This window comes from Microbacterium alcoholitolerans (assembly GCF_050408615.1).
In the GTDB taxonomy this organism is placed as follows: domain Bacteria; phylum Actinomycetota; class Actinomycetes; order Actinomycetales; family Microbacteriaceae; genus Microbacterium.
In genome coordinates this window covers 508,948-564,323 of the sequence record NZ_JBNTKD010000001.1, presented here as the reverse complement: position 1 = coordinate 564,323, position 55,376 = coordinate 508,948, and the positions used below count along the sequence as shown (strand labels likewise).

Genomic DNA, 55,376 nt, shown 5'->3' with positions numbered 1-55,376 from the left:
GGGCGCCGATGAGATCAGACCGAGCTGGTCGCGCAGCCACTGGATGAGCGAGCCCGCGACGGCGATGGAACCCTCCAGCGCGTAGTGCGTCGGGCCGTCGCCGAGCTTGTAGCCCACGGTGGTGAGCAGGCCGTTGGTCGAGTGGACGATGTCCTCACCGGTGTTGAAGATCAGGAAGCAGCCCGTGCCGTAGGTGTTCTTGCTCTCGCCGGCCGCGAAGGCCGCCTGCCCGAAGGTCGCCGCCTGCTGGTCGCCGAGGATGCCCGCGATGGGCGTCTCGCGCAGCAGCGATGAGCTCTCGGCGGTTCCGTAGACTTCGGATGATGAGCGGATCTCGGGCATCATCGAGCGCGGCACGCCGAACGCCTCGAGGATGTCGTCGCGCCACTGCAGGGTCTGCAGATCCATGAACAGCGTGCGCGAGGCGTTGGTGACGTCGGTGGTGTGCACACCGCCGTCGACGCCGCCGGTCAGGTTCCACAGCACCCAGCTGTCGGTCGTGCCGAACAGCAGCTCTCCGGCATCCGCCTTCTCTCGCGCGCCCTCGACGTTCTCGAGGATCCACGCCACCTTCGTGCCCGAGAAATACGTCGCCAGAGGAAGTCCGACCACTTCCTTGAACCGGTCGAGGCCGCCGTCGGCGGCCAGCCGGTCGACGATCGGCTGCGTCCGCGTGTCCTGCCAGACGATCGCGTTGTACACCGGCTCTCCGGTGTAGCGATCCCACACGACCGCGGTCTCACGCTGGTTGGTGATGCCGACCGCGGCGATGTCGTGGCGCGTGAGATGCGCGCGCGTGAGGGCGAGGCCGATGACCTCCTGCACGTTGCGCCAGATCTCCGAGGCGTCGTGCTCGACCCAGCCCGCATGCGGCAGGATCTGCTCGTGCTCCTTCTGCCCTGTCGCGACGACGGTGCCGTCATGGTCGAAGATGATCGCCCTGCTGGAGGTCGTCCCCTGATCGATCGAGAGGATGTACTGGGCCATGCGGCTCTCCTTCTGCGGGCCGACGTCGAACCCGCCTCTTCAACAGTGTGCCGTCAGCGGCGAGTGGGCACGGCGAGCGAAAGTCCGTGGGCGTCGTTCAGCAGCTGCACCGTCGCCTCGATCTCGGCATCACGGCGATCGCCGTCCCAGCCCATCAGCGGCGCCAGCGCATCCGCGAGTTCCTCGAGGATCTCCGTGGTCACGTCCCCGACGAAGGCGATGTTCGTGCGACGAAGCACGATATCGGTGAGGCGGACGACGAGTTCGTTGTCGACCATCCACTCCAGCTCGCGTACCGACAGCGCGCCGTCTGCCAGCGGGCGATCGGCCTCCTGCTCGATGTGCGCCCAGACATCCGCGGCGCGTGTGCCGTAGCGCACCAGCAGCTGGTCACCGCGAGCAGCGTCCGCACCGGGCAGGTTCGCCTGCATCCAGGCGCTGCGAGCGCGAACGGTGTGCGGGAATCCGAGGCCGCCGCCGATCGGCAGTCCCACGGTCGATACGGAGCGGCCACGACCCAGCAGCTCGAGCACCCGGTCGGCGAGAGACTCGCCGAGCGCCCGGAACGTGGTCCACTTTCCCCCGACCAGGCTGAGCGTCGGCACGGCAGCGCTGTCGTCGAGTTCGATCCGATAGTCGCGGGAGACGAAGCCCGGCGCGGTGTCCTCGTGGCGGGGAAGCGGACGGATGCCCGAGAATCGGTACACGATCTGCTCGCGCGACACCGGGATCGACGGGAAGACGTGCTTGATCAGCGCGAAGAAGTAGTCGACCTCTTCTTCGGTGCACCGGGCGGGTTCGCGCGGGTCGGCGTCGATGTCGGTGGTTCCCACGAGCACCCGGCCCTTGAGCGGGTAGATGAGGACGATGCGCCCGTCGGAGTGCTCGAAGAAGATCTCTCGCCCCTGGGTGGCCTCGAGCAGCTCCGGATGGTCGAGCACGATGTGCGAGCCCTTGGTGCCGCCCATGAAGCTCGTCTGATCGCCCAGCGCGGCGTTGGTCAGGTCGGTCCACGGTCCGGACGTGTTCACGACGACGTCCGCGCGGATTTCGAACTCCTCTGCGCTCTCGCGGTCGCGGAGCACCACGGCATCCCCGTCGCGGCCGACAGCTTCGACGTAGTTGAGGGCGTAGGAGGTGGCGCGGGCGCTGCGACCGTCTTGCAGCACGTCGAGTGCGAGGCGCTCGGGGTCGTGCATCGAGGCGTCGAAGTAGGTGGCGGTGTACTTGACGTCCGGGTCGAGCGCGGGCAGTTCCTTGAGCGACTCGCACCGGCCGAGGAAGCGGTGCCGCGGCACGGCGCCGCCGTCCCGCGAGAACAGGTCGTAGATCATCAGTCCGGCCTTGATCAGGACCGCGCCGCGCTCCTGTGGTTTGCCACTGCGGTGCAGCAGGAAGCGCAGCGGAGCGGTGAGGATGCCGGAGAACGTCGAGTAGATCGGGATGGTCGTGCGCAGCGGGCGGACGTAGTGCGGGGCGATGCGCAGCAATCCGTTGCGCTCCTGCACGGATTCGCGGACGAGGCGGAACTCGCCGTTCTCGAGGTAGCGGATGCCGCCGTGGATCATGTGGCTGGATGCTGCGGACGCGCCGGCTGCGAAATCACCGCGATCGACGAGAACGGCATCGACCCCCTGCAGCGCGAGGTCGCGGAACAGCGATATGCCGTTGATGCCTGCGCCGATGATCAGCACCGTGGTGCTCCCGGCCCCGCGCACTGCCGTGAGCTCGTCTTCTCGTCGTGAGGTTCGCGTCATCTCGACCATGATCTCCCTTTTCTCCCGCCTCCAGCATCCGGTTGGCGGCAGAATCTCGCAAACGCGTTGCACGAATGTGCAATCCTTGGCGAGGAGGTGGTCTCAGTGGGCGCTGAAGACGCTCGCAGCGACGCGAGGATGACCGCCGCGCTCACCGCGGCGAAGCTCTACTACCTGCAGGACATGACGATGGATGCCATCGCCGCAGAGCTGGGAACATCGCGCTCGTCCGTGTCGCGACTGCTCTCGCATGCCCGCGATACGGGATTGGTCGACATCAGGGTGAACTCGCCGCTCGAGCGCGTCGGATCGGTGGAGGATGAGATCCGCTCGCGCTTCCACGTGAACGCGCACATCGTGCCGATGTCGGGAATCGTCAACGACGTGGACCGGCTCGAGCGGGTCGCGCTGACCGCCGGGCGGCTGCTGTCCCAGTTCATCGAGTCCAACATGGTGGTCGGCGTCGCCTGGGGATCGACCATCAGCAAGGTGAGCCGCTCGCTGGTGCAGAAGGAGACGCACAACACGGTGTGCGTGCAGCTGAACGGCGCAGGCAACACGCAGACCAGCGGGCTGGAGTACTCCAGCGACATCCTGCAGCGCTTCGGGCAGGCCTTCGGCGCGCAGGTGGAGCAGTTCCCGGTGCCCGCGTTCTTCGACGATCCGGACACCCGCGACGCCGTGTGGCGCGAGCGGAGCACCAGGCGCGTGCTCGCCTTCCAGTCGAAGATGGACATCGCCGTGTTCGGACTCGGCTCTCCTCAGGCCGAGGTGCCCAGCCGGGTGTACGTCGGCGGGTATCTCAACCGCGACGACTACCGGAGCCTCCGCGAGGACGGCGCGATCGGCGACGTGGCCACGGTGTTCTTCCGCGCCGACGGCAGCTGGAAGGACATCCGCCTGAATGCCCGATCGACCGGACCGGGACTCGATCGGCTGAGACGTGCTCCGCGCCGGATGTGCGTCGTCTCGGGCGCCGCGAAGCTCGGCTCGCTCCGGGCGGCGATCGCCGCGGGCATCCTCACCGACGTCGTCCTCGACGAGGGACTCGCACGTCTTCTCGCCGAGGAGGCCTGAGCGTCTGCGTCACGCGGGGACGGATTGCTCCGGACCTTCACGGAACTCGCGGATCAGATGCCGCACGACCGCACGCAGATCGCCGTCGGCCGCATCGGCGGCGTGCAGCTGCCGGGAGTAGCTCGCGCCCGACTGGAGGATCTTCGTGACGCCGTCGAGTTCCTGTTCGCAGGAGAGCTCTCGCGCGACCGGCAGAAGATCCTCGACGACGGCGGTGATGTGCTCGCGCACCGGCACCTGCGATCCCGCGGAATCCACGATGACCTGCGCGTCCAACCCGTAGCGGGCGGTGCGCCACTTGTTCTCGCGATGGAACCAGGCCGGCAGCGTCGGCAGGGCGCGGCCGCCGTCGAGCTCGCGGGAGAAGTGCTCGACGAGGGTCTGGGTGAGCGCGGCGACGGACGCCAGCTCGGTGAGCGTGGACATGCCGTCGCAGGCGCGCACCTCGATGGTGCCCCACCGCGGTGCCGGACGGATGTCCCAGCGGACCTCGGACACGTCCGCCATGACGCCGGTGCGTGTCATGTCGTCGACGTAGCTCTCGAACTCCGCCCAGCTGCGGACCGGCCACGGCAGACCCGCGGTGGGCAGCTGCTGGAAGACCAGCGCGCGGTTGGACGCATATCCCGTTCGCTCACCGGCCCAATACGGACTCGACGCCGCCAGCGCCTGAAGGTGGGGGAGGAAGGAAGACAGCGCTCCGATGATCGGGATCACCTTGTCGCGATCATCGACCCCGATGTGCACGTGGATGCCCCAGATCATCATGTTGCGACCCCACCACTGGGTGCGCTCGATGAGCTCCCGGTAGCGGGTCTTGTCGGTGACGCGCTGATTGAACCACTGCGCGAACGGATGGCTTCCGGCCGACAGCAGCTCGATCCCCGCGGGGTCCGTCGAGCGGCGGACCGCCGCGATCGCCGCGGCGATGTCATCGACGGCATCCGACACCGTCGCCCCGACGCCGCTCGTGACCTCGATGGTGTTCGTGAGCAGCTCGCCGGTGACTGTGTGGCGTTCAGCGGCGCTCTGCTCTTCGAGGGCGGTGAGCAGCTCCGGAGCGCGACCGACCAGCTCGCCGGTCAACGGATCGGCGAGCATGACCTCCCATTCCAGTCCGACGGTCGAGCGCTCGGACCTGGCGAATTCGATCGGCACGCGCACAGTCTGACACGCGCATGTGACTCGCGGCATGTCCGGATCGTGTCGTTTCGGCGCGAGTGCGCGTCGTTTCGCGCGCGGCGTCCGGATCTGGCAGAATAGAGGGTCGGACGACTGCTCGACCCTCTATCCGGCATTCGTCCCCCCGCAGAGCTTGCGCCGGGTGTGCACCCCACTCTCCAGGCGTCGTTCAACTTCCTTCCACACCATTCAGGAGAATCGTGGCTGTCAAGATCCGTCTCAAGCGCTTCGGCAAGATCCGTGCGCCCTACTACCGCATCGTCGTCGCCGACTCGCGCACCAAGCGCGACGGTCGCGTGATCGAGGAGATCGGCAAGTACCACCCCACCGAGCAGCCCTCGGTCATCGAGGTCGACTCGGAGCGCGCGCAGTACTGGCTCTCCGTCGGCGCGCAGCCGACCGAGCAGGTCGCGGCGCTGCTCAAGCTCACGGGCGACTGGGGCAAGTTCAAGGGCGACAAGGACGCGAAGTCCACCGTCCAGGTCGCTGAGCCCAAGGTCCCGTTCGAGATCGACGCCGACAAGAAGTCCGTCGTCAAGCCCAAGGCGGAGAAGAAGGAGGCCCCCGCAGAGGAGGCCCCCGCCGCTGACGCGGAGGCCGCTGAGGCCCCCGCTGCTGACGCAGAGTAATTCGCTGTGCTCGCCGCCGCGCTCGAACACGTCGTCAAGGGGATCGTCGATCACCCGGACGATGTCCGCATCACCGCATCCGCATCGCCCCGTGGCGATCTGCTCGAGGTGCACGTGCACCCGGATGACCGTGGTCGCGTGATCGGGCGCGGCGGCCGCACCGCCAAGGCGCTGCGCACGCTCATCTCCGCCCTCGCCGACGGACGTCGCGTCCGCGTCGATGTCGCGGACGACTGACGTGGCCGCAGAGAAGAACCAGCTCCGCGTCGGCCGCCTGCTCAAGGCACACGGTCTCAAGGGCGCGTTGAAGCTCGAGCTGTACACCGACAACCCGGAGCGTCGTTTCGTTCCCGGTGCCAAATTCACGCTGCAGGTGCCCGAAGCATCCGAATGGCACGGCAAGACCGTGACCGTTCGCGAATACCGCGTGATGAACGGCAACTCCGTCGTCTTCCTCGAGGGCGTCGACGATCGCAATGCCGCCGAGACGCTCGTGCGCGCCATCCTCTGGATGGACGAAGACGACGAGGTCGAGGACGACGCCTGGTATTCGCACCAGCTGGTCGGCCTGGACGTCGTGCGCGGAGACGCCGTCGTCGGGCGCGTGCAGCGCGTCGAGCACCTGCCGGCGCAGGACCTGCTGATCGTCAAGACCGACTCCGGCGAGGTGATGGTGCCCTTCGTCGAGGCGATCGTCCCGACGGTCGACATCGCCGCAGGTCGCGTCGTCGTCACCCCGCCGCCCGGGCTGTTCGAAGAGGTTCCCGACGCGGACGCCGCCGAGGGCGCCGCCGACTCGGACTGAGTCACGTGCGCATCGACGTCGTATCGATCTTCCCGTCGTACTTCGACGGTCTGACGCTCTCGCTGATGGGCAAGGCGCGAGATTCGGGCATCCTCGATCTCCACGTGCACGACCTGCGCGACTGGACTCACGACCGGCATCGCACCGTCGATGACACGCCGTATGGCGGGGGCGCGGGCATGGTCATGAAGCCGGAGCCCTGGGGTCTCGCTCTGGACCAGCTCGCCGGCTCGTCTGTCTCCGAGACGCGACCCACCATCATCTTCCCCTCGCCGGCCGGTGAGGTGTTCACTCAGGCGACCGCTCGGGATCTGGCGACGCGCGAACACCTGATCTTCGGCTGCGGCCGCTATGAGGGCATCGACGAGCGGGTCTTCGAGTACGCGGCATCCGTCGGCGAGGTCCGGCTGATCAGCCTGGGCGACTACGTCCTCAACGGCGGAGAGGTCGCGGTCATGGCCATGACCGAGGCGATCGGCCGGCTCATCCCCGGTGTCGTCGGCAACCCCGACAGCCTCGTCGAGGAATCGCACGAGGACGGCCTGCTGGAGTACCCCTCGTACACGAAGCCGTCCGTCTGGCGCGACCGCGAGGTGCCGCCGATCCTGCTCAGCGGCAACCACGGCACGATCGCGAAGTGGCGGCACGAGCAGCAGATCCAGCGCACCCGCGACCGTCGCCCCGACCTGCTCGACTGACATCACTGGATCCGCGGGTGAGCGATGGCGCAGATAGGCTGTGCGCATGGCTGATGCGACGCTGGCGAAGTCCTTTCTGAACGCGGGGGAGGACTACGACCGGTTCCGGCCCGGATTTCCCGAGGAAGCGGCGGATGCCGTCGTGCCGACACCCGTCGCGACGGCGCTCGATCTCGGTGCTGGCACGGGCAAGTTCACTGAGCGGCTGATCGGCCGGGCATCGCACGTGGTCGCCGTCGAACCGTCCCAGCAGATGCTCGCCGTGCTGCGCGCGAAGCTGCCGGACGTGGAAGCGCACATCGGCACGGCGGAATCGATCCCGGCATCCGATCAGTCGGTCGATGTCGTGACCGTCGCGCAGGCCTTCCACTGGTTCGACCGCGAACCGGCCTGTGCCGAGATCCGACGCGTGCTCGTCCCCGGCGGCACGCTCGGTCTCCTCTGGAACCGTGCGGATCCGCAGTGCTCCTGGGATCGTGCGTGCTCGCGCATCGCGCATCCGTGGCTCAGCGATGAGATGCCCGTCTCCAATGCTGCCCAGGACGAGCTGCGGGGCTTCACCATGGCGACGCATCGTGAGGTGCCGTGGCAGGAGCGGATCACGCGCGCGGACTACGTCGCGCGCTGGCTCACCGTGAGCAGCTTCATGGCGGCATCCGACGCCGAGCGCGAGCGCATGGTCGGCGAAGTCGAGCGCATCCTCGACACCGACCCGGCCACCGCCGGCCGCGACGAGCTCGATCTACCGCAGATCACCGACCTCTACGTCTACCGGGCCGACTGAATCCCGGCACCGGGAGCGCACAGTCGACGCGCTCAGTCGACGCGCTCAGTCGACGCCGAGGAAGCTCCGGTCGGTCAGGATGATCGGCCCGTCCTTGGTGACGGCGACGGTGTGCTCGGAGTGCGAGCCGCGTGAGCCGTCGGCACTGCGCAGAGTCCAGCCGTCAGCATCCGTGATCAGCTCGTCGGTCGTCGCGAGCAGCCAGGGTTCCAGTGCGAAGACCAGTCCCTCACGGAGCGGGAATCCGCGCCCCGCGCGGCCCCAGTTGGGGATGTGCGGATCGCCGTGCATGATGCGTCCCACACCGTGTCCGCCGAAGTCGGTGTTGATGCCGTAGCCCTCACCCTGGCACACCTCCGCGATCGCCGCCGAGATGTCGCCGATCTTGTTGCCCAGCACCGAGGCGCCGATGGCGGCGTCGAGTGCGCGCTGAGTCGTATCGATCAGTCGGAGATCCTCGTCGCGCGGCGTGCCGACGACGAAGGAGAGGGCGGAATCGGCCACCCAGCCGTCCACGGAGACGGCGAAGTCGAGCGAGACGAGGTCTCCATCGCGCAGCGCGTAGTCGTGGGGGAGTCCGTGCAGGACGGCGTCGTTGACGGAGGTGCAGATGACCTTGCCGAACGGGCCGTTGCCGAACGAGGGCGCGTAGTCGATGTAGCAGGACTCGGCGCCGGCCTTGCGGATCAGATCGTGCGCACGGCTGTCGATCGCGAGCAGGTTCGTGCCGACCTTCGTCTCGTCGCGCAGGGTCGCCAGGGTCTCTGCGACGAAGCGGCCGGCGGCGCGCATCTCATCGATCTCGGCAGGTGTGCGCAGTTCGATCATGGAGTGTTCCTCTCGTCAGCATCCATTCTCCCCGATCCGCGCTGTCGGGTTGCTCACAGCGAACAGCACGCCGCGCAGGTCGGGACCGACGTACCATCGAAGAATGGTGTTGCGACGGGCTTTCTTCCGCTGGCTGCTGCCGGCCGCATTCGTGCTGCCGCTGTGGATGATCGTCGGCTGGGCGATCTTCGGCCGGAGCGGATGGGGTCTGCTGTGGGTGCTGATCATGGCCGTGCCGTCGGTGTTCGTCGGTCAGCTGCTGCTGACCCTGCTGACGCGCTCGCGCCCGTCGGTGCGCGCCGAGCGCGCCGTGTCCTGGTGGGACGTCGCCGGATTCACGGTCTGGCACGGTCTGACGATCGCGGTCGGCTGCTTCATCGACGGCGCGTTCCCGTGGCTGCTCACCGGAGCGATCGTCGCAGTGCTCGCGCTGTTCTGGCTGCAGCTGTGGCAGCTGTGGAACGAGGCGAGGGGAACCGGAATCCGCATGCGCGAGACGATCACCTGGTCATCAGTGTCATCGCGCGACTCGCACGCCGAGACCAGCGACCCCGCGGACGTGATCATCGTCGAGGAACGGCGCACTCTCGACTGATCGCGCGCGTTTGGCGCGCTGGTGCGCTTCATGGCAGAATAGATGTTTGTGCCGTGAACCAGTTCTGCCTCAGGGGAACCCGCGGTCGCCTCGCGCGCCGCTCGGCACACACCCTTCTTAAAACCCTTTGAATCATGCATCCGACCTGTGGCGAGTGCAGAGAGAGACGATCATGCAGATCCTCGACGCCGTCGACGCGGCTTCGCTCCGTTCCGACATCCCTGTCTTCAACCCCGGTGACACCGTCAAGGTGCACGTGAACATCACCGAGGGCACCCGCTCGCGTATCCAGGTCTTCCAGGGCGTCGTCCTCGGCCGCCAGGGCGACGGCGTGCGCGAGACCTTCACGGTCCGCAAGATCAGCTTCCAGGTCGGCGTGGAGCGCACCTTCCCGGTGCACTCGCCGGTGATCGACCACATCGAGGTCGTCACCCGCGGTGATGTCCGCCGCGCGAAGCTGTACTACCTGCGCAACCTGCGCGGCAAGAAGGCCAAGATCAAGGAGAAGCGCGGCTGATACGCGACTTCCTCGAAAGAACCCCGGGACACTCGTCCCGGGGTTCTTTCGTTGCAGCCTGCGTGTGGGAACCTTGTAACTGCCGCGTCCGCGCGGTGCGACGATGAAGAAGGAAACAGATGACAGACGCCGCCGAGGCAGCCCCGCAGCCGCCGCGACGCAGGGGAGCCCTGATCTTCCTGCGCGATGTGCTGGTCATCATCCTCATCGCCGCACTGGTCTCGTTCGTGGTGAAGACGTTCGTGGTGCGATCGTTCTACATCCCCTCCGGGTCGATGGAGCGCACGCTGCTGATCGACGATCGGATCCTGGTGGATGAGCTGACTCCGCGCTGGGCCGGCTACGACCACGGGGACGTCGTCGTCTTCAAGGATCCCGGCGGCTGGCTGCCTCCGGCGCCCCAGACCCCGCCCCGGCCCGCGCTCATCGAGGCTGTCGACTGGGTGCTGACGTTCGTCGGCATCTCCACTTCGGACGCCCAGGACCACCTCGTCAAGCGGGTGATCGGGCTGCCGGGGGATCACGTCGTGTGCTGCAACGCTCTCGGCCAGGTCACCGTCAACGACACGCCCATCAACGAGCTGTCGTACCTCAATCTCCCGGAGGGCGACACCGCGGCATCCAACACGGATTTCGACGTGACCGTCCCCGAGGGATCCATCTGGGTGATGGGCGACAACCGCGACCGTTCGCAGGACTCCCGCGCGCACCAGGAGCTGCCCAGCGGCGGCTTCGTGCCGCTGGAGAACGTCGTCGGCCGCGCCTTCCTGACCACCTGGCCGTTGAGCCGAGTGGGCCTCATCGACACGCACGACGAGGTCTTCCGGGCGGTCCCGGAGGCGCAATGACCGTCGCCGCACCGACTCTGACCCTCGAGCGCCGGTTGCTCAAGGACTTCGACCTGATCATCGCCCTCGATGAGGTCGGCAGGGGCGCGCTGGCAGGGCCGGTCACCGTGGGCGCCGCGGTGATGGATGCCAGGGGCTCGCGCCGACGCGTGCTGGACGGGCTGCGCGACTCGAAGCTGATCTCCGAGCGTCGGCGCCCGGAGATGGCCGAGCGTGCACGCCAGTGGGTGCCTGCGTTCGGCGTCGGGTGGTCCAGCGCGGCGGAGATCGACGAGGTCGGCATCATGCGCGCGCTCGGTCTGGCGGCGTCGCGCGCGGTGCAGGCGCTCGTGGAGCAGGGAGCGTCGCTGGAGCGCACCCTCGTCATCCTGGACGGCAACCACGACTACGTGTCGAAGGTGCACCCCGTGCCGCTGACGGTGCGAACGGTCATCAAGGGCGACCGCGACTGCGCATCGGTTTCGGCCGCGTCCGTCATCGCGAAGGTCGAGCGCGACAATCTGATGGCTTCGCTGCACCCCGAGCATCCCGCGTATCAGTGGGAACGCAACAAGGGCTATGCGAGCAGCGAACACCGACAGGCGATCCGCGAGGTCGGCCTCTCGCCGTTGCATCGTGCCTCCTGGGCCATCGCGGACGCCCCGACTCTGTTCTGAGGTGCGTCGGGCCTAGGATGGGATCATCATGGATGAGGACGCCTTCGACGATTATGACCGCGAGCTGGAGCTCGCGCTGTTCCGCGAGTACCGCGATGTCGTTCAGCAGTTCCAGTACGTCGTCGAGACGGAGCGCCGCTTCTACCTCGCCAATGAGGTGAACGTCGTACGCCGTGACACCGAGCACGATTTCTACTTCGAGATCTCGATGTCGGACGTGTGGGTCTGGGACATCTATCGCGCGGACCGCTTCGTGAAGGCCGTCAGGGTGCTGACATTCAAGGACGTCAACGTCGAGGAACTGCAGCGCCGCGAGTTCGAGATCCCGGACGAGCTCTCGCTGGACGGTCAGTAGCGCGGGATCATTCCCGACGGTGAGTCGGCGCGACTTATCCCCAATCCGCTCCTTCTGACGGCCTTTCCACAGCGCCCGGGATAGGGCGCCCGGGGCGTCTGCGCCGGTCGTCAAGCTGTCCTCATGGCAGCGAAGGACGAGTTCGGACGAGCGGGTGAGGAGCGCGCCGCAGCACATCTGAGATCCTGCGGCTACGCGATCCTGGATCGGAACTGGAGGTGCCCGCAGGGCGAGATCGACATCGTCGCGATCAACGACGGCATGCTCTGCATCGTCGAGGTGAAGACCCGGCGCAGTGAGTCGTTCGGGCATCCGTTCGAGGCGATCGATGAGCGTAAGCGACAGCGCCTGTGGCGTCTCGCGTTTGCCTGGGCGGCCGCGCACCCCGACGTGGCGAGACGGCGCCCGCTCCGACTCGAGGTGGTCGGACTGCTCGGCATGGATGCGCGCACCGCGCGCATCGAGCATCTGGTGGACCTGCTGTGAGCACCGCGCGCACCTGGGCCGTCGCGCTCACCGGCGTCGACGGACATCTGGTGGAGGTCGAGGCCGACCTGAGCAATCAGACGCCGGGGTTCCAGATCATCGGCCTGCCGGACAAAGCGCTTGGCGAGGCCGCGCAGCGTGTACGCAACGCGTGCGTGAACGCCGGACTCGCGTTCCCGCGCCGGCGGGTCACGGTCAACCTGTCGCCGGCGAACCTGCCCAAGTATGGCTCGGGATTCGATCTGAGCATCGCGATCGCGACGCTGGCGACCGAGGCCTCCGTGACGCCGGAGGCCATCCGCTCGACCGTGCACATCGGCGAACTGGGCCTCGACGGGCGGCTGCGGCCCGTACCCGGAGTGCTTCCCGCGGTGTATGCCGCGTCGCGCGCCGGCTTCGAACGCGTCATCGTGCCGCACGCGAACGCCGAGGAGGCGCGCCTGGTTCCCGGTATCGAGGTGCGCGCCGCCGTCTCGCTCGCCGAGGTCGCCGCGATGCACGGCGCCGATGTCGAGGTCGCCAAGGTGGAGCCCGTGTCAGCGCGGATCGCCGAGATCGACGACGGGGAACCGCTCGATCTGGCGGAAGTCATCGGTCAGGATGAGGCCGTCGATGCGCTGATCACGGCCGCGGCCGGTGGGCACCACATGATGCTCAGCGGTCCGCCCGGTGCGGGAAAGACCATGCTGGCCAGGCGACTTCCCGGGATACTGCCGCCGCTGACCGAAGAGGAGGCGCTGGAGGTCGCCGCGATCCGCTCTCTCACCGGGCAGCACGTCACACGCCTGGATGCACTTGCTCCGTTCGAAGCGCCCCACCACAGCGCATCCTCCGCCGCACTCGTCGGCGGCGGCTCTCGTGTGGCGCGCCCCGGTGCGATCGTGCGAGCACACCGCGGCGTCCTGTTTCTCGACGAGACCCCGGAATTCCAGCGCGTCGCGCTCGATGCGCTGCGTCAGCCACTGGAATCAGGGCGGATCGAGCTCAGCCGCTCCGGATTCACCGCGAGCTTCCCCGCGAGGTTCCAGTTGATCCTCGCCATGAACCCCTGCCCCTGCGGCAATTACGGCGTGCGCGGCGCCGAGTGCACCTGCCCGCCGATGGCGATCCGGCGCTATGCCGGCCGCCTGTCCGGCCCGCTGCGCGACCGGATCGACATCGATCTTCAGGTCGCCAGGGTGGCGGCATCGAGAGCCGCTTCGGGGGAGCGGTCGTCGCTGACCTCGGCCGTCGCGAGGCAGCGGGTGACCGCCGCTCGCGCCGCGGCTCAGGAGCGGTGGAGAGGCACGCCGTGGCGCCTCAACGGCGAGGTGCCGGGCGCGCGACTGCGCCAGGGCGATCTGCGCCTGCCTGCCGCGGTGCGAGCACCGCTGGACCGCGCTCTCGAACGCGGCACTGTGACGCTGCGCGCCTACGATCGCGTGCTGCGCATCGCATGGACGCTCGCCGATCTCGCCGGGCGCGGGATGCCCGGGATCGATGACCTCGGCCGGGCACTCTTCCTCAAGAAAGGACTGCTGGCATGAAGACCACCACGATCGCGCTTATCGATGATCCGGAGGTGCGGCGCGCGGCCGAGAGGCTGCGCCCCGATGGTGATGGTGCGGAAGTCGCGGCCCGAGCCGCCTGGTCGGTGCTCGTCGAGCCAGGGGACGGCATCGCGGGAGCACTCGTCGCGGCCTACGGCGCTGTGGACGCCCTGCGGCTCGTGGCCGGCGAATCCCATCTGCTCTCACCTGACATCGTGTCGCCCCGCGAACTGGCCGAGGGCGTCAAGCGATGGCAGCCCAGAGCGCAGGTCCGCGCGGTGCGCGAGGCGCTGCAGTCGTGCCAGGAGGTCGGCGGCGGCCTGCTGATTCCTGCCGACGAGTTGTGGCCGGCCGGCGTGGACGACCTCGGCGTCCATGCGCCGCTCGCGCTGTGGACACGCGGCGACCTCAGCGCACTTCCGGGACGTACCACGGTCGCGGTGGTCGGAGCCAGAGCAGCCACGCCATACGGGGAGTCGGTCGCCGGCGAGATTGCGGGAGACCTCGCCGCGGGCGGCACCGTGGTCGTCTCGGGCGGTGCATACGGCATCGACGGTGCGGCGCATCGAGCTGCCCTCGGTGCAGGCGGCACGACGATCGCCTTCCTCGCCGGCGGTGTCGACAGGGCGTACCCGATCGGCCACCAGCAGCTGTTCGATCGCATCCGCCGCGCCGGTGCGGTGCTCAGCGAGGTGCCATGCGGTGCCGCACCCACACGCTGGCGCTTTCTGGCCCGGAACCGGATGATCGCGGCAGCCGGCATGGCGACGGTGGTCGTCGAAGCGGGGTGGCGCAGTGGCTCCTTGAACACGGCCGGGCATGCCGCGGACCTCGGCCGACCGCTGGGTGCGGTGCCCGGACCTGTGACCTCGGCGGCCTCCGCCGGGTGTCATCGGCTGCTGCGGGAGTACGACGCGGTCTGCGTGACCAGCGCGAAAGACGTGCGCGAGCTCTGGGGCGAGAGCGCCGAGACGGTCGTGTCATCCACGAAGGAGAACCCCGAGCTGATCCGCATGCGGGACGCGATGAGCAGCCGGACCCCACGCGATCCGCTCGACATCGCGCGACGCTGCGGGCTCTCACCCGAGCGCGTCCGCAGCCTGCTCGGCCTGCTCGCCCTGGATGGCGAGGTCGCCCAGCGCGACGGCGGCTGGCTGCGGAGTCGATGACGGCGGAGTGCGCCCCATCGCGGCGCGGCAGCAGCCGCCGCGCGCGGCCCACGGCATCCTTGAACCGTGAGGTACTCCGAGGCGACAGCGGCGTTCACGACGCACCTGGATCAGGTGCGTCGTCTGTCGCCGGCGACAGTGCGCGCATATCGGTCCGACCTCGCCGATCTCGGACGCACTCCGGATGACGCGCAGCTCGACGCCATCGACTTCGAGATGCTGCGTGAGTGGCTGTGGCGGGCGCCGCAGCGCGGTGACGCCCGCTCCACCATGGCTCGTCGTGCCGCGGCAGTGCGCTCTTTCTTCGGCTGGGCGCATGAGGACGAGCTCATCGGCGCCGATCCGAGCCTGCGTCTGGTCACCCCGAAGCGGGCGAAGACGCTGCAGGTGGTGGCGTCGTAGGACGGCATCCGAGACCTCCTCGACGCGCAGCGCGCGGCCGCCTCGAGCGGCGACCCGGTGGCGCTGCGCGACCATGCGATCCTCGAGGTGCTGTACGGCTCCGGCATCCGCGTGTCCGAACTGTGCGGCATCGACGTGGACGACCTTGATCTGCAGCGCCGCACCGCCCGGGTGCTGGGCAAGGGGGCGAAGGAGCGCGTCGTGCCATACGGCGCCCCGGCATCCGACGCCGTCGGCGCCTACCTGACGAGGGCCCGCCCGGCGCTGCTCGTCCGCGCCGCACACCCGACACCCGCGGCCTTCCTCGGTGCGCGCGGCGCGCGCATCGGGCCACGCACGGTGTACGCGCTCGTGGCTCGCGTGCTCGCTCCCGTTGTAGGTGCCGAGCATGTCGGCCCGCACGCGCTCCGCCACTCGGCGGCCACCCACCTGCTCGACGGCGGCGCCGATCTGCGAGCGGTGCAGGAGATCCTCGGCCATGCCAGTCTCGGCACCACCCAGATCTACACGCACGTCTCCGCCGAACGGCTCACCGCGAGTTACAAGCTCGCCCACCCGCGCGCCTGATCCGCGCCCGATCACTGCGCGACAGGCTCGCAGCACGGCAGCAGAACGGCCCGGGGGACGTCGCCGAAGAGCGGTCGCGGATTCGCGTAGTCCCCATCGATGCGCACACCCACGTGCAGAGAACCGCGCACGGAGTGCCCTCCCTGGGTGACAGCGCCGATCACCGTGCCGGCGGTGACGATGTCTCCTGGCATCAGAGCAGAATCCAGCGGCTCCCAGGTGGTGACGTACCCGCCGCCGTGGTCGAGCGTCAGCAGCGGACGATCCACCACGGTTCCGCGAAACGCCACGACCCCGTCGACGGGCGCGCGCACCTCGCCGCCGACCTCAGCGGCGATGTCCATCCCGCGATGACCCGGCCCGTAATCGTGCGCAGGCGCGCGGAACGGCGCGACGACCCGGCGAGGTCCGACCACCGGCCATGACCACGGGTATCCGGGAGCATCGGCGGCCTCGCCGGACGGGCCTGAACCGGCGGCGTCGCCTCCGGCGAGCAGCGCACCGCTGTCGAGGGACAGCTCGGCACCAGCGCTCTGAGCACCCGCGGGCACGCCGCCGAGCATCCACAGCGCGCTGAGCAGCAGACCAGCGAACACGACCCCGGCGCTCCGCGCGCGTGCGCGGCGCCGGACCGGCGCAGCCCGTCTCACATCGCCCCGTCCTGACAGCATCCGACCAGCCTGTCGTGAACCTCCCGTTTCCGGTCAGCGATTCCCGGGGACGGGGGAGAAGCCGCCGAAACGTCGCCGCTGTGGACAACGCCGGTGCGCGGCGGTGCGGAACGGGGCGATCCTGTACACTGGGAGAGCACCTCGATCTCGAGGTGACTACGCGTGCCCAGAGCGAGCGACGTCCCAGGCGACAGAGTTCGCGGCATCCACATCCACAGGTCCTTCCACACGGGAGGCGGGTGTGCGCCGGGCACCAGGAGAGTCGTCCGCACGGACGACGCTGACAACCTCAACGGCGCTGCGGCGCCAGAACCAGGAGACGACCATGGCTGTGGTCACCATCCGCCAGCTGCTCGACAGCGGCGTGCACTTCGGACACCAGACCCGTCGGTGGAACCCGAAGGTGAAGCGCTTCATCCTCACCGAGCGCAGCGGCATCCACATCATCGACCTGCAGCAGTCGCTGGCCTACATCGACCAGGCCTACGACTTCGTCAAGGAGACCGTCGCCCGAGGTGGCACGATCCTCTTCGTCGGCACCAAGAAGCAGGCGCAGGAGATCCTCGCAGAGCAGGCCGACCGCGTCGGCCAGCCGTACGTCAACCAGCGCTGGCTCGGTGGACTGCTCACCAACTTCTCGACCATCGCGAAGCGTCTCGCTCGCATGAAGGAGCTCGAGGAGCTCGACTACGAGAACCCCGCTGCCTCCGGCTTCACCAAGAAGGAGCTGCTGCTCAAGAAGCGCGAGCTCGACAAGCTGCACAAGTCGCTCGGCGGCATCCGCAACCTCTCGAAGACGCCTTCGGCCCTCTGGGTCGTCGACGCCAAGCGCGAGCACCTCGCCATCGACGAGGCCAAGAAGCTCGGCATCCCCGTGATCGGCATCCTCGACACGAACGCCGACCCGGACGACTTCCAGTACCCGATCCCCGGCAACGACGACGCCATCCGCTCGGTCTCGCTGCTGACGCGCATCATCGCCGACGCCGCAGCCGAGGGCCTGCAGCAGAAGCACAACCCCGACGCAGGAGGCGCCGAGCCGCTCGCCGAGTGGGAGCGCGAGCTCCTCGAGGGCGCCGAGGCTCCGGCCGCCGAGGCTCCGGCCGCCGACGCTCCGGCCGCTGAAGTGGCACCCGCCGAGGCTGCTGCCGAAGAGGCACCCGCTGAGGCTGCTGCCGACGCAGACGCCAAGTAAGCCACCCCGTACACGCACAGACACGAAGCAAGGAGCCACCACACATGGCCAACTTCACCATCGCCGACATCAAGGCGCTGCGCGAGCAGCTCGGCACCGGAATGGTCGACACCAAGAAGGCGCTCGAGGAGGCTGACGGAGACGTCGAGAAGGCCACCGAGATCCTGCGTCTGAAGGGTGCCAAGGGCAACGCGAAGCGTGCCGACCGCTCCACCAGCGAGGGCCTCATCGCGGCGCGCGAGACCGACTCCGGCGTGACGCTGATCGAGCTCGCCTGCGAGACCGACTTCGTCGCCAAGAACGAGCGCTTCATCGCTCTGGCCGACAAGGTCGCCGACGCGGTCGCCGCTGTCGGCGCCGACTCGCTCGAGGCGGCCCTGGCCGCTCCGGCGGGCGACCAGACCGTCGAGCAGCTGATCTCGGACGAGGCAGCGATCATCGGCGAGAAGGTCGAGCTGCGTCGCGCTCGCACCCTCACCGGCGATGCCTTCTCGGTCTACCTGCACCGCACCAGCAAGGATCTGCCGCCGCAGATCGGCGTCGTCGTCGCCTACACGGGCGATGACGCCGAGACCGCGCGCAGCATCGCGCAGCACATCTCGTTCGCGAACCCGTCCTACCTCACCCGCGAGGACGTCCCGGCTGCGGACGTCGACAAGGAGCGCGAGATCGTCACCGAGATCTCCCGCAATGAGGGCAAGCCCGAGGCTGCACTGCCGAAGATCGTCGAGGGTCGGGTGACGGCCTACTTCAAGCAGGTCGCGCTCCTCGAACAGGACTACGCGAAGGACAACAAGCTGTCCGTGAGCCAGGTCGCGAAGGATGCCGGTATCACCGTCACCGACTTCGCGCGGTTCAAGGTCGGCGCGTAAGCTCCGCCAAGGGGGTTCGGATCCACGCGATCCGAACCCCCTTCTTCATGCCCTTGAGGCGCTATCTTGAGACGGGACGAGAGGACTACTCCCCATGACCGAACGCACCGGACGCCGTCGCGTCCTTCTGAAGCTCTCCGGCGAGGCATTCGGCGGCGGCCAGCTCGGCGTCAACCCTGACGTCGTCAGTCAGATCGCTCGCGACATCGCGGCAGCCGTGGATCGCGTCGAGGTCGCCATCGTGGTCGGCGGCGGGAACTTCTTCCGCGGCGCTGAGCTCAGCCAGCGCGGCATGGACCGCGGGCGCGCGGACTACATGGGCATGCTCGGCACGGTCATGAACGCACTCGCCCTGCAGGACTTCCTCGAGCAGGCGGGAGCTGCGACGCGCGTGCAGTCCGCGATCTCGATGACGCAGGTCGCCGAGCCGTACATCCCGCTGCGCGCGGAGCGCCACCTCGAGAAGGGTCGCGTCGTCATCTTCGGCGCCGGTGCCGGACTGCCGTACTTCTCGACCGACACGGTCGCCGCACAGCGCGCCCTCGAGATCCGTGCGGATGAGGTGCTGGTCGCCAAGAACGGCGTCGACGCGATCTACACCGCAGACCCGCACAAGGATGCCAGTGCCGAGCGCATCGAGCGCGTGACCTACCGTGACGCTCTGCAGCGGGGCCTCAAGGTCGTGGATTCCACGGCCTTCAGCCTCTGCATGGACAACAACATGGACATGCGCGTGTTCGGCATGGAGCCCGCCGGCAATGTCACGCGCGCCCTCCTCGGCGAGCAGATGGGCACACTGGTCACCGCCTGAGCGTGCTGTCGCTCATGTCCGGTGCCTCGTCGCCGGATAGAATTGCTGAAACCCACGACGTAAGGAGCCCCCGTGATCGCGGATGTCCTCGCTGATACCACTGCACGAATGACGCGTGCGGTCGATGCCGCCAAGGAGGACTTCGCCACGGTCCGCACCGGGCGCGCCAACCCGCAGCTCTTCCAGAAGCTGATGGTCGAGTACTACGGCTCGCCGACCCCCATCGCACAGCTCGCGTCGATGGCGAACCCCGAGGCGCGCACGCTCATCGTCACGCCGTACGACAAGAGCGCGCTGAAGGCGATCGAGCAGGCGATCCGCGACATGCCGAACCTCGGCGCAAACCCCACGAACGACGGAAACATCGTGCGCGTCACCATGCCCGAGCTCACCCAGGAGCGCCGCAAGGAGTACGTCAAGCTCGTCCGCTCGAAGGGCGAGGATGCCAAGGTGCAGGTTCGTGGCATCCGACGCAAGGCGAAGGATCAGCTCGACGCGCTGAAGGCCGACGTCGGTGAGGACGAGATCGCGCGCGGCGAGAAGGAACTCGACGCCCTCACCCGTCAGTTCGTCGATTCCATCGACGAGGCGCTCAAGCGCAAAGAGGCAGAACTCCTCGAGGTCTGATCGGGATGTCTGGCGACAGCGAATCGGAGGATCGCCCGCTGACGCGGCGCGAGGCCCGCAGGCGCGAACGCTCTGCGGATCGCAATGCCTCTCGGCGGGATCCGAGGGCCATTCCCCTCAGCGACGCGGCGTTCCCGTCGTTCGATGTCGACAGCGTCCCGCCGCGACCACCGCTGCCTGAGCCCGTCGATGACGCGCTCGGCGGGTCGCGGGTGCCCGGCGCGCCGACCGACACCGGCGAGCACAGCGCGATCCGCGACCAGTGGCGTGCAGCGCGGGGCGAGCTCGAGTCGCACGTGACGCAGGCCCGCGAGCAGTTCGATCAGGCCAACGAGCGGATCAAGCAGCGTACGGGCCGAGACCTCATCGTCGCCATCCTCATCGGCGTCGCCTTCGGCGCGGTGCTCATCGCCTCGCTGCTGTTCATCAAGGCGCTTTTCATCCCGATCGCGGTCGCGGCGGGTCTGCTTGGCACCTACGAGCTCTCCCGCGCACTCCGGGCCGGCGGGCGCCGGATCGACATCGTCCCGCAGATCATCGGCGGCATCGCCGTGCTTCTCACGGGATATTTCGCCGAGCTCTGGGTCAGCTGGGTCGTGCTGATCGCGTCGGTCGCATTCATCAGCGTGTGGCGGATGATCGCGCAGATGGTCGCACAGGATGGTCGCACTTATGGCGACGTGCTCTCCGACGTGCTCGTTGGCGGCTTCGTGCAGGTGTACGTGCCGTTCCTGACGTCTGTCGCCCTCATGCTGCTCAGCCGAGATGACGGCGAATGGTGGGTGCTCTCGTTCATCGCGATCGCGGTCGCCGCGGACACCTGCGCCTACGCCGCGGGGCTCGCCTTCGGCAAGCATCCGATGGCGCCGCGGATCAGCCCGAAGAAGACCTGGGAGGGCTTCGCAGGAGCCCTCGCAGGCTCGCTGGTCGTCGGCGTTCTGCTCGCCATGTTCCTGCTGCACCTGCCGTGGTGGTGCGGCCTCATCTTCGGCGCGACGATCCTCGTCTCCGCCACGCTCGGCGACCTCGGCGAGTCCATGCTCAAGCGGGATCTGGGCATCAAGGACATGAGTTCCTGGCTGCCTGGTCACGGTGGACTGCTCGATCGCCTCGACAGCATCCTGCCGTCGACTGTTCCCGCTCTCGCCCTCTCGATCCTGTTCGCCCCTCTGATTGGCTCGTGATGACTGACCCAGACCTCGACGCGCTCACGGCAGATGAGGAGGCGCCTGCGGCGTTCCCGCTGACCTCCGGACGGCAGCGCGGCTATCACCGTGCGGCCGTCGACACCTTCCTCGAGTCCGCACGCGCTGCCTTCGAGGACGAGCGGGACGATTTCGGCGCCGAAGATGTGCGATCGGCATCCTTCCCCCTGGTCAAACAGGGCTATGTCATCGCAGACGTCGACGCGGCGCTGGCTCGCGTCGAGGATGCCTTCGCATCGCGTGCCAGGGAGCGGTCCGTGCGCGAGTTGGGCGTCGAGACATGGGTGTCGCAAGCCCGCGCCGATGCGCAGGTGATCCTCGACCACCTCACGCGGGAGCGTCGCCACAGGTTCGCCCGCACGAGCATCCTCACCTTCGGATACCGGATCGATGAGGTCGACCATGTGGCGGAGCGGATCTCCGCCTTTCTCCGCGACGGCGATGCCCTCACCGTCGAACAGGTGCGCACAGCGGCGTTCCGGATGCAGCGCGGCGGCTACCGCGAGGAACAGGTCGATGCTCTTCTGGATGCGACCGTCGAGGTCATGCTCGCGGTCCGGTGATTCTCATGGATGTCACAGGGATCTGTGCCTAGACTGATGGCCATCGTGACTCCCGATAACGAATTGATGTCGGCTGCGGTGCGCCCGAGCGCATCCAGATCGAAGCAGAGAACACCTGTGCGTCGCCGCGCCACCGCGATGCTGGCAGGTCTCGCCGTCGTCGGCTTCTCCGCCGCGATGATCGCGCCGACGGGGATGGCCGTCGCCGATCCTGCCGCGACGACATCGACCGAGACGGCTTTCTCGCTCGCTGCCGAGGACACGCAGAGCATCACGGTCAGCGTCGAAGGCGCTGAGATCGCCCCGATCGCGCGCGGCTCGTTCGAGGTCTACGTGAAGCCGAAGCCCAAGCCCAAGCCGAAGCCGCAGCCGAAGCCGGACACAGCGTCGAGCGGTTCCGGGGGCGGGAACGCCGCCCCACCGAGGTACTCCGGCGGCGGCTCGAAGGAAGACTGGATGACCGCAGCGGGCATCGCGCAGGGCGACTGGGGCTACGTCGACTACATCGTCTCCCGCGAGAGCGGATGGAACCCGAACGCGACCAACAAGTCGTCGGGCGCATGTGGACTCGTCCAGGCGCTGCCGTGCAGCAAGGTCCCGGGCAACGGCTACAACCCGGTCGACAACCTGCGCTGGGGCAACGGCTACGCCGTGGGCCGGTACGGGAGCTGGGCTGCCGCGTACAACTTCTGGACCCGCAACCACTGGTGGTAAGCCAGCGGCATGCCACGTTCACACAGACGACGCCCTGAGCGCTCCGGGCCAGACGAGTCCTTCGACCGGCTCCTCGCGGGCTGGAAGCGCACCGAGACGAAGCGCGGTCAGGAGTGGGTCGTGCAGCCCGTGTCCGCCGTACAGGCCGTCAAGGCGTACACCTGTCCCGGTTGCGGGCGCACCATCGAGCCGTCGACCGCGCACGTCGTCGCCTGGCGCTCTGACGGCGTGATGGGGGAGTCGGCCGACCTCGCCGCGCGTCGTCACTGGCACACGCACTGCTGGCGGATCGGCTGACGCTCCGCCGCAAAGGATGACCGTGACCTACCGGTCGTCCATCCGAGGGATCAGCACCTGGCGGTAGATGATCAGGATGCTCGCCGCCACCGGGATCGCGATGAGCGCGCCCAGCAGGCCGAGCAGCGCACCACCGGAGAGAGCCGCGATCACGACGACGGCGCCGGGCACCGCCACAGCGCGGCTCATGATTCGCGGGGCGAGGAAGTACGCCTCGACCTGCATGTAGATCAGGTAGTAGATCGCCGCGGCCAGGGCGGTGCCGGGTGATCCCACCCCTGGCAGAAGGCACGCCAGCACGATGATCGTCGAGCCCGTGAGCGTTCCGACGAGCGGGATGAGCGAGAAGAAGAATGCGACCACGGCGAGCACTGCGGTGAACGGCGCGTTGATGATCGAGAGGTAGATCGCGCTGAGGATGCCGTTGATGACGCCGAGCGAGACCTGGCCCATCACGTAGTGACCGACCGAGTCGGTGATCTGGTCGGCGATGTCGATGAAGCGCTGGCGCTTCGATGCCGGCACGAGCTGGTACACGGAGCGCTTGAGCGATGGCGTCGAAGCGGTGAGGTAGATGGTGAGCACCAGCACGATGAACGCGCCGAACAGGCCGGCGAGCAGTGCACCGCCGACCACCAGGACCCCTTGGCCGATCGACTCGGTCCACCCGGCGACGTTGTTCTGCCAGTCCTCCTTCTCCATCCAGTCCTCGATGTACGCGAACACGTCATCCACGGCCAGGTTCGGGAAGGTCTCCGTCAGCCACGCCTTGAACGTGTCGATGGTTCCCTGGCCGTCCTGCACGAGCGGGGTGACCTGCTTCACGAGCTCGGAGATCTGCTCGATGAGCACGGGAAGCACGATGAGAACGACCGCGGCGAACACGCTCAGCACAGCGAGGATCGTCAGCAGCACGGCTGCCCAGCGCGGGAGTCCGCGCCGTTCGAGCCACGTGACCAGCGGATCCAGACCCAGGCTGAGGAACAGTGCGGTGCCGATGTAGAGGATCACCGTGGACAGCGTCTGCACGCTCGTGATCATCAGGATTCCGAGCCCCACGCCGAGAGTCGCCACGAGCGCGGTGCGGAACGGATTGTGGATCTTCATTGCTCTCCTGATCGCCTGCGGAAAATCCTAGTTCCTCCCGTTCCCAGGCTCGTGCCATCCGCCGCATAACGTCCGTGTATGTCGCTCGTGGTCAACGCACAGGTGCTTTCGCTATTCTCGAATGTCGAGCGGAGACCGTCGGCGAATGCCCGAGGTCACTTAAGGAGTTGATTCGTGCGTTTCGTATGGGCCGTCGTTGCCTTCGTGCTGGCCACGGTTCTCATCGGAGCCGGCATCGCCCAGCGCACCATCTTCATCGGACCATCCGAGCAGAGGATGGAGTTGAGCGTCGAGACCCCGCAGCCGTACGTGCTCGTCGACGCCGACGTGCTCGCCGCGCATGAAGGCCTGCAGACCCTGCTCGTGCGCGGAGACGGCGAGATCTTCGTCGCCTACGGCCGCACACCCGACATGAAGTCCTGGCTGTCCGACACGGCGTATGCGAACGTCACGCTGACGAAGGACGGCGAGCCGAAGTCGACCATCGTCGAGGCCGAGCAGGAGCCGGCCGGCGGGGGAGAGACGTCGGGGCGCAGCCCCGTCGGCGCCGACATGTGGTTGGACTCCTTCACCGACACGGATGCCCTCGTCGCGGAACTGCAGCTGACCGAAGGGCACAGCGTGCTGATCGCCCGCGACGGCGTCGCTCCCGCGCCGGACGACATTCTCGTCTCGTGGGGACTGGACACCCGCACCCCGCTCGCGGGGCCGCTCATGGTGGCGGGGGCCGTGCTGCTCGTCGCCGGCCTCGTCCTGTACATCCTCGCGATCCGTCACCAGCGTCGTGGGCGCGGTCCGCGCCGGAAGGGACCGGGACCGCTGCCCGAGACGCAGCCGATCGGCGTCACCGACATACCCGAGCGCGCCGCCGTGGAATCCGGCGTGCCGGCATCCGAACGACCCTCCGCGGCCGACGAAAGCGGCACCGGTCGGGCGCAGCGCATGGCGCGCACTCGCCGTCGTCTTGCGATCGGCCTGCCTGCCCTGGCACTCACCGCGGTGCTCGCCACGGGCTGCTCGGCGGAGTCATGGCCGCAGTTCGAGACGGCGACCCCCACGCCGACTCCGACACCGACCGTGGTGACACCCGAGAACCAGAAGCCGCCGGTGGTCAGCGAGAAGCAGGGCCAGCGGATCGTGTCCGAGATCGCTGCCACGCTGGAGCAGGCCGACGCCGACCTCGACATCGAACTGGCCGAGACCCGTCTGACCGGCGCGGCACTCGAGGGCCGACGCACGGAGTACACCCTGCGCGGCAAGATCGCCGAGCGCGCGACCGAGCTGACCTCGCCGCGTGAGAAGGTCAAGATCCTGCTGCCCGAGGCGACCGACAGCTGGCCGCGCACCGTGCTCGTGCTCACGGTCTCCGAGAAGGACGACACGGTCCCGCCGGTGCTGCTGACGCTGACGCAGTCCGACCCGTGGGCGAAGTACAAGGTCGCCGCGATGGCCGACATGCCCGCCTCCTCCGAGTTCCCGGACGTGGCGCCCGCCTGGCTCGGTGCCACGCGCGTGCCGTCCGAGTCTCCGTTCCTGTCCCTGCCGCCCGCCGAGCTGGCCGCAGCGTTCTCCGACTATGTCGACGCGGGTGACAAGAGCGAGTACGCAGGCCGCTTCGACGAGATGGCGCAGAAGCTCGCCGAGTCGGTTCGCGAGAGCCGTGCGGCCGTCGTCAAGGGTCTCGCCGACAAGGGCGCATCCAAGACGTCGAAGGCGGCGTTCGACATGGCCGCAGCCGCCTCTGAGCCGCTCTCGATGGCGACGCTCGACAGCGGCGCGGTCATCGCCGTCAATGTCGTCGACACCGAGACGATCACCCCCACCAGCCGCGACGCGGTGATCCGCTTCGGCGATAATGAAGAGGCCAAGGCGCTCACCGGGGCCAAGGAATCCGCGAAGGGCGTGCAGACGACCTACGGCATCCAGCTGTTCTTCGCCGTGCCGGCGCAGGGCTCCAACGAGCAGATCCGCCTTCTGGCATACGACCAGGACCTCCTCAGCGTGAAGGTGATCAAGTGACTGATATCTCTGCAGCGGCGCTCCGCGGCGCCGTCGATCTCTCATCCCTGCGCGGACGCGCCGATCAGCCGGCCTCCGCCGCCGCGGACGCGTCCACGGCCCCGGCTGCCGGCGGGGTCGTCGTCGACGTCACCGACGCCGGCTTCGGCGACATCCTCGAGCTCTCCCGCAGCGTTCCGGTCGTCGTCGATCTCTGGGCCGAGTGGTGCGGGCCGTGCAAGCAGCTGAGCCCGATCATCGAGAAGGTCACCAGGGAGCAGAACGGCCGAGTCGTGCTCGCCAAGGTCGACGTCGACGCCAATCCGCAGATCGCTCAGGCGTTCCGGGCGCAGTCGATTCCGATGGTGGTCGCGCTGATCGGCGGCCAGCCGGTGCCGATGTTCACCGGCGCAGTTCCTGAGGATCAGGTGCGTGAAGTCTTCGCTCGCCTGCTCGAGGTCGCCGGGCAGAACGGCGTGACCGGCAGCGTTCCGGTCGAGGGCGCCGACGGCGCCGCACAGGACGCCGCCGACGAGCCGCAGGAGAAGCCGCTTCCGCCGCTCCATGGGGAGGCCTTCGAAGCCATTGAGGCAGGCGACTATCCGCGCGCGATCAAGGCGTACGAACGCGCCCTGGCCGAGAACCCGCGCGATGAGGACGCCAAGGCAGGACTCGGGCAGGTGCGCCTGCTGCACCGCGTCCAGGGACTCGACCTGCAGCAGGTGCGCGCAGCAGCCGCCGCGGCACCGCAGGACGTCGATGTGCAGTTCCAGGTCGCTGACCTCGATGTCGCCGGCGGGCACATCGACGACGCGTTCGGACGCCTGCTCGACCTGTTCGCGGCGTCCGACGCCGATCAGCGGGCGCGCGTGCGTGAGCGTCTGGTCGAGCTGTTCGACCTCGTGGGATCCGCGGATCCGCGCGTGGCATCCGCGCGGACCCGGCTGGCGTCACTCCTGTTCTGAGTCCGAGTCCGTCTCCGGCGGCCCCCGTTCACCACTGGCTGGGCGTCGGAAGGTGCGGATCAGGCTGGTATCGGAACCACAGCGTCGTCAGCGCAGGCAGCGTGACCGTGGCTACGGCCGGCGCGTCATCCGCATCCCGGCGCGCTGAGATCATGCCGAGGTTGCCGTTGTCGTCCCCGCCGAATTCCGCGGCGTTCGTGTTCAGGATCTCCTGCCACGCGCCCTCGACGGGCAGCGCGAGACGGTAGCCTGTGCGCGTCGCTCCGGCGAAGTTGGTCACGACGACCAGCCGGCCCCCGTGGGCGTCGCGACGTTCGAACGCGATGACGCTGGGGTCCCACGTGGGCGCCCCGAGTCGCGAGAACGAAGTGCTGTCGTTGTCGCGCTCCCACAGCGGCGCCTGTGCGCGATAGGTGGCGTTCATCGAGCCGACGAAGCGCTGCAGCTGCTCGTGCGCGGGCTGGTCCAGCAGCCACCAGTCCAGTTCGCGATCCACTGACCATTCCCCGATCTGGCCGAACTCCTGCCCCATGAACAGCAGCTTCTTGCCGGGGTGGCCCCACATGTATCCCAGGTAGGCGCGGACGTTGGCGAGCTTGTGCGCATGGTCTCCCGGCATCCGCGACACCAGGCTTCCCTTGCCGTGCACGACCTCGTCGTGGCTGATCGGCAGCATGTAGTTCTCGCCGAACGCGTACACGAACGAGAAGGTGATCTCGCCCTCGTGATGGGAGCGGTGAAGCGGGTCGCGCTTCATGTAGACGAGGGAGTCGTTCATCCAGCCCATGTTCCATTTGAAGCCGAAGCCGAGCCCGGCGTGATCGGTCGGGGCGGTGACGCCGGGGAACGCGGTGGACTCCTCCGCGATCATCACGATGCCCTTGTGCAGCCGGTAAGCGGTGGCGTTCACCTCCTGCAGGAAGCGGATCGCCTCGAGGTTCTCTCGTCCGCCGTGGACGTTCGGCTCCCACTCGCCGTCATTCCGCGAGTAGTCCAGGTAGAGCATCGATGCGACCGCGTCGACCCGCAGTCCGTCGACGTGGAACTCGCTGAGCCAGAACAGCGCGTTCGCGACGAGGAAGTTGCGCACCTCGTTGCGTCCATAGTCGAAGATCAGCGTGCCCCAGTCCTGATGCTCGCCGCGGCGCGGATCTGGATGCTCGTAGAGCGAGCGTCCGTCGAATCGGGCAAGAGCGAAGTCGTCCTTGGGGAAGTGACCCGGCACCCAGTCCATGATCACGCCGATGCCGGCCTGGTGCAGCTGGTCGATCAGGTACCTCAGATCGTCCGGAGAGCCGTATCGACTCGTCGCGGCGTAGTAGCCGGTGACCTGATACCCCCAGGAGCCGCCGAACGGATGCTCGGCGAGGGGCATGAACTCGACGTGCGTGAATCCCGTCGCCTTGACATGGTCGATCAGGGGAGCGGCGACGTCGCGATAGCTGAGCCCACCCCGCCAGGACCCGAGGTGCACCTCGTAGACCGACATCGGCTGTGCGACCGCATGCGTCGCGGCACGGCGCGTGAGCCAGGCACTGTCACCCCACTTGTAGGCGCTCAGGGTGACGATGGAGGCGGTAGCCGGCGGAACCTCCGCCTGCTGCGCCATCGGATCGGCCTTGAGAACCCAGCGGCCGTCCGGCGTGAGCATCTCGTACTTGTACCGGCTGCCCACCGCGAGGTCGGGGATGAACAGCTCCCACACGCCGCTGGCGCCCATGGAGCGCATCGCATGGCCCTCGCCGTTCCAGTCGTTCCAGTCCCCGCACACTCGAACCGCCTGTGCGTCGGGAGCCCAGACCGCGAAGTCGACGCCGCGATCGCCGTCGAACACCCGCGGGTGGGCGCCGAGCACCTCCCACAGCCGCTCGTGCCGCCCCTCGCCGATGAGATGCAGGTCGAGATCGCCGATCGACGGCAGATACCTGTATGGGTCGCCGGCGAGCTTCTCGTCCTCACCTGCGTAGACGGTGGCGAGCCGGTACGGCACCGGCGGACCCGCGTGCGTGCCCTCCCAGATGCCGTGCGCGACGTGAGCGAGGGGGAGGCGGTCACCGTCGACGAAGACCGCGGTCACGGATTCCGCGAGCGGCCGTCGCGTGCGGATGACAGTGGTCGTCCGCCCGACGGCATCCGTGGTCGGATGCGCCCCCAGCAGCGTGTGGGGGTTGTGGTGGGCGCCGTTCGCCGCCTTCCGCCACTCCTCGGAAACGGAGACGCTTTCGATGTGGCTCATGATCGCTCCTTCACCTTCAGGATGTGCACCGGCTCGGCGAAAGCGTCGAGTCGCACATAGTTGTGGTCGTTCCAGGTCCAGACGGCTCCGGTGAGCAGATCCTCGACCTCGAAGTCGTCCCCGGGCTCGACGCCCCAGATCCGGGTGTCGAGGTGCACGGTCGTCTCGCGCACGGAGTGCGGATCGACGTTGGCGACGATGATCAGGGTGTCGGATGAGCCGGTCCCCGTGAATGCGGCATCCAGATGCTTGGAATAGACGAGCACGGCGTCGTCGTCGCTCCAGTGCGCGGAGAAGTTGCGCAGCTGGCCGAGCGCGGGATGCGCGGCGCGGATCTCGTTCAGCCGGCGCAGCAGCGGCGTCAGCGACTCGCCTCGGTCCTCGGCGCCCTGCCAGTCCCGGAACTTGTACTCGTACTTCTCATTGTCGATGTTCTCCTCGGAACCCGGCCTCGCGACGTTCTCGATCAGCTCGTAGCCGGCGTACACGCCCCACGTCGGAGCTGCGGTGGCTGCGATGCACGCGCGGATGCGGTACGCCGCGCGCCCGCCGTACTGCAAGTACTCGGTGAGGATGTCGTGCGTGTTCACGAACAGGTTCGGGCGCATGTAGTCGCTGGTCTCGTGCGAGACGGAGGTGAGGAACTCCTCGAGCTCGGCCTTCGTGTTCCGCCAGGTGAAGTACGAGTAGCTCTGCTGGAAGCCCACCGCGGCGAGCGCGCGCATGACGGCGGGGCGCGTGAACGCCTCGGAGAGGAAGATCACATCCGGATCCCGCCGATTGACCTCGGCGATGAGCCATTCCCAGAACTGCAGGGGCTTGGTGTGCGGGTTGTCGACGCGGAAGATCTTCACGCCCAGCGCGACCCAGTGCATGACGACGCGCAGCATCTCGGCGTAGATCCCCGCTGGATCGTTGTCGAAGTTCAGCGGGTAGATGTCCTGGTACTTCTTCGGCGGGTTCTCCGCGTAGGCGATCGTCCCGTCCGGCAGGGCCGTGAACCACTCCGGATGCTCTCTCACCCACGGATGATCCGGCGACGCCTGCAGGGCGAGGTCGAGCGCGACCTCCAGCCCCTCCCGCTGAGCCGCGCTCACGAAGGAGCGGAAGTCCTTCTCGGTGCCGAGCTCCGGGTGGATCGCATCGTGCCCGCCGTCCGCGGAGCCGATCGCGTAGGGGGATCCGGGGTCGCCCGGCTCGGTGGTGAGGGTGTTGTTGCGGCCCTTGCGGTTGGTCGTTCCGATCGGATGGATAGGCACGAGGTAGACGACGTCGAAGCCCATCCCGGCGACGCCTGGCAGCCGCTTGGCGGCGGTGCGCAGCGTGCCGCTCTTGACCGTGCCGTCCTTGCGGCGCACGGCGCCCTCCGAGCGCGGGAAGAATTCGTACCAGGCCCCCACGCCGGCGAGCCTGCGCTCGACCCGCAGCGTCAGCCAGTCGGTCATCGAGCCGAGGGATGCCAGTGGGCGCGCTGCGAAGGCGCCGGCAAGCTCCTCGTCGACGGCGACGGACCGCAGCACCTCCGCATCAGCGACGGCGAGGCGCTTGGTAGCGGCCTTCAGCATCCGCACCTCAGCGGCGGGCCGATCCTTCTCCTTCGCCGCCGACGTCAGCAGCTGCATGCCGAGCGCGCCCATGACGGCGATGTCGACGCCTGCGGCGGCTTTGACATCCGCGGCGTGAGCCCACGTGGCGAAGTCGTCCGCGAACGACTCGAACCTGTAGCGCCAGGATCCGGGGCGGTCGATGGCGATCAAGGTGCGCCAGCGGTCGGTGCCGTCGTCGAGCGCGCCGAGACGATGCAGGGTGTCCGCACCGTCGGGATCGACGAGGCGAAGGTGCACTCCGAGGCGATCATGCCCTTCGCGGAATGCGACCACTTCGAAGGGAACCGCTTCGCCGGCGAACGCTTTGGCGGGGAACCCGTGCGGGGCGCGCGGGGTCGGATCGAACACCGGAATCCGGCCGACGTGAGTGCCACCCACCGGTTCGGCGTCGACCGCAGGGCGTGCGGGGATCATGGCGGGGCTTCTCAGCCCCGCGGATTCTTGAGCCGTCGGTGCCGCCACACTCCGAATGTACCGCTCCGGCGGTCGGGAGTCACTCCACTCGGAGGCCGAGTCACTCCACTCGGAAGAGCTGCATCGACGTGCCGGAGATCGGAAGCACATCGCCGGGCAGATGGCGGCGCTCGTCCTGTGCCGGAGTCTCGTCCGCACTGGACCACAGCGAAACGAATGCGGTCGCGTTCTCGATGTCGTCGGGCAGACGCACGTCGATGGGCGCCTCGGTGCCGTGCACGATCAGCAGGATGCGATTGCTTTCGCCGTCGTGCGGGATGCTGGAGGCGACGTACTGCAGGGTGCGGTTGCGCGGGTCGTTCCACTGCTCGACCGCCATGGTCCGCCCGTCCTGGTCGTACCAGTCCATCTCCGATGCCTCGGGGACGTGCTCGCCGAGCCGCGCGTAACGCGCGGGTCGCAGGGCGGGGTTCTCGGCGCGCAGGCGCGTGAGCAGGGCGACGTGCGCGCGCAGGTCCTGCTGCCACGGCTCGTGCTCCCAGCTCAGCCAGGTGAGGGGGGAGTCGTGGCAGTAGGCGTTGTTGTTGCCCTGCTGGCTGCGGCCGAACTCATCGCCGGCGGTGATCATCGGGATGCCCGCGGAGAGCAGCAGCGTGCCCATCAGATTGCGCATGGCCTTGCGCCGTGCAGCCAGCACGGCGGGGTGGTCGGTCTCGCCCTCGACGCCGTGGTTGAAAGAGCGGTTGACGTCAGCGCCGTCCCGGTTGTGCTCGCCGTTCGCCTCGTTGTGCTTGACGTCGTACGAGACCAGATCGTGCAGCGTGAAGCCATCGTGCGCCGTGACGAAGTTGACGCTCGCCAGCGGACCGCGCTCTTCGCTGTAGGTGTTCGCCGAGCCCGCGAGGCGGTTGGCGAAGCCGCCGATGCCGACGGGGGCGGATGCCCGGCGCGCGTAGTCGATGTCGCTGAGCCAGAAGTTGCGCGCGCGGTCGCGGTAGCGGTCGTTCCACTCGCTCCAGCCGTCCGGGAAGTTGCCGGTCTGCCAGCCGCCGAGACCGACGTCCCATGGCTCGGCGATGATCTTCACATCCTGCAGCGCGGGATCGTCGCGGATGGCGAGCAGCAGGGGGTGCTCCGGGTCGTACTCGTGGGTGGCACCGCGGCCGAGAGCGGTGGCGAGATCGAAGCGGAATCCGTCGATCTGCATCTCGCTCGCCCAGTAGCGAAGCGAATCGAGGACGAGGCGCGCTGCGGCAGCCGTCGCGGTGTTGACAGTGTTGCCGACGCCGGTGGTGTCTATGTACGCGCCGTCCGGCTGCTGCCGGTAGTAGCGGGCATTGTCGATGCCGCGCAGACTCGAGCGCGGACCGCCGATGCCCTCTTCGCTGGTGTGGTTGTAGACGACATCCAGGATCACCTCGATGCCCGCCTCGTGCAGCAGCTTCACCATCCCCTTGAACTCGGCGAGCACGGCTTCGGGGCCGGCGTTGCGGGCGGCCTCGGTCGCGTACGCGGTGTGCGGGGTGAAGAAGTTGAGAGTGTTGTAGCCCCAGTAGTTCGTGAGGCCTCGCTCGAGCAGGCGCGGCTCGGGGACGAAGGCGTGCACGGGCAGCAGCTCCACCGCGGTCACCCCCAGCTCGCGCAGGTAGGAGACCATCGCCGGGTGCGCGAGGCCCGCGTATGTGCCGTGCAGCGCTGCGGGCACGTCGGGATGCCGCTTCGTGAGGCCCTTCACGTGGCCCTCGTAGATGACGGTCTCGTCCAGCGGCGTGCGCGGCTTCTCTATCCCGCCCCAGTCGAAGCCGTCGACGATGACGACGGAGCGCCATTGCTCATATCCGTTGCCCTGCGCGAGGCCACGACAGTACGGGTCGAGCAGCAGGGTGTTCGGGTTGAACGTGTTGCCGGGGCCGTGCGGTCCGTCGACGCGCAGCGCGTAACGTGCGCCGGGCTGCAGCAGCTCGGTCGTCACCTCCCAGACGCCGCCTGCACGGCGCTTGAGGGGCAGTGTGGCGGTCTCCCAGTCGAGGTCGTCCTCGTCGAAGAGCACCAGCTCGACCGATGAGGCGCTCTGCGACCAGACGCGCAGGGTTCCCACGCCGTCGTGCAGTCGGACGCCGAGGTCATCGAGGACGGCGCCGCCGAGTGGCGGCGTTGTGGGCTCAGGCATGAGGAACAGCCTAAGCGCGGGAAGTGAACGGCGGTGAATCCGCGTACCGGTGTCGACGAACCCGAGTCCCGCGTCGCCGGCGGTGGGAGGATGGAAGGATGCGGTTCTACCTCGACCATGCGGCGACCACGCCCCTGCGACCCGAAGCGCGTGAAGCGTGGCTGGCGGTCGCCGATGTCGTCGGGAACGCGGCCTCGACGCACGGCGCGGGCCAGGATGCCAGGCGCGTGCTGGAGGAATCGCGCGAGCGCGCAGCCGCGGTGCTGGGCTGCGAGCCGATCGAGGTCGTCTTCACTTCCGGCGGCACCGAATCGATCAACACCGCGTTGCGGGGACTGTGGGCGATGCGCCGGCCGGAGACAGCGGCCGTCGTACTTCCGGATGCCGAGCATCACGCCACCATGGACACCGTCGCTTCGCTCGCGACCGAGGGCGCGCAGGTGCGAGCCGTCGCCGTGGACGAGCTCGGCCGGATCCGCCTGGACTCCTTCGAGCGGGCGCTGCCCGGCGCGGCTGTCGCGACCGCACTGGTGGCGAACAATGAGGTCGGCACCATCAACGACGCAGCGGGGCTGAGCGCCGCATCGGCCGCTGCCGGAGTGCCGCTGCACCTCGACGCCGTCGCCGCCTGGGGACATCTGCCCCTGTCGTTCCGGGCGCTTCGCGGGGACGCGCCGGCAGGAGGCGGCCTGGTCGCCATGAGCGTGGCGGGGCACAAGCTCGGCGCGCCGGTCGGCATCGGCGCGCTGGTCGTCGCACGGACTGCCCGGCTGGCTCCGCTGCTGCACGGCGGGGCGCAGCAGCGGGGACTGCGTGCCGGCACCCAGGACGTCGCCGGAGCCGCCGCCCTCGCCGCCGTCCTGGCAGCGGTCGAAGCCGAGCGGGAGACCGAGACCGAGCGGCTGAGCTGCCTGCGTGACCGACTGATCGAAGGCATCCGCTCCGTCGTCCCGACGGCGGTGCTGCTCGGCGATCCGGTCGACCGGCTGCCGGGCAATGCGCACCTGCTCTTCCCAGGGGCGGTGGGGGAGAGTCTGCTGTTCCTGCTCGACATGGCCGGTGTCGCGGCGTCCACCGGCTCGGCGTGCCAGGCCGGCGTCGCCGAGCCCTCCCACGTCGTCATGGCGATGGGCAGAGGCGAGAGCGACGCGCGCAGCGTGCTGCGCTTCACGCTCGGTGCGACCTCGACGGTTGCCGACGTCGACGCCGTGCTCGCCGTGATCTCGGATGCTGTCGCCCGGGCATCCGGTGCCCGTTCAGGCGTGCGCTCGTAGACTGGAGCCCATGCGAGTTCTGGCAGCGATGAGCGGCGGAGTCGACTCCGCCGTCGCGGCGGCCCGTGCGGTCGAGGCGGGGCACGACGTCGTCGGCGTGCACCTCGCGCTCTCGCGCGCCGGTGGCACTCTGCGCACCGGCAGCCGCGGATGCTGCACGATCGAGGACGCGATGGATGCCCGGCGCGTGTCTGATCTGCTCGGCATCCCGTTCTACGTCTGGGACTTCTCCGAGCGCTTCCGCGAGGACGTGATCGAGGACTTCATCTCGGAGTACCAGGCCGGCCGCACCCCCAACCCGTGCCTGCGATGCAACGAGAAGATCAAGTTCGCAGCCCTCCTGGAGCGGGCGATCGAGCTCGGGTTCGATGCCGTGTGCACCGGCCACTACGCCACCCTGATCGACGGTGCCGACGGGCTCGAGCTGCACCGGGCATCCGACGCGGCGAAGGACCAGTCGTACGTGCTGGGCGTGCTCACCGCCGAACAGATCGCGCACACCTACTTCCCGCTCGGCGAGACGCCGTCGAAGGCACTGGTGCGCGCCGAAGCCGCTGAGCGCGGCATCAGCGTCGCGCAGAAGCCGGACAGCCACGACATCTGCTTCATCCCCGACGGCGACACGCGCGGCTGGCTGGCCGAGAAGGTCGGCACGGCGACCGGTGAGGTCGTCGATCGCACGGGAGCGGTCGTGGGCAGCCATGAGGGTGCGCACGCCTTCACCGTCGGACAGCGCCGTGGGCTCCGCCTCGGCGTTCCCGCGGCCGACGGCAAGCCGCGGTTCGTGCTCGAGGTGCGTCCCGTGACGAACACCGTCGTGGTCGGCCCCAAGGAGGCGCTGGCGATCGCCGAGATCTCGGGGGAGCGGTTCTCCTGGGCAGGGGCGGCCCCTGGGGCGTCCGAGTTCGAGTGCGAGGTGCAGATCCGCGCGCACGCCGACCCCGTTCCCGCACGGGCGTTCGTGACCGCGGGCGGGGTGCGGGTGGTGCCCGAGCAGCCTCTCGACGGTGTCGCACCGGGCCAGAGCGCCGTCATCTACGTCGGCACCCGCGTGCTCGGCCAGTTCACGATCGACACCACGGTCTCGGCGGTTCCGGTCGACGCCTGAGCGGCATGTCGCGGCCGTCGCGGGGTACCCGCGGATGTCGGTGCGCGCTCGTAGACTCGTTCTGTGCCGGAGAACATCTCGCTGGAAGACGCCCGCGTCGAGGCCGAAGAGCTGACCACACGCATCCTGGATGCGAAGGACGCCTACTACGGGCGCGACACCTCGCTCGTCGACGACGCGACCTACGACGGATGGATGCGCCGGCTCGCAGAGCTCGAGCGGCTGCACCCGGAGCTTCAGGGGCAGGATTCACCGACGCAGATGGTCGGTGCGGCAGAGACGACGGGGCTCGCCACGATCGAGCACGCTGAGCGGATGCTGAGTCTCGACAACGTCTTCTCGATCGACGAGCTGCGCGACTGGGAGGTCAAGACCGCCGCCGCCGCGGGCCGCGAGGTCGCCTGGCTCACGGAGCTGAAGATCGACGGGCTCGCGATCAATCTGCGCTACGAGAACGGCGTGCTGACCTCGGCCGCCACCCGCGGCGACGGGCGCATCGGCGAGATCGTCACCGAGAACGCACTGCGCCTCGCCGACATCCCGGAGCGACTGAGCGGTCAGGGACATCCGTCCATCGTCGAAGTGCGCGGCGAGGTGTTCATCCCGGTGGCCGCGTTCGAGCGCCTCAACGCCGCGCAGGCGGAGTTCCGCGAGCGCACCTACGCCGACGCCCTTGCCCGCTGGGAGGCGCGCACCGGCGCCAAGAAGCCCTTCGACGACGAGAAGGCGCGCACGGCCGCCGCCCGCCGGTTCCCGTCATTCGCGAACCCCCGCAACGCCGCCAGCGGTGGGCTGCGGCAGCAGATCGACAAGAAGCGAGGACTCGAACTCGAAGCCGGCCTGCTGCGCATCGACTCGCTGTCGCTCTACGTGCACGGCATCGGCGCCTGGCAGGATCCGCCCGTAGCGGCGCAGAGCGAGGTGTACGACCTGCTCGCCCAGTGGGGCCTGCCGACCAGTCCGCATGCGAAGGTGTGCCGCACGCTCGAGGAAGTCGCGGACTTCGTCGCATACTTCGGCGAGCACCGGCACGACATCGAGCACGAGCTCGACGGCATCGTCGTCAAGGTCGACGAGCTCGCGCTGCACGACGAGCTCGGGATCACAAGTCGAGCACCGCGATGGGCGATCGCCTACAAGTACCCACCGGAAGAGGTGCAGACGAAGCTGATCGACATCGTCGTCTCGGTCGGCCGCACCGGACGGGCGACGCCATTCGCCGTGATGGAGCCGGCCCACGTGGCGGGCTCGGTCGTGCGGCAGGCGACGCTGCACAACAAGGACGTCGTCAAGGCCAAGGGCGTGCTCATCGGCGACACCGTGGTGCTGCGAAAGGCCGGTGATGTGATCCCCGAGGTGCTGGGCCCGGTCGTTGAGCGGCGTGACGGCACCGAGCGGGAGTTCGTCATGCCGGAGCTCTGCCCGGAATGCGGCACCCCGCTGCGGCCGATGAAGGAGGGCGACATCGACCTGCGGTGCCCCAACGCGCGCTCCTGCCCGGCGCAGGTGCGAGGGCGCGTGGAGCATATTGGCTCACGCGGGGCGCTCGACATCGAGGCACTCGGCGAGGTCACTGCCGCAGCTCTCACGCAGCCCACGAATCCCGAGACGCCACCGCTGGAGACCGAGGCCGGGTTGTTCGCCCTGACGCTCGAGCAGCTGGTGCCGATCGAGCTCTTCGTGCGCGACGCCGAGACCGGGCTGCCCAAGCTCGACGACGACGGGCTGGTGAAGACCCGGGCGCCGTTCCGCCGCAACCCCAACGCAGAAGAGAAGAGGAGGGGCCTCGCCGGCCCGCAGCCCTCGTCGCATGCCACCACGCTGCTCGCCGAGCTCGAGAAGGCGAAGACGAAGGAGCTCTGGCGTCTTCTCGTCGCGCTGAACATCCGGCACGTCGGCCCGGTGGCCGCCCGAGCGCTGGCGCAGTGGTTCGGATCATTGGACGCCATTCGCGCGGCATCCCGCGACGAGCTCGCCGCGGTCGAAGGCGTCGGAGGGATCATCGCCGACTCGCTCCTGGACTGGTTCGCCGTCGACTGGCACGTCGACATCATCGACCAGTGGACGGCCGCGGGCGTGCAGTGGGCGACACCCGGGCATCCGGGTCCCGGCGCAGCAGCAGCGGCCGGCGGGGTTCTGGAAGGACTCACCGTTGTCGCCACCGGCAGCCTCGACGGCTACACCCGCGATGGTGCGCAGGAGGCGATCATCAACGCGGGTGGCAAGGCGGCGTCCAGCGTCTCGAAGAAGACCGACTTCGTCGCCGCCGGTCCCGGCGCCGGCTCGAAACTCGCGAAGGCCGAGGCCCTCGGCATCCGCATTCTCGATGCGGCGCAGTTCCATGTGCTCGTGACGGCGGGACCGGACGCGCTGGATGCCTGATCGACTCATCGTCCTCAACGGCATGGCAGGTGCGGGCAAGACGACGCTGGCCATGCCACTCGCCGCCGCGCTCGGGGCCGTCGCCGTATCGAAGGATGCCATCAAGGAGGCGCTCGGCGACGCCGTCGCCGCGCCGCTGCCGACCCGCCGGATCGGTGCCCTCGCCGCGGATGCCCTGTGGCGCATCGTCGGGATGCTGGAGGGCACGGTGCTCGTCGAGTCGGTCTGGCTTGCGGGACGGGACGAGGAATGGTTCCGGCGCGGCTGGGAGTCCGCGGGTGCTCCTGCCGGCATCGAGGTCTGGTGCGAAGCACCGCGGGACGTGATGCGCGAGCGCTATCGCACGCGGCCGCGACACGCGGTGCACGACGACGGCGTCCGGCTCGCCGAGTGGGACGCGGCCGCGGACGCCGCGCGCCCGATCACCGGATTCCCCGTCGTGCGGGTCGACACCTCGCAGCCCGTCGACGTCGACGCCCTCGCAGCTGTCATCCGCCAGACCTTCAGCCCTGACCGACGGGAGGTCTGACTTGCGACGCTACGGACCGCTCATGGCCATGGGAGATGCACTCGTCGTCGGCGACCCCGGACGCAGTCATCTCCGGCTGACGCCGGAGGCGGTGATCATCCGCGAGGGGACGGAGAGCGGCGGCGTCCTGGCCTGGGCGAGCGTCGAACACCTCTCGCTCGACGTGCCCACGACGCGGTTCCGACTGCCGGGCTTTCTCGGAACCGTGCTGTTGGGTGCGTGGGCGGTCGTCACCATGGCGGACCCCGGCATCGAACCCGACGACGGCTCAGCGCACCTCACCGCCGATGGCGAGACGCGGATGCTGCCGCTCAGCCGGCATCACGTCGGCGGCTACTGGGCGCCGACGGTGAAGGGCGCCAACCGCCTTCTCGCCCACCTGATAGGGAACCCGGGCCAGCGGGCGCTGCTGGCGCGTCCTGAGGCCCTGGTGCAGCTTGCGGCCCGACTCGCACGCGCAAGCGCGGGCTGACGAGTCTCACCCGGGCGATCGAGCCGAGTAGCGATCGACCATAAGCTCGTTCCATGACTGTGCATGCGGATGAAGCGACCCTGGTGGACCTTGAGCGCGGCGACGGGCGCTGGGCATCCGCGCTGCCGGTGCTGCAGGAGCTGCGTCCGCACCTGACGAAGGAGCTGCTGGCACAGGTGCTCGACGAGGGGGCGCCGCAGGGGCTGCGCTTCACCGCGGTCTTCGCGGGTGAGCAGTGCGTCGCCGTCGCCGGTTGGCGGATCATCGCGAACACAAGCGCGATCCGAAAGCTCTATGTCGATGATCTCTCGACCTCGGCATCCGAGCGCTCCCGCGGCTACGGCCGGTTGCTGCTCGATCACCTGCGCGAACAAGCGATCGCCGCCGGATGCCATTCGCTCGACCTCGACTCCGGGGTGCAGCGCTTCGACGCGCATCGCTTCTACCTGCGTGAGCGGATGGACATCGTCGCGCACCACTTCTCCCGCCGACTCCGCTGATGCGCGGAGCGGGCCGTGCCGCAGGCGGGATCAGCCCTTATGGCGGGGCTTGCGGTAGGGCTTGTCGTCGCCTCGGCCTGCACGGTCGCGCTGGTAGCCGCCGTCGCGCGGGTAGCCGCCGTCGCGCGGACCCTTCGAATAGCCGCCACGGCGATCGTCATCGCGCGGGCCGCGTCGATTCGGCACGCCCCGATCGGGCTTGATCTCGATCAGCCGCCCCGAGATGCGAGTGTCGCGCAGCTTGTCGAGCACCGCCGGGTCGAGGTTCACCGGCAGCTCGACGATCGAGAAATCAGGCTTGATGGTGATCGCGCCGAAGTCATCGCGACCGAGGCCGCCCTCGTTCGCCAGTGCGCCGACGATCTGCCGCGGTTCCACGCGGTGACGTCGGCCGACCTCGATGCGGTACGCGGCGTAATCGCCACGACCGCGGCGCTCGCGCGGTGCGCGATCAGCGCGGTCGCCACGCTCCTGACGCTCGCGGGGCGGACGGTTGTCGCGCTCGACCGCCCTGGTGAGTGCGTCGTCCGCGGGGTCGAGCAGCAGCGGCGTCTCACCCTGCGCCACGACCGCCAGCGCGGCGGCCACGTCGGGCTCCGGCACGTCGTGGTGGCGCACGTAGTGATCGATGATGTCGCGGAACGCGTCGATCCGGCCGGTCTCCTGCAGCGCCGCGGTGATCGCGTCGTCGAAGCGCGCAAGCCGTGTCGAGTTGACGTCCTCCGTGGTCGGCAGCTGCATCTGCGTCGGCTGCTGGCGAGTCGCCTTCTCGATGTGCTTGAGCAGGTAGCGCTCCCGCGGGGTGATGAAGCTGATCGCGTCGCCGGTGCGACCGGCGCGGCCGGTGCGGCCGATCCGGTGCACGTAGGACTCGGTGTCGGTCGGGATGTCGAAGTTCACGACGTGGCTGATCCGCTCGACGTCGAGGCCGCGCGCTGCGACGTCCGTCGCGACCAGGATGTCGAGCTTGCCCGCCTTGAGCTGATTGACGCTGCGCTCGCGCTGAACCTGCGGCACGTCGCCGTTGATCGCGGCGGCCGAGTATCCGCGGGCCCGCAGCTTCTCGGCGAGCGTCTCGGTCTCGTTCTTCGTGCGGACGAACACGATCATCCCGTCGAAGTTCTCGACCTCGAGAATGCGGGTGAGTGCATCCACCTTCTGTGCGTACGAGACGACCAGGTAGCGCTGGGTGATGTTCTGGTTCGTCGTGGTCTTCGCCTTGATGGCGACTTCCTCAGGAGCGTTGAGGTACTGCTGAGCAAGGCGACGGATCGTGGCCGGCATGGTCGCGGAGAACAGCGAGACCTGCTTGTCGGCAGGCGTCTGCGCCAGGATCTGCTCGACGTCCTCGGCGAAGCCCATCTTGAGCATCTCGTCGGCCTCGTCGAGCACGAGGTACTTCAGCTCGGAGAGGTCGAGGGTGCCCTTGGCCTGGTGGTCCATGATGCGGCCGGGGGTGCCGACGACGATGTGCACGCCGCGACGCAGCGCCGAGAGCTGAACGCCGTAACCCTGCCCGCCGTACACCGGCAGCACCCGCACGTCCTTCATCCGCGCCGAGTAGGCCTCGAAGGCCTCGCAGACCTGCAGTGCGAGCTCGCGGGTGGGCGCGAGCACCAGGGCCTGCGGGGTCTTCTGCGCGAGGTCGAGGTTCTCGAGCACGGGCAGCGCGAACGCGGCCGTCTTGCCGGTTCCGGTCTGCGCCGTGCCGAGCACGTCGCGTCCCTCGAGCAGCAGCGGGATGGTCGCGGCCTGGATGGGTGACGGAGTCTCGTAGCCGAGTTCCCGGATCGTCTTGAGCACGGGCCCGGTGATGCCGAGTTCGTCGAAGCCGGGCTTCGCGTCCTCCTCGGCGATGGGCTGGGCGGCCTCAGCGGGGGTGTCGAGAGCGGGCTCAGCGGCGGCAGTATCGTCAGCAGTCACCTGCCAACGATAGTGCCTGAGGATGTGAGAGTGCTGGCCGCTCAGCTGCCGGTGGTCAGTCCGAGCAGTCGCTCCTTGACCTGGCGACGCAGCACCTTGCCGATCAGGGACTTCGGTAGCTCGTCGACGACGAACAGTCTGCGCGGCACCTTGTAGGGGGTGAGGATGCTGCGTGCGAACTCCCGGATGGCCTCGATGTCCGGATCGACGCCGGGCTCGACGACGATCGCGGCGACGACCTCCTCGCCGGAGTGGTCGCTGGGAAGCCCCACGACGGCGGCATCGATCACGTCGGGATGCTGGCGCAGCGCCCCCTCCACCTCGGTGGGGGCGACGTTGAAGCCACCGGTGATGATGAGCTCCTTGATGCGGTCGACGATTCGCACGAAGCCCTTCTCGTCGATCGTGACGATGTCACCTGTGCGGAACCAGCCGTCGACGAACACGGCGTCGGTCGCCTCGGGCTTGCCGTAGTAGCCCGAGAACACCTGCGGGCCGCGGACGATCAGCTCTCCGGGCGATCCTGCGGGCACATCGACCGTGGGGTTCTCCGGGTCGACGACGCGGCACTCGGTGCCGGGCAGCGGGAGGCCCACCGTTCCTGCGACGCGGTTCCCGGCGACGGGGTTGGCCATCAGCACGGGGGAGCACTCGCTGAGGCCGTAGCCCTCGACGAGGTAGCCGCCGCTCGCCTCCTCGAACGGCACCACCAGGTCGTGGGCCAGCGCCATGGCGCCCGAGATAGCGACCTCGGTGCCGGCGAGCGAGATGCCCTTCGCGTTCGCGGCCGCGAGCAGGCGCTCGGCGATGGGAGGCACGAGAGGCAGGAAGGTGGCCGGATGCTTCTTCGTCACGTCCAGCACCAGATCCGGGTCGAACTTCGGGAACAGCACGAGGCGCGCGCCCATCGACATCGCGAACGTCAGGCAGAGGGTCAGGCCGTAGGCGTGGAACATCGGCAGCACCGCGTAGACCACGCATCCGTCGCCCCGAGTGATCGAGGGCACCCAGGACTGCGCCTGCGCGGCGTTGGCGAGCAGGTTCCGGTGCGTCAGCGCCGCGCCCTTCGGCGTGCCGGTCGTGCCCGACGTGTACTGGATGATCGCCAGGTCGTCGGTCCCGGGGGCGGGATGCGATGCGGGCAGAGGATCGGATGCCACGAGCCGGTCCCAGCTGATGGCGTCGCGCACCTTGGCGGTGAGCGCCTCTCGGGATTCGCGGGCCTTCGCGATGGGCAGCTTCAGGGCGAGCTGAGTGGTCCAGGGCATGGCCTTGGTGATGTCGACGGAGATGAGGCTCGTGACGGTGAGGTCCTCGGGGAACGCCTGCACGGTCGCGGCGACCTTGCTCCAGACGATCGCGTGCTTCGCGCCGTGGTCCTCGAACTGCTTGCGAAGCTCGCGCGCCGTGTACAGCGGATTGTGCTCGACGACGACGGCGCCGAGGCGCAGCACCGCGTAGAACGCGATGATGTGCTGCGGGCAGTTCGGCAGCACGATCGCGACCGGATCGCCGGCGCCCACGCCCAGATCGCGCAGCCCCGCGGCGGCGCGGTCGATGGCATCCTGCATGTCGCGGTAGGTCGTCTCGCGGCCGAAGAACTGCAGGGCAGGTGCATCCGGATAATCCCGCACCGACGCGGCCACGATGTCGATGAGGGAGCCGGACACCGGGGGCAGATCCTCCGGCACGCCGTATGCGTAGCTGGCGGTCCACGGGCGAGGAGGCACGAACGTCGTCACGGGTTCAGCATACGTGTCTGGCACCTGCGCTCTCGTAGACTGTTGTGGTGTCTGAAATCACCCCCGATCTCGTACGCCATCTCGGCGTGCTCGCGCGCATCAAGCTCACCGACGACGAGGTGACGCAGCTGACTGGTCAGCTCGACGTCATCGTCGACAACATCGCGAAGGTGTCTGAGGTGGCGACCGCGGACGTCGCTGCCACCAGCCATCCCATTCCGCTGAGCAACGTCTTCCGTCCTGACGAGGTCGGCGAGACGCTGACGCTCGAGCAGACGCTGCAGAACGCCCCGGATGCCGCCGACGGGCGCTTCCGCGTGACCGCGATCCTGGGAGAAGAGCAGTGAGCGACATCATCCGGCTCAGCGCCGCCGAGCTCGGCGCGAAGCTCGCCTCGGGCGAGCTCTCGAGCGTCGAGGCGACCCAGGCGCACCTCGACCGCATCGCCGCCGTCGACGGCGATGTGCATGCCTTCCTGCATGTGAACGAGCACGCTCTGGCCGCTGCCGCCGACGTCGACGCCCGCCGCGCCGCCGGTGAGCAGCTCGGCCCGATCGCAGGGGTGCCGCTGGCCATCAAGGACGTGCTGGTCACGACCGATCAGCCCTCGACCAGCGGATCCAAGATCCTCGAGGGCTACATGTCCCCGTTCGACGCGACCGTCGTCGCCCGCTCGCGTGCGGCCGGTCTCGTCCCGCTCGGCAAGACCAACATGGACGAGTTCGCGATGGGCTCGTCGACCGAGCACTCCGCGTACGGCCCGACCCGCAACCCGTGGGACCTGGACCGCATCCCCGGTGGCTCCGGCGGAGGCTCGGCCGCGGCAGTGGCGGCCTTCGAGGCGCCGCTGGCGCTCGGCTCGGACACCGGAGGGTCGATCCGTCAGCCCGCGCACGTCACGGGCACCGTCGGCGTCAAGCCGACCTACGGCGGCGTCAGCCGCTATGGGGCGATCGCGCTGGCATCCAGCCTCGACCAGGTCGGACCCGTCACTCGCACTGTGCTGGACTCGGGTCTGCTGCACGACGTCATCGCCGGACACGACCCGAAGGACTCGACCTCGCTCGACGAGCAGTGGCCGTCCTTCGCCGCCGCGGCGCGCGAGGGCGCGAGCGGTCAGGTGCTCAAGGGCCTCAAGGTCGGCGTCATCAAGGAGCTGCCCGACTCCGGCTTCCAGCCGGGCGTCGCTGCGTCCTTCCGCGATTCGCTGGCGCTGATGGAGGCGCAGGGCGCCGAGATCGTGGAGATCTCCGCTCCGCACTTCGAGTACGGCGTCGCCGCGTACTACCTGATCCTTCCGGCCGAGGCATCCAGCAACCTGGCGAAGTTCGATTCGGTGCGCTTCGGCCTGCGCGTCACTCCGGACGGAAATCCGACCGTCGAGGACGTCATGTCGGCCACGCGCGAGGCGGGCTTCGGCCCCGAGGTGAAGCGACGCATCATCCTCGGCACCTATGCGCTCTCGGCCGGCTACTACGACGCCTACTACGGCAGCGCGCAGAAGGTGCGCACGCTCATCCAGCAGGACTTCGACGCCGCGTTCGCGCAGGTCGACGTCATCGCCACTCCGGCCGCGCCGACCACGGCGTTCAAGATCGGCGAGAAGATCGACGACCCGCTGCAGATGTACCTGAACGACCTGACGACGATCCCGGCGAACCTCGCCGGCGTTCCCGGCATCTCGATCCCTTCCGGGCTCGCCGTCGAGGACGGCCTCCCCGTCGGCATCCAGTTCCTCGCCCCGGCGCGGCAGGATGCACGTCTGTACCAGGTCGGAGCCGCGCTCGAAGCGGCGCTGCTGGATTCATGGGGCGTGCCCCTACTCGCGAAGGCACCCGCCCTTCAGGCACAGGGAGGAACCCGCTGATGGCCGCCGTCAAGCTCATGGATTACGACAAGGCCCTCGAGCTGTTCGAGCCCGTGCTCGGCTTCGAGGTGCATGTCGAGCTCAACACCCGCACGAAGATGTTCTCCGACGCTCCGAACCCCGCGAACGAGGAGTTCCACGGTGCGGAGCCGAACACGCTCATCGCCCCGGTCGATCTCGGTCTTCCCGGCTCGCTGCCAGTCGCGAACGAGACGGCGATCCGCTCTTCGATCAGCCTGGGCCTCGCTCTGGGATGCTCGATCGCCGAGTCGAGCCGGTTCGCACGCAAGAACTACTTCTATCCGGACCTCGGCAAGAACTACCAGATCTCGCAGTACGACGAGCCGATCGCCTTCGAGGGCTCGGTCGAGGTCGAGCTCGAGGACGGCACCCTGGTGACGATCCCCATCGAGCGCGCGCATATGGAGGAGGACGCCGGCAAGCTGACCCACATGGGCGGTGCCACCGGACGCATCCAGGGCGCGGAGTACTCGCTCGTGGACTACAACCGCGCCGGCGTGCCGCTGGTCGAGATCGTCACGAAGGTGATCTTCGGTGCCGAGCACCGCGCTCCCGAGATCGCCAAGGCGTACGTCGCGGCGATCCGCGACATCGTCCGCGGCCTCGGCATCTCGGAAGCGCGTCTCGAGCGCGGCAACCTGCGCTGCGACGCGAACGTCTCGCTGCGGCCGCGCGGTCAGGAGAAGCTGGGCACCCGCACCGAGACGAAGAACGTCAACTCGATGCGCTCCGTCGAGCGCGCGGTGAAGTACGAGATCCAGCGTCAGGCGCAGATCCTCGCCGACGGCGGCACGATCATCCAGGAGACCAGGCACTGGCATGAGGACACCGGCACGACGTCGCCCGGGCGACCGAAGTCGGATGCTGATGACTACCGCTACTTCCCGGAGCCCGATCTGCTGCCTGTGCAGCCGGCGCGCGAGCTGGTGGAGGAGCTGCGTGCCGCGCTTCCCGAACAGCCGATCGCCCGCCGCCGTCGCCTGAAGGCCGACTGGGGCTTCACCGATCTGGAGTTCCAGGACGTGCGCAACGGCGGCCTGCTCGACGAGGTGGAGGCGACCATCGCCGCCGGAGCCTCGCCCGCTGCCTCGCGCAAGTGGTGGACTGGTGAGATCAGCCGCGTCGCCAACGCGCAGGAGCGGGAGGCCGCGACGCTCGTGACGCCGGGCGACGTCGCTGCGCTGCAGTCGCTGGTGGACGCGGGCACTCTCACCGACAAGCTCGCACGTCAGGTTCTCGAGGGCGTCATCGCCGGCGAGGGAAGCCCGCAGCAGGTCGTGGATGCCCGCGGTCTCGCGGTGGTCTCGGACGACGGTGCGCTGATCGCCGCGATCGACGAGGCACTCGCAGCTCAGCCGGACGTCATGGCGAAGATCAAGGACGGCAAGGTGCAGGCAGCCGGTGCCGTCATCGGCGCCGTCATGAAGGCGATGAAGGGCCAGGCCGATGCCGCGCGCGTGCGCGAGCTGATCCTCGAGCGCGCCGCACAGTAGTCGCTCCTGCCGAGGCCGCCGATGTCGGCGGCCTCGGCGAGAATGGAATCATGGGACGCGGTGACGGATCGGGGCGCCTCGTGTCGGCGGAGGGCGCTGACGACAGCGGCACCGGCATTCTGCACGTCGACATGGATGCCTTCTATGCCGCCGTCGAAGTGCTGCACGACCCGTCGCTGCGCGGTCTGCCGCTGATCATCGGCGCCCCCGACGGACGCTCGGTGGTCTCGAGCGCTTCTTACGAGGCGCGGCGCTTCGGCGTGCGCAGCGCGATGCCCGTCTCGCAGGCCCTGCGCCTGTGCCCGACCGCCCGCGTCGTGCCACCGGATTTCAGCCGGTACCGCGACGTGTCAGCCGCCGTGATGCGCATCTTCGAGAGCGTCACGCCGCTCGTTGAGCCGCTGTCCATCGATGAGGCCTTCCTCGACGTCCGAGGTGTCAGGCGGCTGTGGGGCAGTCCGGGTGAGATCGCCGCGCTGATCAGGCGCCGGGTGCACGACGAGGTCGGGATCACGTGCAGCGTGGGAGTCGCAGCGACGAAGCACATCGCGAAGATGGCATCCACCATCTCCAAACCCGACGGGATGCTGATCATCCCGGCCGCACGGACCCAGGAGTTTCTCGATCCGCGCCCGGTCGGCGCCATGTGGGGTGTCGGTCCCAAGGCTGCCGAGGCACTTGAGCGACGGGGCATCCGCACCATCCGCGACGTGCGGCTGTCGCCGCCGGAAGCCCTGGAGCGCGCGCTCGGACCCGCCCTCGGCAAGCGCGTCCAGGAGCTCGCAGTGGGCCGCGACCCACGCTCAGTCGAGACCGAGCGCGTCGAGAAGAGCGTCGGTCATGAAGAGACGTTCGACCGCGACATCGGTGACCGCGACCTGCTGCGCTCCGAGCTGCTGCGCCTCGCCGACCGCGTCGGCGTGCGCCTGCGGGCGTCGGGTTGGCACGCAGGGGTCGTCGCGATCAAGATCCGATTCGCGGACTTCAGCACGGTCAGTCGCTCGGTCTCGCTGACCGAGCCGACGGACGTCGGACAGCGGATCGGCGAGACGGCGGTCGGGCTGTTCGGGCAGATCGAGCGACGCGACCCGGTGCGACTCGTCGGCGTGCGCGCAGAGAAGCTGCGCGACGCGGGAACCAGCGCGATGACGCTGTGGGATGACGATGAGGATCAGCGCCGACTGGAAGGCATGCTCGACGACGCGCGGGCGAAGTTCGGCGTGGGAATGGTGACCCGCGCCCGTCACGTCGGACGCGGGGAGGGCCGCGGCGCTCCCGGCCAGCCGAGTCCCTTCAGCAAGGACTGAGAATCGTCGCCGCGGGGGTGCAAGTGCTGCTGATTCGGCTAGCGTTGAGCCATGCCGAACATTGCACTGGAACTGGGTAAGCAGTCCGCGTCATTCGGGGTCAAGAGCGCCTACGGCGAGACGGTCGACGTCGACGGCGTGAGCGTCACGCCTGTCGCACTCGCCATCACGGGCTTCGGGGGCGGCGAGATGGACGGCCAGGGCGACGGCGGCGGCGGCGGAGGAGTCGCCGTGCCGCTCGGAGTATATGTACGCCGTGAGGAAGGGCTGCGGTTCGAGCCGAACCTGATCGTTCTGCTCACCGTCGCGGTGCCATTCGTATGGGTCGCCGGCCGCGCGCTCAGCCGTGTGATTCGTGCCCTCAAGAAGTAGCGATCCGTTCGACGCCGAGCTGACCGAGGCCACAGCGCGAATCTGCGAGGCCGTGGTGAGCGTCGCCGCGTCCAATCCGGTCGTGCTGATCGACGGACGCAGCGGTGCGGGCAAGAGCAGCCTCTCCGCCCGCGTCGCCCGTGCGTGGCCGCTGCACGCGCCGGTGCAGCTGCTGGCGCTGGATTCCATCTATCCGGGCTGGGACGGCCTGGAGCGCGGCGCGCAGCTCGCCCGCGAGCAGGTGCTGCACCCGCACGGCCGCGGCATCGTCGGCATCTGGCGCCGTTGGGACTGGGCGCGCGGTGAAGAGGCCGAGGCGCATGCGGTGGATCCGGCGCTCGGACTGATCGTAGAGGGCTGCGGGGTGATCACTCCGGCATCCGCCCGCCTCGCCGACGTGACCGTCTGGGTCGACGGACCGCGCGCTTCACGTCACCGCCGCGCACTCGAGCGCGACGGCGACACGTTCCGCGCCCACTGGGATATGTGGGCGGCGCAGGAAGACGCACACATCGAGCATCACGACCCGCAGGGGCTCGCTGCCATCACAGTCACGACCCCTTAGGGCGCGATCAGGGGCAGCACGCGTCAGAGGCCGTCGTGCTGATCCGCCAGGTTCACGAGCTGATCGAGGCGATAGCCGAGCCAGTCATAGACATAGAAGCGCGCGTCCTGCGGGTCGTGCGCGTCCTCCCTGTCTATCCCGAGGCGCGAGGCGACGACGAGTCGCATCGCCGAGAACGTCCGCAGCCACGCATCTGTGTCATCCCTGGGGATCTCCAGCGCGTGCATCTCCACCGCGGCCTGCGTCGACGGATCCACATCGTCGCGATCGAACGGCTCGAGGGCGGTGCGCACGTCAAGCGCGTCAGCGACGCGACGATCGAGCAGGTCGCCGCGGGTCGAGGCGCGGAACTCCTCGGCGGCGGCATCGTCCTGCGGGTAGGCGTTCGGCGCCAGTCGGTCGATTCCGGCATCCGGATCGTCTCTGCCGCTCATCAGCAGCTCGATGAACTCGTCGACGAGACGCAGCAGGTTCTGCCCCTCGACCATTGCCAGCGTGATGTGCCCGCTGTCGGTCACGGCGTGGCCTTTCGCACGGTCGCCCACAACCCGAAGTCGTGCATCGCCGTCGCGTGGACCTCCATGGTCTCGCGCGGTCCCGTTGCGACGACGGCATGACCTTCATGATGCACGGCGAGCATGAGCGCGGTCGCACGCTCTTCCGGATACCCGAAATAGGTGCGGAAGACGCGGGCGACGTAGCTCATCAGATTCACCGGATCGTCCCAGACGACCAGCTGCCAGGGCACGATCGGCGCCGCCGAGAGCTGCTCGTCGGCCACGGGAGCGGATGCCGGGGTGCTCATGCCCACCCCAGTTCATGCAGCTGCTCATCGTCGATGCCGTAGAAATGCGCGATCTCGTGCACGAGCGTCGTATGGATCTCGGCGCGCAGCGCCGCCTCGTTCCCGCAGGCGGCGAGATGCGCGTGTCGGTAGACGATGATCCGATCGGGCAGCTCTCCCATGCCGTACTGACCTCGTTCGGTGAGCGCGAAGCCCTCGTACAGGCCGAACAGGTCGTCGCCGTTCTCCGGCTGGTCTTCGACGACGAACACCACGTTGTCGAGCCCTTCGACCATGTCATCCGGCAGTTTGTCGAGCTCCTCGATCACCAGCGCCTCGAATGCTTCACCATCCATGTCGAGCCCGCTGGCGAGCGGGATCTGCATGTGCACACGGTGGCCGATGGACGCCAGATCGACGCGCTCCTCCGCAGCGCGCAGCGCGCGATGGAAGTCGCTGTCCGGCTCCGGAGACTCCTCGAACCCGAGAGCGGCGTAGAACGGCGCATTCCACGGGATCTCGGCGAAGGTCCGCAGGGTCATGATCGTCGCGCCACGGTGCGCCGCTTCATCGAGAGCAGCGTCGACAAGAGCGGTTCCGTGGCCCTGCCTCGCATGCGTCGGCAGCACGGAGAGCTGCTCGAGGTGCGCTTCGCCGTCGTGTTCGATCACCTGCACGAAGCCGACCGCTGGCCCGTTCTCGTCATCGGTCGCCACCAGGATGAAGCCCGGATGCTGCACGCGCTCCGCAGCGGACGGGGGAGTGCCCCAGCTTCTGCCCTGGAGCACGGTCTCGAAAGCCGTGTCGGCGGCGGCTTCGATGGCGGCGAGCGACTCCAGATCAGAGTCCGTCGCGGGGCGCACATGCGAAGCCATGACTCGATGCTATCGATTCCGGAAATGCTCGAGGCCCGGGAACAGATGTTCCCGGGCCTCGAATCACTGGGGTGAGTAACGGGGCTTGAACCCGCGACCCCCGCGACCACAACGCGGTGCTCTACCAGCTGAGCTATACCCACCATGCGCCTGACGGAGCAGGCAACTCCACGAGTCTATTACATGTTCGAGGTGAACGACGACACGGTGCGGGTCGCCACATCCTTCGCCTCGTCGGAAGACGGACCCGGCGCCGGGACGAACACCGCTTCACGGTAGTAGCGCAGCTCTCGGATGGACTCGAGGATGTCGGCGAGAGCCCGGTGCCCGCCGTTCTTCACGGGCGCCTGGAAGAACACTCGCGGGTACCACCGACGCGACAGCTCCTTGACGCTGGAGACGTCGACGTTGCGGTAGTGCAGGTGCTGATCGACCTGCTGCATGTACTTGGCGAGGAACATCCGGTCGGTGCCGATGGTGTTTCCGGCCAGCGGTGCCTTGCGCTCGAGCGGCACGAAGCGCTTGATGTAGTCCAGCGTCTGCTGCTCAGCCTCAGCGAGCGGCACACCGTGAGGAATCTCGTCGATCAGTCCCGATGTGCGGTGCATGTTCGTCACGAACTCGCTCATGTTCGCGAGTGCCGCATCGCTCGGTTTGATCACCACGTGGAAGCCCTCGTCGAGCGGTTGAAGCTCGAAGTCGGTGACGACGACCGCGATCTCGCACAGCTCATCGATTGCGAGATCGAGCCCCGTCATCTCGCAATCGATCCAGACGAGTCGGTCGTTCTCTGACGCAGAAACCATTCCTTGATCCTATCGGCGGGCTCGGACACGGTAATCTGGAGGTTCCGCCTCCTTAGCTCAGAGGAAGAGCATCGGCTTTCTAATCCGTTGGTCGCAGGTTCGATTCCTGCAGGGGGCACCACAGACTCAGGACCTCAGTGCGGCCACGGCGTCGTCGGCTTCCCAGAACTCTCCGACGAGACGGAAGGAGCCGGATGCCAGGTGCAGCCGTTCTGCGCGGTAGCGGATGCCCAGCGGGTCGGCGACGACGCGCAGGTGACCACGGATGGTGCCGCGGCCGTCGATCACACGCCACAGGTGCTCACCGGCGCGTTCGAGGTGCTCTGCCCGCGACCGAAGCCGAGGGGTGTCCCACCGCAGTTCGGGGAGGATGTCAGAGTGCGTTCGCATGGCTTCTCCTTCCGTTGCTTCGAACATACGGACGAGCACCGACATTCGGGTCGCGTAGACTCGTGCGCATGCCCGTCGCCTCCCCGTATGCCGCCCGACTCGCTGAGATCCCGGTGCAGCGGCACGAGGCGCAGGTCCTTGGATCGACGACCGCCTACTGGGTGTACGGTCCCGCATCCGAGGTTCCAGAGGTGCCGACGATCGTCGCCGTGCACGGCTTCCGCGGGGAGCACCACGGACTCGAGTCGATCATCGCCTACCTACCCGGCGTTCGGGTGATCTCGCCCGACCTGCCCGGCTTCGGTGAGACTCCGCCGGTACGTGGGCGAGAGCACGACCTCGGGCTCTACGCCGGCTGGCTGGCGGAGTTCGCCCGCACGGTCGCGCCGGGCGCGGTCGTCCTCGGCCACTCGTTCGGCTCGATCGTGGCGTCCGCAGCGGTGGCGAGTGGGCTGCAGACGCCGCAGCTGATCCTGATCAACCCGATCGGAGCGCCGGCACTCGAAGGCCCGAAGGGCCTGCTGACCCGCCTCGCGGTGATGTACTACGCGCTGGGCGCTCGCCTTCCCGAGTCGATCGGCACGGCCCTGCTGCGCAGCCCGCTGATCGTGCGCGTCGCGAGCATCGCGATGGCGACGACATCCGATCCCGTGCTGCGCCGGTTCATCCACGATCAGCACGACACGTACTTCTCACGCTTCGCGGACCGCGACGTGCTGCACGACGCGTTCGTCACGAGCGTCTCGCACGACGTGCGCGCGTTCGCCCCCGTCATCCACGTGCCCACACTGCTGGTCGCCGCACAGCGCGACCAGATCACTCCGATCGAGGCCGAGCGTGCGCTTGCCGCCATGTTCCCGTGCGCGGAAGTGGCCGAGATCGCCGATGTCGGCCACCTCATCCACTACGAGGCCCCGGCGGAGGCCGCAGGCGCGATCCGGCGCTTCCTCAGGCTTCCCGTCGCGCCAGTCCGATAAGACCTGCGACGCGGAACGGGATGACCTCGCCCATGGCGAGGGAGGTCTCGGTGCGCTCCACGCCTTCGATCGACAGGATGCGGGCATCCGTGTCGAACAGGTGGCGCGCGTCACGGCACGCGACGCGCGCCAGGAGGTCGATCGAACCGCTCAGCCCGTGCGCCTGCACGATCTCGGGCACGCGCGACAGCTCGGCGATGATGCGGGGCAGCTCCGTCTGACGCAGGCCGATGCTGATGAACGCCTGCAGCGGGAAGCCGAGCACCTCGGTCGAGAACGACCGCTCGTAGGACTCGAAGACGCCGGTCTGCTCCAGCCGGGCCATCCGCGCCTGGATGGTGTTGCGCGACAGGCGCAGCCGTTCGGCGAGCGCGACGACGGTCGTGCGGGGATCCTCCGAGAGGGCTGTGAGCAGTTCGAGATCGACGCGATCCAGGGTGGGCATAGTGCCACACGGTAGCAGCACCCGCGGGGTGGATACTGCGCAACATGCTCAACGCACGCAGACATGCTTGAGCGAGGTGTCACACCGACGTAGCCTTCAGGTGAGCCCGACTGAGCTGTCGGGACAGCCGTGCAGGCCCCACGAAGGCCACCACGTCAGGAGGACGCCGATGTCACCGCACAACACACCGATCGTCGACACCGAGCACGATCTCGAACTCACTGAGCGCGTCATCGCGCCGGATGGATCCCGCATCGCGAATCCGCAGCTGGACCGGTACATCCAGGACGTCGATTTCCGGATGCTGCGCGATCTCCATCGCGACATGGTCGTGGTTCGCCGCATCGACTCGGAGGGCGTCGCGCTCCAACGTCAGGGCCAGCTGGGTCTGTGGGCGCCGTGCAACGGCCAGGAGGCCGCCCAGGTCGGCACCGGGCGCGCCCTCGCCGCCCGCGACTTCGTCTTCCCCAGCTACCGTGAGACCGGCGTGATGTACACCCGTGGCGCTGCCCCCGGCGACTACGCGCGCATGTGGCGTGGCGAGGAGGGTGCCGCCTACGACCCCGCCGAGCTGCGCATCGCGCCTCTGCAGATCATCATCGGTGCGCAGTCGCTGCACGCCGTCGGCTACGGCATCGGCATTCAGCACGATGGCGCCGACGAGGTCGCCGTGGCCTACTTCGGCGACGGCGCGACCAGCCAGGGCGACGTCAACGAGGCGATGATCTTCGCCTCCTCGTACCGTGCGCCGGTCGTCTTTGTCTGCCAGAACAACCACTGGGCGATCTCAGAGCCCGTCGGGCTGCAGTCGCAGTATCCGCTCGCCGGCCGCGCTCCCGGCTTCGGCATCCCGAGCATGCGCGTCGACGGCAACGACGTGCTCGCGTGCCTCGCGGCGATGCGGTGGGCGCTCGACCATGCCCGCTCCGGGAAGGGGCCCGCGTACCTCGAGGCCGTCACCTACCGGATGGGGCCGCACACGACGGCCGACGACCCCAAGCGCTACCGCGAGGAGACCGAGCTGGCGAAGTGGCGCGAACGCGACCCGATCGCCCGGCTGGAGGCGTACCTGCGTGCTGCGGGGGAGCTTTCGCAGGAGCACCTCGACGCCGTGCAGGCCGAGGCGGACGTCGCCGCCCGCGAGATGCGCGCAGCCTGCATCGGCATGGTCACCCGCCCCGCGATCGAGGTGTTCGACGGCGTCTACGCCGAGCCGCACTCCGGTCTCGACCGTCAGCGCGGCGAGTACGCCGCATACCTCGCATCCTTCGAGGAGGCGTGAGATGGTGCAGATGACGATGGGCAAGGCCCTCAACGCCGGCCTTCGACAGGCGATGCGCGACGACGACAAGGTCGTGCTGCTGGGCGAGGACATCGGAAAGCTCGGCGGGGTGTTCCGCATCACCGACGGGCTGATCGACGAGTTCGGCGCGAAGCGCGTGATGGACACCCCGCTGGCGGAGTCGGGGATCGTCGGCACTGCCGTCGGCCTCGCGTTCCGCGGATACCGCCCAGTGGTCGAGATCCAGTTCGACGGCTTCATCTACCCGGCGTTCGACCAGATCGTCTCGCAGGTGGCGAAGCTGCACTACCGCACCCAGGGCCGGGTGAAGATGCCGATCACGATCCGCGTGCCGTGGGCGGGCGGCATCGGCGCGGCCGAGCACCACTCCGAGTCCAATGAGGCGTACTTCGTGCACACCGCGGGCTTGCGGGTGATCGCGGTCTCCGATCCGCAGGACGCGTACCGCTGCCTGCAGCAGGCGATCGCCAGCGACGACCCGGTGCTGTTCTTCGAGCCCAAGCGGCTCTACCACCACAAGGGCGAGGTCGATCTCGAGGCACCACTGGCGGATGCGCCTCCGATGGGACTGGCGCGCGTCGTGCGCAAGGGATCGGATGCCACGATCATCACCTATGGGGCGATGGTCAGCACGGCGCTGGACGCCGCTGCCGCGGCGGAGGACGAGGGCATGTCGCTGGAGGTCATCGACCTGCGCTCGCTGTCGCCGGTCGACTACGACACGGTTGCTGCTGCCGTGCGGCGGACCGGTCGGGTCGTCGTGGCGCACGAGGGCTCGCGTGAGGCGGGCGTCGGTGCGGAGATCATCGCCAGCATCACCGAGTTCTGCTTCGAGTATCTCGAGGCCGCGCCGGTGCGCGTCACGGGACACGACATCCCGTACCCGCCGGCGAAGCTGGAGAAGTTCCACCTGCCGGA

At 68.5% G+C, this 55,376-nt stretch carries 56 protein-coding genes, 2 tRNA genes and 2 pseudogenes (2 of these 60 only partly in view); 41 read left to right on the top strand and 19 right to left on the bottom strand.

What is annotated here, in order from left to right; genetic code table 11:
- Together glpK and ACQUSX_RS02770 are read right to left on the bottom strand one after the other, a co-directional pair.
- Positions 1-987, bottom strand: the 5' portion of a protein-coding gene (gene glpK, locus ACQUSX_RS02775) for a glycerol kinase GlpK (protein ID WP_428905438.1). 528 nt of this gene lie to the left of the window's left edge; the window shows 987 of its 1,515 coding nt (coding positions 1-987); the start codon lies at positions 985-987; the stop codon falls past the left edge of the window.
- A gap of 53 nt (positions 988-1,040) precedes the next feature.
- On the bottom strand, positions 1,041-2,744 hold the full coding sequence (locus ACQUSX_RS02770; protein WP_428905437.1) for a glycerol-3-phosphate dehydrogenase/oxidase: 1,704 nt from the start codon (positions 2,742-2,744) through the stop codon (positions 1,041-1,043).
- 138 nt (positions 2,745-2,882) lie between these two features.
- Here ACQUSX_RS02770 and ACQUSX_RS02765 point away from each other — a divergent pair, with 138 nt between their 5' ends.
- The gene (locus ACQUSX_RS02765; RefSeq protein ID WP_428907576.1) at positions 2,883-3,821 is read left to right on the top strand and encodes a sugar-binding transcriptional regulator; all 939 of its coding nucleotides are present in this window, start codon (positions 2,883-2,885) and stop codon (positions 3,819-3,821) included.
- Positions 3,822-3,830: 9 nt separating this feature from the next.
- Here ACQUSX_RS02765 and ACQUSX_RS02760 read toward each other — a convergent pair whose 3' ends face one another.
- Positions 3,831-5,015, bottom strand: coding sequence for a glutamate--cysteine ligase (locus ACQUSX_RS02760; RefSeq protein WP_428905436.1), 1,185 nt, complete (start codon positions 5,013-5,015; stop codon positions 3,831-3,833).
- A gap of 188 nt (positions 5,016-5,203) precedes the next feature.
- Between ACQUSX_RS02760 and rpsP the strand changes: the two genes are divergently transcribed.
- From rpsP to ACQUSX_RS02735, 5 genes are read left to right on the top strand one after another with little or no spacing between them, the layout of a single operon-like run.
- A complete protein-coding gene (rpsP, locus tag ACQUSX_RS02755) occupies positions 5,204-5,632 on the top strand; it encodes a 30S ribosomal protein S16 (protein ID WP_428905435.1) in 429 nt (142 codons plus the stop codon).
- Positions 5,633-5,638: 6 nt separating this feature from the next.
- Positions 5,639-5,869, top strand: a complete 231-nt coding sequence (locus tag ACQUSX_RS02750; RefSeq protein WP_071644715.1) for an RNA-binding protein — start codon at positions 5,639-5,641, stop codon at positions 5,867-5,869.
- Complete coding sequence (gene rimM, locus ACQUSX_RS02745) at positions 5,853-6,437, top strand: ribosome maturation factor RimM (protein ID WP_428905434.1); 585 nt, start codon at positions 5,853-5,855, stop codon at positions 6,435-6,437. The genes ACQUSX_RS02750 and rimM overlap by 17 nt, the downstream gene beginning before the upstream one ends.
- 5 nt (positions 6,438-6,442) lie before the next feature.
- A complete protein-coding gene (trmD, locus tag ACQUSX_RS02740) occupies positions 6,443-7,135 on the top strand; it encodes a tRNA (guanosine(37)-N1)-methyltransferase TrmD (RefSeq protein ID WP_428905433.1) in 693 nt (230 codons plus the stop codon).
- Positions 7,136-7,181: 46 nt separating this feature from the next.
- A complete protein-coding gene (locus ACQUSX_RS02735; RefSeq protein WP_428905432.1) occupies positions 7,182-7,919 on the top strand; it encodes a class I SAM-dependent methyltransferase in 738 nt (245 codons plus the stop codon).
- A 45-nt stretch (positions 7,920-7,964) separates the two neighbouring features.
- Here ACQUSX_RS02735 and map read toward each other — a convergent pair whose 3' ends face one another.
- Positions 7,965-8,747, bottom strand: coding sequence for a type I methionyl aminopeptidase (map, locus tag ACQUSX_RS02730; RefSeq protein ID WP_428905431.1), 783 nt, complete (start codon positions 8,745-8,747; stop codon positions 7,965-7,967).
- 103 nt (positions 8,748-8,850) lie between these two features.
- Here map and ACQUSX_RS02725 point away from each other — a divergent pair, with 103 nt between their 5' ends.
- The 9 genes and pseudogenes from ACQUSX_RS02725 (at position 8,851) to ACQUSX_RS02685 (ending at position 15,871) form a co-directional block, all read left to right on the top strand.
- Positions 8,851-9,342, top strand: a complete 492-nt coding sequence (locus ACQUSX_RS02725) for an MFS transporter permease (protein ID WP_428905430.1) — start codon at positions 8,851-8,853, stop codon at positions 9,340-9,342.
- A gap of 172 nt (positions 9,343-9,514) precedes the next feature.
- Complete coding sequence (rplS, locus tag ACQUSX_RS02720; RefSeq protein ID WP_428905429.1) at positions 9,515-9,859, top strand: 50S ribosomal protein L19; 345 nt, start codon at positions 9,515-9,517, stop codon at positions 9,857-9,859.
- Positions 9,860-9,978: 119 nt separating this feature from the next.
- Positions 9,979-10,707 (top strand): signal peptidase I, encoded by a 729-nt coding sequence (gene lepB / locus ACQUSX_RS02715; RefSeq protein ID WP_428905428.1) that lies wholly within the window; start codon positions 9,979-9,981, stop codon positions 10,705-10,707.
- Positions 10,704-11,363: a ribonuclease HII gene (gene rnhB / locus ACQUSX_RS02710; protein WP_428905427.1), complete on the top strand. Its 660-nt coding sequence runs from the start codon at positions 10,704-10,706 to the stop codon at positions 11,361-11,363. Before lepB ends, rnhB begins: the two co-directional genes overlap by 4 nt.
- A gap of 28 nt (positions 11,364-11,391) precedes the next feature.
- Positions 11,392-11,718, top strand: coding sequence for a DUF2469 family protein (locus tag ACQUSX_RS02705; RefSeq protein ID WP_428905426.1), 327 nt, complete (start codon positions 11,392-11,394; stop codon positions 11,716-11,718).
- 123 nt (positions 11,719-11,841) lie between these two features.
- A complete protein-coding gene (locus tag ACQUSX_RS02700) occupies positions 11,842-12,204 on the top strand; it encodes a YraN family protein (RefSeq protein ID WP_428905425.1) in 363 nt (120 codons plus the stop codon).
- Complete coding sequence (locus tag ACQUSX_RS02695; protein WP_428905424.1) at positions 12,201-13,730, top strand: YifB family Mg chelatase-like AAA ATPase; 1,530 nt, start codon at positions 12,201-12,203, stop codon at positions 13,728-13,730. The genes ACQUSX_RS02700 and ACQUSX_RS02695 overlap by 4 nt, the downstream gene beginning before the upstream one ends.
- Entirely contained in the window at positions 13,727-14,902 is a 1,176-nt protein-coding gene (gene dprA / locus ACQUSX_RS02690) for a DNA-processing protein DprA (protein WP_428905423.1), read from the top strand. The genes ACQUSX_RS02695 and dprA overlap by 4 nt, the downstream gene beginning before the upstream one ends.
- A 66-nt stretch (positions 14,903-14,968) precedes the next feature.
- Positions 14,969-15,871 (top strand): annotated as a pseudogene (locus tag ACQUSX_RS02685) (tyrosine recombinase XerC).
- Between the two features lie 11 nt (positions 15,872-15,882).
- Here ACQUSX_RS02685 and ACQUSX_RS02680 read toward each other — a convergent pair.
- Entirely contained in the window at positions 15,883-16,542 is a 660-nt protein-coding gene (locus ACQUSX_RS02680; protein ID WP_428905421.1) for a murein hydrolase activator EnvC family protein, read from the bottom strand.
- Positions 16,543-16,867: 325 nt separating this feature from the next.
- Here ACQUSX_RS02680 and rpsB point away from each other — a divergent pair, with 325 nt between their 5' ends.
- The 8 genes from rpsB (at position 16,868) to ACQUSX_RS02640 (ending at position 22,826) form a co-directional block, all read left to right on the top strand.
- Positions 16,868-17,737, top strand: a complete 870-nt coding sequence (gene rpsB, locus ACQUSX_RS02675; protein WP_428905420.1) for a 30S ribosomal protein S2 — start codon at positions 16,868-16,870, stop codon at positions 17,735-17,737.
- Positions 17,738-17,781: 44 nt separating this feature from the next.
- Complete coding sequence (tsf, locus tag ACQUSX_RS02670; protein ID WP_428905419.1) at positions 17,782-18,609, top strand: translation elongation factor Ts; 828 nt, start codon at positions 17,782-17,784, stop codon at positions 18,607-18,609.
- A 94-nt stretch (positions 18,610-18,703) separates the two neighbouring features.
- Positions 18,704-19,420 carry a UMP kinase gene (pyrH, locus tag ACQUSX_RS02665; protein WP_428905418.1) on the top strand — a complete coding sequence of 239 codons (717 nt, stop codon included), beginning with the start codon at positions 18,704-18,706 and terminating at the stop codon, positions 19,418-19,420.
- Positions 19,421-19,492: 72 nt separating this feature from the next.
- A complete protein-coding gene (frr, locus tag ACQUSX_RS02660; protein ID WP_428905417.1) occupies positions 19,493-20,047 on the top strand; it encodes a ribosome recycling factor in 555 nt (184 codons plus the stop codon).
- Positions 20,048-20,052: 5 nt separating this feature from the next.
- A complete protein-coding gene (locus tag ACQUSX_RS02655) occupies positions 20,053-21,231 on the top strand; it encodes a phosphatidate cytidylyltransferase (RefSeq protein ID WP_428905416.1) in 1,179 nt (392 codons plus the stop codon).
- A complete protein-coding gene (locus ACQUSX_RS02650; RefSeq protein ID WP_428907575.1) occupies positions 21,231-21,815 on the top strand; it encodes a DivIVA domain-containing protein in 585 nt (194 codons plus the stop codon). The genes ACQUSX_RS02655 and ACQUSX_RS02650 overlap by 1 nt, the downstream gene beginning before the upstream one ends.
- A gap of 45 nt (positions 21,816-21,860) precedes the next feature.
- On the top strand, positions 21,861-22,529 hold the full coding sequence (locus ACQUSX_RS02645) for an aggregation-promoting factor C-terminal-like domain-containing protein (RefSeq protein WP_428905415.1): 669 nt from the start codon (positions 21,861-21,863) through the stop codon (positions 22,527-22,529).
- A 9-nt stretch (positions 22,530-22,538) separates the two neighbouring features.
- The gene (locus ACQUSX_RS02640) at positions 22,539-22,826 is read left to right on the top strand and encodes a hypothetical protein (RefSeq protein ID WP_428905414.1); all 288 of its coding nucleotides are present in this window, start codon (positions 22,539-22,541) and stop codon (positions 22,824-22,826) included.
- A gap of 27 nt (positions 22,827-22,853) precedes the next feature.
- On the opposite strand, the gene ACQUSX_RS02635 is transcribed toward ACQUSX_RS02640, so the two are convergent.
- Positions 22,854-23,933: an AI-2E family transporter gene (locus ACQUSX_RS02635; protein WP_428905413.1), complete on the bottom strand. Its 1,080-nt coding sequence runs from the start codon at positions 23,931-23,933 to the stop codon at positions 22,854-22,856.
- Positions 23,934-24,107: 174 nt separating this feature from the next.
- Here ACQUSX_RS02635 and ACQUSX_RS02630 point away from each other — a divergent pair, with 174 nt between their 5' ends.
- The gene (locus ACQUSX_RS02630) at positions 24,108-25,952 is read left to right on the top strand and encodes a DUF8094 domain-containing protein (RefSeq protein ID WP_428905412.1); all 1,845 of its coding nucleotides are present in this window, start codon (positions 24,108-24,110) and stop codon (positions 25,950-25,952) included.
- Complete coding sequence (locus ACQUSX_RS02625; protein ID WP_428905411.1) at positions 25,949-26,896, top strand: tetratricopeptide repeat protein; 948 nt, start codon at positions 25,949-25,951, stop codon at positions 26,894-26,896. The genes ACQUSX_RS02630 and ACQUSX_RS02625 overlap by 4 nt, the downstream gene beginning before the upstream one ends.
- A gap of 28 nt (positions 26,897-26,924) precedes the next feature.
- Here the strand turns inward: ACQUSX_RS02625 and glgB are convergent, their stop codons facing one another.
- The 3 genes from glgB to glgX form a co-directional block, all read right to left on the bottom strand.
- On the bottom strand, positions 26,925-29,132 hold the full coding sequence (glgB, locus tag ACQUSX_RS02620; RefSeq protein WP_428905410.1) for a 1,4-alpha-glucan branching protein GlgB: 2,208 nt from the start codon (positions 29,130-29,132) through the stop codon (positions 26,925-26,927).
- The gene (locus tag ACQUSX_RS02615; RefSeq protein WP_428905409.1) at positions 29,129-31,153 is read right to left on the bottom strand and encodes an alpha-1,4-glucan--maltose-1-phosphate maltosyltransferase; all 2,025 of its coding nucleotides are present in this window, start codon (positions 31,151-31,153) and stop codon (positions 29,129-29,131) included. Before ACQUSX_RS02615 ends, glgB begins: the two co-directional genes overlap by 4 nt.
- Positions 31,154-31,253: 100 nt before the next feature.
- Positions 31,254-33,323 carry a glycogen debranching protein GlgX gene (gene glgX / locus ACQUSX_RS02610; protein WP_428905408.1) on the bottom strand — a complete coding sequence of 690 codons (2,070 nt, stop codon included), beginning with the start codon at positions 33,321-33,323 and terminating at the stop codon, positions 31,254-31,256.
- 98 nt (positions 33,324-33,421) lie between these two features.
- Between glgX and ACQUSX_RS02605 the strand changes: the two genes are divergently transcribed.
- From ACQUSX_RS02605 to ACQUSX_RS02580, 6 genes are all read left to right on the top strand, one after another.
- Positions 33,422-34,597, top strand: coding sequence for a cysteine desulfurase family protein (locus ACQUSX_RS02605; RefSeq protein WP_428905407.1), 1,176 nt, complete (start codon positions 33,422-33,424; stop codon positions 34,595-34,597).
- 10 nt (positions 34,598-34,607) lie between these two features.
- On the top strand, positions 34,608-35,705 hold the full coding sequence (gene mnmA / locus ACQUSX_RS02600) for a tRNA 2-thiouridine(34) synthase MnmA (protein WP_428905406.1): 1,098 nt from the start codon (positions 34,608-34,610) through the stop codon (positions 35,703-35,705).
- Between the two features lie 63 nt (positions 35,706-35,768).
- Entirely contained in the window at positions 35,769-38,087 is a 2,319-nt protein-coding gene (gene ligA, locus ACQUSX_RS02595) for an NAD-dependent DNA ligase LigA (RefSeq protein ID WP_428905405.1), read from the top strand.
- On the top strand, positions 38,080-38,616 hold the full coding sequence (locus tag ACQUSX_RS02590) for a P-loop nucleotide/nucleoside kinase family protein (protein ID WP_428905404.1): 537 nt from the start codon (positions 38,080-38,082) through the stop codon (positions 38,614-38,616). The genes ligA and ACQUSX_RS02590 overlap by 8 nt, the downstream gene beginning before the upstream one ends.
- 22 nt (positions 38,617-38,638) lie before the next feature.
- Entirely contained in the window at positions 38,639-39,088 is a 450-nt protein-coding gene (locus tag ACQUSX_RS02585) for a hypothetical protein (protein WP_428905403.1), read from the top strand.
- Positions 39,089-39,141: 53 nt separating this feature from the next.
- On the top strand, positions 39,142-39,588 hold the full coding sequence (locus ACQUSX_RS02580) for a GNAT family N-acetyltransferase (protein ID WP_428905402.1): 447 nt from the start codon (positions 39,142-39,144) through the stop codon (positions 39,586-39,588).
- A 30-nt stretch (positions 39,589-39,618) separates the two neighbouring features.
- Here the strand turns inward: ACQUSX_RS02580 and ACQUSX_RS02575 are convergent, their stop codons facing one another.
- Positions 39,619-41,511 (bottom strand): DEAD/DEAH box helicase, encoded by a 1,893-nt coding sequence (locus ACQUSX_RS02575; RefSeq protein WP_428905401.1) that lies wholly within the window; start codon positions 41,509-41,511, stop codon positions 39,619-39,621.
- 41 nt (positions 41,512-41,552) lie between these two features.
- A complete protein-coding gene (locus ACQUSX_RS02570; protein WP_428905400.1) occupies positions 41,553-43,253 on the bottom strand; it encodes a long-chain-fatty-acid--CoA ligase in 1,701 nt (566 codons plus the stop codon).
- Between the two features lie 47 nt (positions 43,254-43,300).
- Here ACQUSX_RS02570 and gatC point away from each other — a divergent pair, with 47 nt between their 5' ends.
- From gatC to ACQUSX_RS02540, 6 genes are read left to right on the top strand one after another with little or no spacing between them, the layout of a single operon-like run.
- Positions 43,301-43,600 (top strand): Asp-tRNA(Asn)/Glu-tRNA(Gln) amidotransferase subunit GatC, encoded by a 300-nt coding sequence (gatC, locus tag ACQUSX_RS02565; RefSeq protein ID WP_428905399.1) that lies wholly within the window; start codon positions 43,301-43,303, stop codon positions 43,598-43,600.
- On the top strand, positions 43,597-45,120 hold the full coding sequence (gatA, locus tag ACQUSX_RS02560) for an Asp-tRNA(Asn)/Glu-tRNA(Gln) amidotransferase subunit GatA (RefSeq protein ID WP_428905398.1): 1,524 nt from the start codon (positions 43,597-43,599) through the stop codon (positions 45,118-45,120). The genes gatC and gatA overlap by 4 nt, the downstream gene beginning before the upstream one ends.
- A complete protein-coding gene (gatB, locus tag ACQUSX_RS02555; protein WP_428905397.1) occupies positions 45,120-46,634 on the top strand; it encodes an Asp-tRNA(Asn)/Glu-tRNA(Gln) amidotransferase subunit GatB in 1,515 nt (504 codons plus the stop codon). Before gatA ends, gatB begins: the two co-directional genes overlap by 1 nt.
- A gap of 50 nt (positions 46,635-46,684) precedes the next feature.
- Positions 46,685-47,941 carry a DNA polymerase IV gene (dinB, locus tag ACQUSX_RS02550; protein WP_428905396.1) on the top strand — a complete coding sequence of 419 codons (1,257 nt, stop codon included), beginning with the start codon at positions 46,685-46,687 and terminating at the stop codon, positions 47,939-47,941.
- Positions 47,942-47,992: 51 nt separating this feature from the next.
- The gene (locus tag ACQUSX_RS02545; RefSeq protein ID WP_428905395.1) at positions 47,993-48,313 is read left to right on the top strand and encodes a hypothetical protein; all 321 of its coding nucleotides are present in this window, start codon (positions 47,993-47,995) and stop codon (positions 48,311-48,313) included.
- Complete coding sequence (locus tag ACQUSX_RS02540; RefSeq protein WP_428905394.1) at positions 48,297-48,878, top strand: nucleoside/nucleotide kinase family protein; 582 nt, start codon at positions 48,297-48,299, stop codon at positions 48,876-48,878. The genes ACQUSX_RS02545 and ACQUSX_RS02540 overlap by 17 nt, the downstream gene beginning before the upstream one ends.
- A 23-nt stretch (positions 48,879-48,901) precedes the next feature.
- On the opposite strand, the gene ACQUSX_RS02535 is transcribed toward ACQUSX_RS02540, so the two are convergent.
- From ACQUSX_RS02535 to orn, 6 genes and pseudogenes are all read right to left on the bottom strand, one after another.
- Positions 48,902-49,396 carry a DUF2017 family protein gene (locus ACQUSX_RS02535; RefSeq protein ID WP_428905393.1) on the bottom strand — a complete coding sequence of 165 codons (495 nt, stop codon included), beginning with the start codon at positions 49,394-49,396 and terminating at the stop codon, positions 48,902-48,904.
- On the bottom strand, positions 49,393-49,683 hold the full coding sequence (gene clpS, locus ACQUSX_RS02530; RefSeq protein ID WP_428905392.1) for an ATP-dependent Clp protease adapter ClpS: 291 nt from the start codon (positions 49,681-49,683) through the stop codon (positions 49,393-49,395). Before clpS ends, ACQUSX_RS02535 begins: the two co-directional genes overlap by 4 nt.
- A complete protein-coding gene (locus ACQUSX_RS02525) occupies positions 49,680-50,018 on the bottom strand; it encodes a metallopeptidase family protein (protein ID WP_428907574.1) in 339 nt (112 codons plus the stop codon). The genes clpS and ACQUSX_RS02525 overlap by 4 nt, the downstream gene beginning before the upstream one ends.
- A 120-nt stretch (positions 50,019-50,138) precedes the next feature.
- A pseudogene (locus ACQUSX_RS02520) lies at positions 50,139-50,537 on the bottom strand (GNAT family N-acetyltransferase); the annotation flags it as partial.
- 67 nt (positions 50,538-50,604) lie between these two features.
- Positions 50,605-50,680: transfer RNA gene (locus tag ACQUSX_RS02515), tRNA-His, on the bottom strand.
- Positions 50,681-50,716: 36 nt separating this feature from the next.
- Positions 50,717-51,343, bottom strand: coding sequence for an oligoribonuclease (gene orn / locus ACQUSX_RS02510; RefSeq protein ID WP_428905391.1), 627 nt, complete (start codon positions 51,341-51,343; stop codon positions 50,717-50,719).
- Between the two features lie 46 nt (positions 51,344-51,389).
- Between orn and ACQUSX_RS02505 the strand changes: the two genes are divergently transcribed.
- A tRNA-Arg gene (locus ACQUSX_RS02505) sits at positions 51,390-51,464 on the top strand.
- A gap of 5 nt (positions 51,465-51,469) precedes the next feature.
- Here ACQUSX_RS02505 and ACQUSX_RS02500 read toward each other — a convergent pair.
- Positions 51,470-51,733 (bottom strand): hypothetical protein, encoded by a 264-nt coding sequence (locus ACQUSX_RS02500; RefSeq protein ID WP_428905390.1) that lies wholly within the window; start codon positions 51,731-51,733, stop codon positions 51,470-51,472.
- A gap of 68 nt (positions 51,734-51,801) precedes the next feature.
- On the opposite strand from ACQUSX_RS02500, the gene ACQUSX_RS02495 reads away from it, so the two are divergent.
- Positions 51,802-52,710 (top strand): alpha/beta fold hydrolase, encoded by a 909-nt coding sequence (locus ACQUSX_RS02495; RefSeq protein WP_428905389.1) that lies wholly within the window; start codon positions 51,802-51,804, stop codon positions 52,708-52,710.
- On the opposite strand, the gene ACQUSX_RS02490 is transcribed toward ACQUSX_RS02495, so the two are convergent.
- Positions 52,682-53,155 (bottom strand): Lrp/AsnC family transcriptional regulator, encoded by a 474-nt coding sequence (locus ACQUSX_RS02490; protein ID WP_428905388.1) that lies wholly within the window; start codon positions 53,153-53,155, stop codon positions 52,682-52,684. The two genes, ACQUSX_RS02495 and ACQUSX_RS02490, sit on opposite strands and share 29 nt — an antisense overlap.
- A gap of 169 nt (positions 53,156-53,324) precedes the next feature.
- On the opposite strand from ACQUSX_RS02490, the gene pdhA reads away from it, so the two are divergent.
- Together pdhA and ACQUSX_RS02480 are read left to right on the top strand one after the other, a co-directional pair.
- Positions 53,325-54,437 carry a pyruvate dehydrogenase (acetyl-transferring) E1 component subunit alpha gene (pdhA, locus tag ACQUSX_RS02485; RefSeq protein WP_428905387.1) on the top strand — a complete coding sequence of 371 codons (1,113 nt, stop codon included), beginning with the start codon at positions 53,325-53,327 and terminating at the stop codon, positions 54,435-54,437.
- Position 54,438: 1 nt separating this feature from the next.
- Positions 54,439-55,376 carry the 5' portion of an alpha-ketoacid dehydrogenase subunit beta gene (locus ACQUSX_RS02480; protein ID WP_428905386.1) on the top strand. The gene runs 91 nt beyond the window's last position, so the window shows 938 of its 1,029 coding nt (coding positions 1-938); it begins with the start codon at positions 54,439-54,441; its stop codon lies beyond the right edge, outside the window.

Coding starts and splice junctions, on each gene's coding strand:
- ACQUSX_RS02770 (WP_428905437.1), bottom strand. CDS start 2,744: ATGACGCGAACCTCACGACGAGAAGACGAGCTCACGGCAGTGCGCGGG.
- ACQUSX_RS02765 (WP_428907576.1), top strand. CDS start 2,883: ATGACCGCCGCGCTCACCGCGGCGAAGCTCTACTACCTGCAGGACATG.
- ACQUSX_RS02760 (WP_428905436.1), bottom strand. CDS start 5,015: ATGCCGCGAGTCACATGCGCGTGTCAGACTGTGCGCGTGCCGATCGAA.
- rimM (WP_428905434.1), top strand. CDS start 5,853: ATGTCGCGGACGACTGACGTGGCCGCAGAGAAGAACCAGCTCCGCGTC.
- ACQUSX_RS02735 (WP_428905432.1), top strand. CDS start 7,182: ATGGCTGATGCGACGCTGGCGAAGTCCTTTCTGAACGCGGGGGAGGAC.
- map (WP_428905431.1), bottom strand. CDS start 8,747: ATGATCGAACTGCGCACACCTGCCGAGATCGATGAGATGCGCGCCGCC.
- ACQUSX_RS02725 (WP_428905430.1), top strand. CDS start 8,851: ATGGTGTTGCGACGGGCTTTCTTCCGCTGGCTGCTGCCGGCCGCATTC.
- rplS (WP_428905429.1), top strand. CDS start 9,515: ATGCAGATCCTCGACGCCGTCGACGCGGCTTCGCTCCGTTCCGACATC.
- lepB (WP_428905428.1), top strand. CDS start 9,979: ATGACAGACGCCGCCGAGGCAGCCCCGCAGCCGCCGCGACGCAGGGGA.
- rnhB (WP_428905427.1), top strand. CDS start 10,704: ATGACCGTCGCCGCACCGACTCTGACCCTCGAGCGCCGGTTGCTCAAG.
- ACQUSX_RS02705 (WP_428905426.1), top strand. CDS start 11,392: ATGGATGAGGACGCCTTCGACGATTATGACCGCGAGCTGGAGCTCGCG.
- ACQUSX_RS02700 (WP_428905425.1), top strand. CDS start 11,842: ATGGCAGCGAAGGACGAGTTCGGACGAGCGGGTGAGGAGCGCGCCGCA.
- dprA (WP_428905423.1), top strand. CDS start 13,727: ATGAAGACCACCACGATCGCGCTTATCGATGATCCGGAGGTGCGGCGC.
- ACQUSX_RS02680 (WP_428905421.1), bottom strand. CDS start 16,542: ATGCTGTCAGGACGGGGCGATGTGAGACGGGCTGCGCCGGTCCGGCGC.
- rpsB (WP_428905420.1), top strand. CDS start 16,868: ATGGCTGTGGTCACCATCCGCCAGCTGCTCGACAGCGGCGTGCACTTC.
- tsf (WP_428905419.1), top strand. CDS start 17,782: ATGGCCAACTTCACCATCGCCGACATCAAGGCGCTGCGCGAGCAGCTC.
- pyrH (WP_428905418.1), top strand. CDS start 18,704: ATGACCGAACGCACCGGACGCCGTCGCGTCCTTCTGAAGCTCTCCGGC.
- ACQUSX_RS02655 (WP_428905416.1), top strand. CDS start 20,053: ATGTCTGGCGACAGCGAATCGGAGGATCGCCCGCTGACGCGGCGCGAG.
- ACQUSX_RS02650 (WP_428907575.1), top strand. CDS start 21,231: ATGACTGACCCAGACCTCGACGCGCTCACGGCAGATGAGGAGGCGCCT.
- ACQUSX_RS02640 (WP_428905414.1), top strand. CDS start 22,539: ATGCCACGTTCACACAGACGACGCCCTGAGCGCTCCGGGCCAGACGAG.
- ACQUSX_RS02635 (WP_428905413.1), bottom strand. CDS start 23,933: ATGAAGATCCACAATCCGTTCCGCACCGCGCTCGTGGCGACTCTCGGC.
- glgB (WP_428905410.1), bottom strand. CDS start 29,132: ATGAGCCACATCGAAAGCGTCTCCGTTTCCGAGGAGTGGCGGAAGGCG.
- ACQUSX_RS02615 (WP_428905409.1), bottom strand. CDS start 31,153: ATGATCCCCGCACGCCCTGCGGTCGACGCCGAACCGGTGGGTGGCACT.
- glgX (WP_428905408.1), bottom strand. CDS start 33,323: ATGCCTGAGCCCACAACGCCGCCACTCGGCGGCGCCGTCCTCGATGAC.
- ACQUSX_RS02605 (WP_428905407.1), top strand. CDS start 33,422: ATGCGGTTCTACCTCGACCATGCGGCGACCACGCCCCTGCGACCCGAA.
- mnmA (WP_428905406.1), top strand. CDS start 34,608: ATGCGAGTTCTGGCAGCGATGAGCGGCGGAGTCGACTCCGCCGTCGCG.
- ACQUSX_RS02590 (WP_428905404.1), top strand. CDS start 38,080: ATGCCTGATCGACTCATCGTCCTCAACGGCATGGCAGGTGCGGGCAAG.
- ACQUSX_RS02585 (WP_428905403.1), top strand. CDS start 38,639: ATGGCCATGGGAGATGCACTCGTCGTCGGCGACCCCGGACGCAGTCAT.
- ACQUSX_RS02580 (WP_428905402.1), top strand. CDS start 39,142: ATGACTGTGCATGCGGATGAAGCGACCCTGGTGGACCTTGAGCGCGGC.
- gatB (WP_428905397.1), top strand. CDS start 45,120: ATGGCCGCCGTCAAGCTCATGGATTACGACAAGGCCCTCGAGCTGTTC.
- dinB (WP_428905396.1), top strand. CDS start 46,685: ATGGGACGCGGTGACGGATCGGGGCGCCTCGTGTCGGCGGAGGGCGCT.
- ACQUSX_RS02545 (WP_428905395.1), top strand. CDS start 47,993: ATGCCGAACATTGCACTGGAACTGGGTAAGCAGTCCGCGTCATTCGGG.
- clpS (WP_428905392.1), bottom strand. CDS start 49,683: ATGAGCACCCCGGCATCCGCTCCCGTGGCCGACGAGCAGCTCTCGGCG.
- ACQUSX_RS02525 (WP_428907574.1), bottom strand. CDS start 50,018: ATGGATGGTGAAGCATTCGAGGCGCTGGTGATCGAGGAGCTCGACAAA.
- orn (WP_428905391.1), bottom strand. CDS start 51,343: ATGGTTTCTGCGTCAGAGAACGACCGACTCGTCTGGATCGATTGCGAG.
- ACQUSX_RS02500 (WP_428905390.1), bottom strand. CDS start 51,733: ATGCGAACGCACTCTGACATCCTCCCCGAACTGCGGTGGGACACCCCT.
- ACQUSX_RS02495 (WP_428905389.1), top strand. CDS start 51,802: ATGCCCGTCGCCTCCCCGTATGCCGCCCGACTCGCTGAGATCCCGGTG.
- ACQUSX_RS02490 (WP_428905388.1), bottom strand. CDS start 53,155: ATGCCCACCCTGGATCGCGTCGATCTCGAACTGCTCACAGCCCTCTCG.
- pdhA (WP_428905387.1), top strand. CDS start 53,325: ATGTCACCGCACAACACACCGATCGTCGACACCGAGCACGATCTCGAA.